Source organism: Paenibacillus sp. J31R120, from assembly GCF_056269225.1.
In genome coordinates this window covers 633918-691091 of the sequence record NZ_JBWDNN010000002.1, presented here as the reverse complement: position 1 = coordinate 691091, position 57174 = coordinate 633918, and the positions used below count along the sequence as shown (strand labels likewise).

The 57174-nt window shown below is 52.7% G+C and carries 57 protein-coding genes (2 of these 57 running past the window's edge); 14 read left to right on the top strand and 43 right to left on the bottom strand.

What is annotated here, in order from left to right; all coding sequences use genetic code 11:
- The 7 genes from AC0YNW_RS09610 to AC0YNW_RS09580 all read right to left on the bottom strand — a co-directional run.
- On the bottom strand, positions 1 to 214 hold the 5' end (the start) of the coding sequence (locus AC0YNW_RS09610) for an RNA polymerase sigma factor (protein ID WP_475831756.1). The gene continues 326 nt to the left of window position 1, outside the view; the window shows 214 of its 540 coding nt (coding positions 1-214); the start codon lies at positions 212 to 214; its stop codon lies off the left edge, out of view.
- Between the two features lie 274 nt (positions 215 to 488).
- Entirely contained in the window at positions 489 to 1424 is a 936-nt protein-coding gene (locus AC0YNW_RS09605) for a TauD/TfdA dioxygenase family protein (RefSeq protein ID WP_475831755.1), read from the bottom strand.
- Positions 1425 to 1613: 189 nt separating this feature from the next.
- The gene (locus tag AC0YNW_RS09600; protein ID WP_475831754.1) at positions 1614 to 2966 is read right to left on the bottom strand and encodes an LLM class flavin-dependent oxidoreductase; all 1353 of its coding nucleotides are present in this window, start codon (positions 2964 to 2966) and stop codon (positions 1614 to 1616) included.
- A gap of 42 nt (positions 2967 to 3008) precedes the next feature.
- Complete coding sequence (locus AC0YNW_RS09595; protein WP_475831753.1) at positions 3009 to 3143, bottom strand: hypothetical protein; 135 nt, start codon at positions 3141 to 3143, stop codon at positions 3009 to 3011.
- 51 nt (positions 3144 to 3194) lie between these two features.
- On the bottom strand, positions 3195 to 4028 hold the full coding sequence (locus AC0YNW_RS09590; RefSeq protein WP_387470071.1) for an ABC transporter permease: 834 nt from the start codon (positions 4026 to 4028) through the stop codon (positions 3195 to 3197).
- Positions 4021 to 4896, bottom strand: coding sequence for an ABC transporter ATP-binding protein (locus AC0YNW_RS09585; RefSeq protein ID WP_475831752.1), 876 nt, complete (start codon positions 4894 to 4896; stop codon positions 4021 to 4023). Before AC0YNW_RS09585 ends, AC0YNW_RS09590 begins: the two co-directional genes overlap by 8 nt.
- A gap of 13 nt (positions 4897 to 4909) precedes the next feature.
- On the bottom strand, positions 4910 to 5968 hold the full coding sequence (locus AC0YNW_RS09580) for an ABC transporter substrate-binding protein (protein WP_475831751.1): 1059 nt from the start codon (positions 5966 to 5968) through the stop codon (positions 4910 to 4912).
- A gap of 380 nt (positions 5969 to 6348) precedes the next feature.
- Here AC0YNW_RS09580 and AC0YNW_RS09575 point away from each other — a divergent pair, with 380 nt between their 5' ends.
- Positions 6349 to 7623 (top strand): helix-turn-helix domain-containing protein, encoded by a 1275-nt coding sequence (locus AC0YNW_RS09575; RefSeq protein ID WP_475831750.1) that lies wholly within the window; start codon positions 6349 to 6351, stop codon positions 7621 to 7623.
- Between the two features lie 111 nt (positions 7624 to 7734).
- Here the strand turns inward: AC0YNW_RS09575 and AC0YNW_RS09570 are convergent, their stop codons facing one another.
- The 3 genes from AC0YNW_RS09570 to AC0YNW_RS09560 all read right to left on the bottom strand — a co-directional run bounded on the left by AC0YNW_RS09570 (position 7735) and on the right by AC0YNW_RS09560 (position 9657).
- Complete coding sequence (locus tag AC0YNW_RS09570) at positions 7735 to 7908, bottom strand: hypothetical protein (protein WP_475831749.1); 174 nt, start codon at positions 7906 to 7908, stop codon at positions 7735 to 7737.
- Positions 7909 to 8061: 153 nt separating this feature from the next.
- Positions 8062 to 8835 carry an SDR family NAD(P)-dependent oxidoreductase gene (locus tag AC0YNW_RS09565; RefSeq protein ID WP_475831748.1) on the bottom strand — a complete coding sequence of 258 codons (774 nt, stop codon included), beginning with the start codon at positions 8833 to 8835 and terminating at the stop codon, positions 8062 to 8064.
- A 432-nt stretch (positions 8836 to 9267) separates the two neighbouring features.
- Positions 9268 to 9657 carry a winged helix-turn-helix transcriptional regulator gene (locus AC0YNW_RS09560; protein ID WP_475831747.1) on the bottom strand — a complete coding sequence of 130 codons (390 nt, stop codon included), beginning with the start codon at positions 9655 to 9657 and terminating at the stop codon, positions 9268 to 9270.
- A gap of 113 nt (positions 9658 to 9770) precedes the next feature.
- On the opposite strand from AC0YNW_RS09560, the gene AC0YNW_RS09555 reads away from it, so the two are divergent.
- A complete protein-coding gene (locus tag AC0YNW_RS09555) occupies positions 9771 to 10787 on the top strand; it encodes a zinc-dependent alcohol dehydrogenase family protein (protein WP_475831746.1) in 1017 nt (338 codons plus the stop codon).
- On the opposite strand, the gene AC0YNW_RS09550 is transcribed toward AC0YNW_RS09555, so the two are convergent.
- The 13 genes from AC0YNW_RS09550 to AC0YNW_RS09490 all read right to left on the bottom strand — a co-directional run bounded on the left by AC0YNW_RS09550 (position 10784) and on the right by AC0YNW_RS09490 (position 24175).
- Positions 10784 to 11593: a response regulator transcription factor gene (locus AC0YNW_RS09550; RefSeq protein WP_475831745.1), complete on the bottom strand. Its 810-nt coding sequence runs from the start codon at positions 11591 to 11593 to the stop codon at positions 10784 to 10786. The genes AC0YNW_RS09555 and AC0YNW_RS09550 overlap by 4 nt on opposite strands.
- Positions 11565 to 13280: a cache domain-containing sensor histidine kinase gene (locus AC0YNW_RS09545; RefSeq protein ID WP_475831744.1), complete on the bottom strand. Its 1716-nt coding sequence runs from the start codon at positions 13278 to 13280 to the stop codon at positions 11565 to 11567. The genes AC0YNW_RS09550 and AC0YNW_RS09545 overlap by 29 nt, the downstream gene beginning before the upstream one ends.
- A 125-nt stretch (positions 13281 to 13405) precedes the next feature.
- A complete protein-coding gene (locus AC0YNW_RS09540; protein WP_387470091.1) occupies positions 13406 to 15061 on the bottom strand; it encodes an ABC transporter permease in 1656 nt (551 codons plus the stop codon).
- Positions 15058 to 16164 carry an ABC transporter ATP-binding protein gene (locus AC0YNW_RS09535; RefSeq protein ID WP_475831743.1) on the bottom strand — a complete coding sequence of 369 codons (1107 nt, stop codon included), beginning with the start codon at positions 16162 to 16164 and terminating at the stop codon, positions 15058 to 15060. The genes AC0YNW_RS09540 and AC0YNW_RS09535 overlap by 4 nt, the downstream gene beginning before the upstream one ends.
- A gap of 40 nt (positions 16165 to 16204) precedes the next feature.
- A complete protein-coding gene (locus AC0YNW_RS09530) occupies positions 16205 to 17236 on the bottom strand; it encodes an ABC transporter substrate-binding protein (RefSeq protein ID WP_387470095.1) in 1032 nt (343 codons plus the stop codon).
- Between the two features lie 249 nt (positions 17237 to 17485).
- A complete protein-coding gene (locus AC0YNW_RS09525; protein ID WP_475831742.1) occupies positions 17486 to 17764 on the bottom strand; it encodes a hypothetical protein in 279 nt (92 codons plus the stop codon).
- Between the two features lie 373 nt (positions 17765 to 18137).
- Entirely contained in the window at positions 18138 to 18950 is an 813-nt protein-coding gene (locus AC0YNW_RS09520; RefSeq protein ID WP_475831741.1) for a MerR family transcriptional regulator, read from the bottom strand.
- 122 nt (positions 18951 to 19072) lie between these two features.
- Entirely contained in the window at positions 19073 to 19516 is a 444-nt protein-coding gene (locus AC0YNW_RS09515) for an NUDIX domain-containing protein (protein WP_475831740.1), read from the bottom strand.
- A 20-nt stretch (positions 19517 to 19536) separates the two neighbouring features.
- On the bottom strand, positions 19537 to 20676 hold the full coding sequence (locus tag AC0YNW_RS09510; RefSeq protein WP_475831739.1) for a hypothetical protein: 1140 nt from the start codon (positions 20674 to 20676) through the stop codon (positions 19537 to 19539).
- 12 nt (positions 20677 to 20688) lie between these two features.
- Complete coding sequence (locus AC0YNW_RS09505; protein WP_475831738.1) at positions 20689 to 21693, bottom strand: serine hydrolase domain-containing protein; 1005 nt, start codon at positions 21691 to 21693, stop codon at positions 20689 to 20691.
- A gap of 197 nt (positions 21694 to 21890) precedes the next feature.
- Complete coding sequence (csaA, locus tag AC0YNW_RS09500; protein WP_475831737.1) at positions 21891 to 22220, bottom strand: chaperone CsaA; 330 nt, start codon at positions 22218 to 22220, stop codon at positions 21891 to 21893.
- Positions 22221 to 22300: 80 nt separating this feature from the next.
- Positions 22301 to 23215: a DMT family transporter gene (locus AC0YNW_RS09495; protein ID WP_387470107.1), complete on the bottom strand. Its 915-nt coding sequence runs from the start codon at positions 23213 to 23215 to the stop codon at positions 22301 to 22303.
- Between the two features lie 234 nt (positions 23216 to 23449).
- Positions 23450 to 24175, bottom strand: coding sequence for a helix-turn-helix transcriptional regulator (locus AC0YNW_RS09490; RefSeq protein WP_387470109.1), 726 nt, complete (start codon positions 24173 to 24175; stop codon positions 23450 to 23452).
- A gap of 256 nt (positions 24176 to 24431) precedes the next feature.
- Here AC0YNW_RS09490 and AC0YNW_RS09485 point away from each other — a divergent pair, with 256 nt between their 5' ends.
- The gene (locus AC0YNW_RS09485; RefSeq protein ID WP_475831736.1) at positions 24432 to 24914 is read left to right on the top strand and encodes a GNAT family N-acetyltransferase; all 483 of its coding nucleotides are present in this window, start codon (positions 24432 to 24434) and stop codon (positions 24912 to 24914) included.
- Positions 24915 to 25133: 219 nt separating this feature from the next.
- Here the strand turns inward: AC0YNW_RS09485 and AC0YNW_RS09480 are convergent, their stop codons facing one another.
- From AC0YNW_RS09480 to AC0YNW_RS09460, 5 genes are all read right to left on the bottom strand, one after another.
- A complete protein-coding gene (locus AC0YNW_RS09480; RefSeq protein ID WP_475831735.1) occupies positions 25134 to 27230 on the bottom strand; it encodes an alpha/beta hydrolase fold domain-containing protein in 2097 nt (698 codons plus the stop codon).
- Positions 27231 to 27443: 213 nt separating this feature from the next.
- Positions 27444 to 28424 (bottom strand): phosphotransferase enzyme family protein, encoded by a 981-nt coding sequence (locus tag AC0YNW_RS09475; protein ID WP_475831734.1) that lies wholly within the window; start codon positions 28422 to 28424, stop codon positions 27444 to 27446.
- 113 nt (positions 28425 to 28537) lie between these two features.
- Positions 28538 to 30193: an ABC transporter substrate-binding protein gene (locus tag AC0YNW_RS09470; RefSeq protein WP_475831733.1), complete on the bottom strand. Its 1656-nt coding sequence runs from the start codon at positions 30191 to 30193 to the stop codon at positions 28538 to 28540.
- Positions 30194 to 30302: 109 nt separating this feature from the next.
- Entirely contained in the window at positions 30303 to 31316 is a 1014-nt protein-coding gene (locus tag AC0YNW_RS09465) for an ABC transporter substrate-binding protein (protein WP_475831732.1), read from the bottom strand.
- A 217-nt stretch (positions 31317 to 31533) separates the two neighbouring features.
- Positions 31534 to 32826: a DUF4303 domain-containing protein gene (locus AC0YNW_RS09460; protein WP_475831731.1), complete on the bottom strand. Its 1293-nt coding sequence runs from the start codon at positions 32824 to 32826 to the stop codon at positions 31534 to 31536.
- Here AC0YNW_RS09460 and AC0YNW_RS09455 point away from each other — a divergent pair.
- The 4 genes from AC0YNW_RS09455 to AC0YNW_RS09440 all read left to right on the top strand — a co-directional run bounded on the left by AC0YNW_RS09455 (position 32807) and on the right by AC0YNW_RS09440 (position 36217).
- The gene (locus AC0YNW_RS09455; RefSeq protein ID WP_475831730.1) at positions 32807 to 33253 is read left to right on the top strand and encodes a DUF5412 family protein; all 447 of its coding nucleotides are present in this window, start codon (positions 32807 to 32809) and stop codon (positions 33251 to 33253) included. The genes AC0YNW_RS09460 and AC0YNW_RS09455 overlap by 20 nt on opposite strands.
- A gap of 236 nt (positions 33254 to 33489) precedes the next feature.
- A complete protein-coding gene (locus AC0YNW_RS09450; protein WP_387470125.1) occupies positions 33490 to 34290 on the top strand; it encodes an ABC transporter ATP-binding protein in 801 nt (266 codons plus the stop codon).
- Positions 34259 to 35083: an ABC transporter permease gene (locus tag AC0YNW_RS09445; protein WP_387470127.1), complete on the top strand. Its 825-nt coding sequence runs from the start codon at positions 34259 to 34261 to the stop codon at positions 35081 to 35083. The genes AC0YNW_RS09450 and AC0YNW_RS09445 overlap by 32 nt, the downstream gene beginning before the upstream one ends.
- 21 nt (positions 35084 to 35104) lie before the next feature.
- A complete protein-coding gene (locus AC0YNW_RS09440) occupies positions 35105 to 36217 on the top strand; it encodes an ABC transporter substrate-binding protein (protein ID WP_475831729.1) in 1113 nt (370 codons plus the stop codon).
- 72 nt (positions 36218 to 36289) lie between these two features.
- Here AC0YNW_RS09440 and AC0YNW_RS09435 read toward each other — a convergent pair whose 3' ends face one another.
- From AC0YNW_RS09435 to AC0YNW_RS09410, 6 genes are all read right to left on the bottom strand, one after another.
- Positions 36290 to 37105, bottom strand: coding sequence for a cupin domain-containing protein (locus tag AC0YNW_RS09435; protein ID WP_475831728.1), 816 nt, complete (start codon positions 37103 to 37105; stop codon positions 36290 to 36292).
- A gap of 96 nt (positions 37106 to 37201) precedes the next feature.
- Positions 37202 to 38620, bottom strand: coding sequence for a dihydroorotase (locus tag AC0YNW_RS09430; protein ID WP_475831727.1), 1419 nt, complete (start codon positions 38618 to 38620; stop codon positions 37202 to 37204).
- Positions 38617 to 39726 carry an acyl-CoA dehydrogenase family protein gene (locus AC0YNW_RS09425; RefSeq protein ID WP_475831726.1) on the bottom strand — a complete coding sequence of 370 codons (1110 nt, stop codon included), beginning with the start codon at positions 39724 to 39726 and terminating at the stop codon, positions 38617 to 38619. The genes AC0YNW_RS09430 and AC0YNW_RS09425 overlap by 4 nt, the downstream gene beginning before the upstream one ends.
- Entirely contained in the window at positions 39696 to 40739 is a 1044-nt protein-coding gene (locus AC0YNW_RS09420; protein ID WP_475831725.1) for a PrpF domain-containing protein, read from the bottom strand. Before AC0YNW_RS09420 ends, AC0YNW_RS09425 begins: the two co-directional genes overlap by 31 nt.
- A 5-nt stretch (positions 40740 to 40744) precedes the next feature.
- Positions 40745 to 42562: an asparagine synthase (glutamine-hydrolyzing) gene (gene asnB, locus AC0YNW_RS09415; RefSeq protein ID WP_475831724.1), complete on the bottom strand. Its 1818-nt coding sequence runs from the start codon at positions 42560 to 42562 to the stop codon at positions 40745 to 40747.
- Positions 42563 to 42764: 202 nt separating this feature from the next.
- On the bottom strand, positions 42765 to 43295 hold the full coding sequence (locus tag AC0YNW_RS09410; protein ID WP_475831723.1) for a cupin domain-containing protein: 531 nt from the start codon (positions 43293 to 43295) through the stop codon (positions 42765 to 42767).
- Between the two features lie 231 nt (positions 43296 to 43526).
- Here AC0YNW_RS09410 and AC0YNW_RS09405 point away from each other — a divergent pair, with 231 nt between their 5' ends.
- The 4 genes from AC0YNW_RS09405 to AC0YNW_RS09390 are packed head-to-tail and all read left to right on the top strand — an operon-like array spanning position 43527 to position 46739.
- Positions 43527 to 44069, top strand: a complete 543-nt coding sequence (locus AC0YNW_RS09405; RefSeq protein WP_475831722.1) for an NADPH-dependent FMN reductase — start codon at positions 43527 to 43529, stop codon at positions 44067 to 44069.
- Positions 44070 to 44105: 36 nt separating this feature from the next.
- Positions 44106 to 45464, top strand: a complete 1359-nt coding sequence (locus tag AC0YNW_RS09400) for a purine/pyrimidine permease (protein WP_475831721.1) — start codon at positions 44106 to 44108, stop codon at positions 45462 to 45464.
- Positions 45436 to 46095, top strand: coding sequence for a DsbA family oxidoreductase (locus AC0YNW_RS09395; protein WP_475831720.1), 660 nt, complete (start codon positions 45436 to 45438; stop codon positions 46093 to 46095). Before AC0YNW_RS09400 ends, AC0YNW_RS09395 begins: the two co-directional genes overlap by 29 nt.
- A gap of 23 nt (positions 46096 to 46118) precedes the next feature.
- Positions 46119 to 46739 carry a DsbA family oxidoreductase gene (locus tag AC0YNW_RS09390; RefSeq protein ID WP_475831719.1) on the top strand — a complete coding sequence of 207 codons (621 nt, stop codon included), beginning with the start codon at positions 46119 to 46121 and terminating at the stop codon, positions 46737 to 46739.
- Positions 46740 to 46868: 129 nt separating this feature from the next.
- On the opposite strand, the gene AC0YNW_RS09385 is transcribed toward AC0YNW_RS09390, so the two are convergent.
- The 5 genes from AC0YNW_RS09385 to AC0YNW_RS09365 all read right to left on the bottom strand — a co-directional run bounded on the left by AC0YNW_RS09385 (position 46869) and on the right by AC0YNW_RS09365 (position 51524).
- Complete coding sequence (locus tag AC0YNW_RS09385; RefSeq protein WP_475831718.1) at positions 46869 to 47417, bottom strand: OsmC family protein; 549 nt, start codon at positions 47415 to 47417, stop codon at positions 46869 to 46871.
- A 31-nt stretch (positions 47418 to 47448) separates the two neighbouring features.
- Complete coding sequence (locus AC0YNW_RS09380) at positions 47449 to 48123, bottom strand: amino acid ABC transporter permease (protein ID WP_475831717.1); 675 nt, start codon at positions 48121 to 48123, stop codon at positions 47449 to 47451.
- Between the two features lie 35 nt (positions 48124 to 48158).
- Entirely contained in the window at positions 48159 to 49001 is an 843-nt protein-coding gene (locus AC0YNW_RS09375; protein ID WP_387470155.1) for an amino acid ABC transporter substrate-binding protein, read from the bottom strand.
- Positions 49002 to 49196: 195 nt separating this feature from the next.
- On the bottom strand, positions 49197 to 50150 hold the full coding sequence (locus AC0YNW_RS09370) for a LysR family transcriptional regulator (protein ID WP_387470157.1): 954 nt from the start codon (positions 50148 to 50150) through the stop codon (positions 49197 to 49199).
- A 267-nt stretch (positions 50151 to 50417) separates the two neighbouring features.
- Positions 50418 to 51524, bottom strand: a complete 1107-nt coding sequence (locus AC0YNW_RS09365; protein ID WP_475831716.1) for an LLM class flavin-dependent oxidoreductase — start codon at positions 51522 to 51524, stop codon at positions 50418 to 50420.
- Positions 51525 to 51725: 201 nt separating this feature from the next.
- Between AC0YNW_RS09365 and AC0YNW_RS09360 the strand changes: the two genes are divergently transcribed.
- The 3 genes from AC0YNW_RS09360 to AC0YNW_RS09350 are packed head-to-tail and all read left to right on the top strand — an operon-like array spanning position 51726 to position 54302.
- On the top strand, positions 51726 to 52730 hold the full coding sequence (locus AC0YNW_RS09360) for an oxidoreductase (protein ID WP_475831715.1): 1005 nt from the start codon (positions 51726 to 51728) through the stop codon (positions 52728 to 52730).
- 41 nt (positions 52731 to 52771) lie between these two features.
- Positions 52772 to 53626: a transporter substrate-binding domain-containing protein gene (locus AC0YNW_RS09355; RefSeq protein WP_475831714.1), complete on the top strand. Its 855-nt coding sequence runs from the start codon at positions 52772 to 52774 to the stop codon at positions 53624 to 53626.
- A 4-nt stretch (positions 53627 to 53630) separates the two neighbouring features.
- Complete coding sequence (locus AC0YNW_RS09350) at positions 53631 to 54302, top strand: amino acid ABC transporter permease (protein ID WP_475831713.1); 672 nt, start codon at positions 53631 to 53633, stop codon at positions 54300 to 54302.
- A gap of 88 nt (positions 54303 to 54390) precedes the next feature.
- Here the strand turns inward: AC0YNW_RS09350 and AC0YNW_RS09345 are convergent, their stop codons facing one another.
- The 4 genes from AC0YNW_RS09345 to AC0YNW_RS09330 all read right to left on the bottom strand — a co-directional run.
- On the bottom strand, positions 54391 to 54927 hold the full coding sequence (locus AC0YNW_RS09345) for an SMI1/KNR4 family protein (protein ID WP_475831712.1): 537 nt from the start codon (positions 54925 to 54927) through the stop codon (positions 54391 to 54393).
- A 55-nt stretch (positions 54928 to 54982) separates the two neighbouring features.
- Complete coding sequence (locus AC0YNW_RS09340; protein WP_475831711.1) at positions 54983 to 55519, bottom strand: GNAT family N-acetyltransferase; 537 nt, start codon at positions 55517 to 55519, stop codon at positions 54983 to 54985.
- Between the two features lie 87 nt (positions 55520 to 55606).
- Positions 55607 to 56095 carry an NUDIX hydrolase gene (locus AC0YNW_RS09335; protein WP_475831710.1) on the bottom strand — a complete coding sequence of 163 codons (489 nt, stop codon included), beginning with the start codon at positions 56093 to 56095 and terminating at the stop codon, positions 55607 to 55609.
- A gap of 110 nt (positions 56096 to 56205) precedes the next feature.
- On the bottom strand, positions 56206 to 57174 hold the 3' portion of the coding sequence (locus tag AC0YNW_RS09330) for a stalk domain-containing protein (RefSeq protein WP_475831709.1). It continues 873 nt past the right edge of the window; only the last 969 of its 1842 coding nucleotides appear in the window; its start codon lies off the right edge, out of view; its stop codon occupies positions 56206 to 56208.

Sequence of the window (57174 nt, the reverse complement as noted above, 5' to 3'; positions counted from 1 at the left end):
CGCTATTGGCGAACAGCCTGTCGTTTTCCATTAATTTGACGAACACCGACTGCGCCGCATCTTCCGCATCCTGTTTGTTGCCCATAAGTGAATAGCAAACCCGGTAAACCGTGTCGATGTGCCGGTCATACACATCAAGGATTGAACTTTCCACGCCATCAGTGTCATAGGATACGACGTTGTTGTGGCGTGCGACTAACGAGGATATTTTCACTCTGCTTCCTCCTTTCTCCCCTAACACGATTCAGAGGGCAGAATGGTTTTCCGTGCATCCGCAATATTTGAACTTTTTGTGATTGCTGGGAATAACTCTCCTTTCCATTATGAACGGTTATTGGAAACTCATCTACCTTCATCCCTGCTAATTACTGATGCGTTGACGTTCCTGAAAATAAAAAAAGGTCGCAGCAGCTAGCCTTATGGCTAACGGATGCAACCTCTACTATTATAAGATTCGCTGCGACTAACCCGAATTTAATGGCATAACTTTAAGCAGATTCTGCCTCGGAGGCTTGCCCCTCGGACGACTTGTAGCGAGCTACGCTGCGACGTCCGTCAATGCTTACCGGCACGTCGCCGTCAATGGTCACACGGCGTACGACGCGATGCTGGTCGCCATAATCGTTGACCGCATAATGCTGCGTCGCCCGGTTATCCCAGATAACGACATCCCCTTCAGCCCAGCGCCAACGAACCGTATTCTCCAGCTTGGTCACATGATTTTGCAGCAGATTAAACAATTGATTGGAGTCCGTCTTGGACAAGCCGATAATTTGCTTCACGAAGTGCCCAAGCAACAAAGATCGCTCCCCTGTCTCGGGATGGACGCGGACGACCGGATGCTCCGTCTCATAGACGGTAGACCGGAACACATCTCGATGATATCGCTGAGCTTCCTCGGAGATCTGATTGCGCTGAGCCGCATAATCGTAATCGTTGCTATGGACGGCCCACAGTCCGTTCACCAATTGCTTGAGATCGCCCGGCAGCTGCTCGTAAGCCGCAGCCGTATTCGCCCAGACGGTATCGCCCCCGGCTTCGGGGATGACGACCGCGCGCAGCACGGAAGCCTGCGGATAAGCATCCACGAACGATACATCCGTATGCCACGAGTCGGCCCTGCCTCCATGAGCGGAATTCAACTCCAGCACATATTCAGTGCCCTGCTTGATTGGAACGGTTGGATGGGCAACCGGATCGCCAAGCTGATGAGCGAAAGCCTCTTGTCCCGCATCGTCCAGATGCTGCTGGTCCCGCAAGAAGATAACCTTGTACTTCAGCAGCGCTTCGCGCAGCGCCTCCAGCGTCTCCTGCGGCAAATCTCCTCCTAGCCGCACGCCTCTGATCTCTGCTCCAATTCTGCCTGCTACCGGGTGAATCGATAATGCCTCTGCCTTCTGAATCGATTGCTCTGCTTTGCTCATCTCATAACCTCCATTTGGTTCCCTTGTATCAGGGGATAGTGTAATGCGTCATGTTTCATGCGATCTATAGTCGATCATTCGTGGTTGTCAGAGTTAATGATGTTGCTTGCTCTTGCTGCAAGGCGGCATCCTTGGCTATTCCAAAAGAATCGACCTCCGCAGACCACCTCCAACAAAGACAGCCTTCCATTACTGCGAAATAGCCGCAGTTGTCGCAGTATGCACAGCCGGGTGATTCGGCCTCCGCAAGCCCAGATTGCCGCGCAGCGTATCCCCCTCATATTCGGTGCGGAACAAGCCTCTGTGCTGCAGCTCCGGAATAACGCTGCCTGCGAATTCATCCAGGCCGCCCGGCAAGTAAGGCGGCATCACATTGAAGCCGTCCGCGCCGCTTGATAAGAACCATTCCTCGAGCTGATCCGCGATTTGCGTAGCCGTACCGGCAAACGTCCGGTGGCCTCTGCCTCCCGCAAGGCGGTGAAGCAACTGGCGAATCGTGAGCTTCTCCCGCTCGGCCAAATCCACAACTAGCTGGAAGCGACTCTTATTGCCGTTGATGTCTTCCAGCTTCGGCAGCTCCGGAAGCGGTCCGTCAAGCGGATAGGTGTACAGGTCGACGCCCAGCATATTGGACAGCTGATTGAGCCCATATTCCGGCACCGTCAGTTCGTTGATCTCCTGCTCCTTCTCCTTCGCTTCGCTCTCGGTCGCACCGATAATCGGGCAGATGCCCGGCAGAATCAGCAGCTGATCCGGCGTCCTTCCGTAACGGAGCAGCCTGCCCTTCACATCCGCGTAGAACTGCTGCGCCTCTAGCAAGGTTTGCTGCGCCGTGAAGATCGCTTCCGCATATTGCGCGGCGAACTCCTTGCCGTCCTCCGATGAGCCGGCTTGAACCAGCACCGGGTAGCCTTGCGGCGGACGCGAGATATTGAGCGGTCCCCGCACTTGGAAGTGCTCGCCTTTATGCGAGATCGGCTGCACCTTCTGCGGGTCGGCGAATACACCGGAGTCGCGGTCGATGATCAGCGCATCATCCTGCCAGCTATCCCATAGCGCCGTCGTCACATCGAGAAATTCCTTAGCTCGCTCATAGCGCTTGGCATGCTCTGGATGCGTATCCCGATTGAAGTTCTGCGCCTCGTGAATACTGCCCGACGTGACGATGTTCCAGCCCGCGCGGCCATTACTAAGATGATCGAGCGAAGCGAACTTGCGCGCCACATGAAAGGGCTCATTGTAAGTGGTCGAGACGGTGCCGATCAGCCCGATACGCTCGGTGACCGCCGCCAATGCCGACAGCAGGGTGAACGGCTCCAGTCCGACGAATGCTCCGTGCTTCACATGCTTGTTGATCGACAGTCCGTCAGCGAGGAAGACAGAATCGAACTTAGCCGCCTCCGCCGTCTGGGCCAGCCGCTGATAATGCTTCAAATCGTTAATCCGCTCCGGCTCAGTCCCTTTGTACCGCCAAGCCGCCTCATGATGGCCGACATTCATAATAAATAAATTCAAACGCAATTGACGTTTTGGTTTACCCATTCTTCCTCTACCCCTTCCCCATTACCGGCTTCATGAGCCGTGTTATACGATTTGCAGGTGCGAGAAGATCAGCTGCGCTTGCTCTAAGCCGAGTTTTTCGGCTTGCAAGTGCTCGAAGATCAGCTGCGTATGCTCTAAGCCGCGTTTCTTGGCTTGCAGCACCACGCGGCGCGCCAACTCACGCTCTAAGCCGTGTTTTTCGACTTACAGCTCCTCGCTTCACCGAAACTAATCTCTTGCGTTCTGCTTCCAGCCTGTCAGCCGCTTCTCCAGCGATACGAGCACATAGTTCACGATGAGCCCAATGACGGAAATCGTAATGATACCTGCGTACATCTCGGTAATTAAAAAGCTGAACTGTGCGTACTGAATCAAGTAGCCTAGCCCCGACGTCGCACCCACCATCTCTGCCGCCACTAACACAAGAATAGAGCTTGCCCCCGCCTGCCGGATACCGACGAAGATCGTAGGGATCGAAGCCGGCACAATCACTTTGCGGAAGAGGCTGACTGCATTCAGCCCCATAGAACGGGCTGACTTGATCAGCAGCGGGTCCACATTCTTCACTCCGCTGATCGTATTAAGCAGCAGCGGGAAGATACAAGCGTAGAAGACAATCGCCACCTTCGACGTCTCGCCAAGACCGAGCAGCAGGATAAATACCGGTAGTATAGCGAGCGCAGCCGTATTGCGCATCAGCTCCAAGAACGGGTTCAAGTATTCAGCGACCGGCTTCCACCATCCGATCGCCAGACCAAGCGGAATGCTGACCGCGATAGCTAGCGAGAAGCCCCCGATAGAGCGTGTTAGACTCGCTGCCGTATGGTCCAGCAGATCGCCCGACAGCAACAGCTGCCACCAGGTAGCTAGCACCTGAGAGATTGGCGGGAAAAAGGTACTGTTAACGATGCCAAGCCGCGGCGTAATCTCCCAAATAGCCAGCAGCACCACAATTACGATTGAATTTTTGAATAGCTTGCTCAGAGCGGCGAACGACCAGCGCACAGCATCCAGACTTTTCGCCTTCGGCCATACCAGCTCCCCTGCCCTTCCATTAGCCATGTTTGGCCACCCCTTTCCTCGTGCTCGCCGATTTGAAGCTGTCCAGCGTCTTGCTCTTCTCCTGCTCCTGAGCGCGAACCACCTCATCCTTCAGCAGCTCCCATATTTCATGGCGCAACCGGACGAACTCCGGATTAGAGCGCAAATCCTCTTCACTGGTGCGGGATTCGAACGGAATATCGATCACTTGCTTGATCCGACCCGGACGGGAGGACATGACCGCAACGCGCTGGCCGAGATATACGGCCTCTTCAATCCCGTGCGTAATGAAGATAATCGTCTTCTTCGTTGTCTCCCAAATGCGCAGCAGTTCGCTCTGGAGCGTCTCTCTCGTCTGGGCGTCCAGCGCCGCGAACGGCTCATCCATCAGCAGCACTTCGGGATCGTAGGCCAAACTGCGCGCTATCGCCACTCGTTGCTTCATCCCGCCCGACAGCTCATGAGGATAGCGGTTCTCGAAGCCGGATAGTCCGACAAGATCGATATACTCCTTTGCCCGTTTCCTTCGTTCCTCGCGACCTACGCCCTTCGCCTCCAAGCCAAATTCCACATTGCCGAGCGCTGTCTTCCACGGAAACAAGGCATATTGCTGAAAGACGATTCCCCGATCCAAATTGGGACCGGTAATCGGCTTGCCGTCGAGCAGAATGCGACCGCTATTCGGCGTTGTCAATCCCGCCAACAGATCAAGCAAGGTTGATTTGCCGCAGCCGCTTGGACCAACAATTACCATGAACTCCCCTTGCCGAACCTCAAGATTGATATCATGCAGGGCCGACAACGGCTGCGCGTCTTCCTTCAGCGCGCCCATATTGCGCTTGATGCGAAATGACTTTTGCACATGCTCAATGCTTATTTTGACAGTCATCGCTCGCTCCCCCTTATTTGTTGAAAGGATTAAATTCATTCGTGAACAGATCAGACGATTGGTAATCTCCCGCCTTCTGCTCGCCTTCATTAACCAGCCAGTCGATCCACGTCTGGAATTCCTTCTCCGCGATCAGGCCGCCTTCACCGGCGACGCCCGTGCTCTTCCAATACTTGACCGTATCCTTGTCTTCCTTACGGTCCCGCTTCTGGATGATGCTCTCATATCTCGCGATGACTTCTTCACGCGGAGTATTGCGCGCCCACTCGATTGCTTTGGCTGTCGCTTCTATGAACTTGCTCACGGTTTTCGGATTCTCTTTAATGAATTTGTCCGTAAGCACATAACTACCTGCGCTGAAGTTGCCGAACAGTTCCTTGTCAGTGAAAAGCGGACGGATGCCGCCCCTCTCCAAAGCCTTGTCGCGCAATAGACCGCCCAATGTCGCTACATCGATCTGATTGGCCCGAAGCGTCTGCTCCGATGTAACCGGAGGCACGACCACAAGCGCTACCTGCTTGATCTCCTCTGCCGTCAGGCCCTCTCTGTGCAAATATTCCTTAATGACAAACTCATGATGAGCGCCAAGCGTGTTGACCGCGATTCGTTTGCCAATCAAATCTCGCGCCGACTGAATCGGGCTGTCGTCGAGCACGTAATATCCCGTCCAGGTATTGTCATCTACGCCGTAGTAGCTGATAACCGATTTGATTGGCGCTTTGGCGGCAATCAGCTTGACGATAGCCCCATTGAACGCCCCGCCAAAATCGGTATCGCCAGTCACAACAGCTTGAATATCCTGCGGTCCGCTAATCGTATTGCCGATAAACTTCAGCTTAAGCGGCGCCAGATAACCCAGATCCTCGGCCAGCTCCGGGAAAGTGACCGCCCCCACGCTGCCTTGGTAACGAAGCTCGGTAATCTCCAGCTTCTCGCCGTCTGCCGAGGCTGATGCGGCAGAGTCTGACTTGCCTCCGCATGCGCTAAGCAAGAGCACTGCAGCAAGCAGCAACGGCAACAGCCGAATTGAACTTTTCTGAGATCGGTGCTGAACCCGCATTGTTTTGATCATGATATCCCCACTCCAATTGTCGTATTATTCTGTCTATTTATAAAAGAGCTCTTCCCGCCGCTTGCAACAGTCTACTCGTTATTACGCCCCAAGAAGGTGCGGCAACAATAGAAATCCCTCATGACTTCCCAGCCGGGACTCATCTGCTTGCTAGTCATCGGCCTTCCCCCTTCGCCCAAACTCGGTTTGCGACTTTTTTCTACAGTCACATATATACACTTATTCCTATATACTTACTATGTTTAATTTCTTATAATTGACTATATGACTCCTCATTTCATGTGTCAACGGAGAAAGAGCAAGTGACCATGAATGACCATGAATGACCACGAGTAACTATTTTGAAGCGGCGGCAAGTTGCTTGAAGGAGGGCGTATCCGATGTCATTACAGCAGTTTAATTTGCTTACTTTGCATGAGGCGATGGATTTGCTAGGCATCAGCAGATCCACCTTCGACCGTTGGCGGAGACACAAGCAGCTTCCCTTTCGCAAGATCGGCAAGGAAATATGGATCGACAAGAACGAGTTGGAGACGTGGATTCATCGTCATGCAACTATTCTGCACAACGCGGCCATGTTGCAGGAAAGCGTAAAGAACATGCCAAGCAGACATCAGGAAATTCAGGACAGCGAGGATGATCCGAATAAGAGCCTCGGCTCTGCTGCCGATACTCCCATAATCGTCAACGTAGGATATCAAAGCCGTTCCGCGCAAATCTGGACTTCCTTAGTGATGAAAGAGCTAGGCTGGTTCGAGGAAGAATTGTCCCGTACGTTGCCGGGGAGGATTGTTAAGGTGCAATGGAGCGATGCGCCTAACGGACCGGAGCTTGTCCAGGGAATGATCGGCGGGCATATCCATATCGCCTCGCTTGGGGACTATCCCATTGCGCTATGCTCTTCGCTCGGCCAGGTCCTTCCCTCCTTCCGTCCGGTCTTGCTCGCTTGCGACGGCAAGACGCAAGGGGGACAAGGGATCGCTCTCGTCATTCGCAATGATATTCAGCTAAGGACCACCTCTCATATCGAGAGCCTGTCGATCTCCGCAGTCGCCCAGTCCAGCTCTGGCGGGCGCATGGCTAATATCCTTCGTACCTTCGGGATTGAAGACAGCCAGGTTTTGCATAAGGAGCTGGATGAGAGCATCACAGCTATGATGCGGCAGGAGCTGTCCGGGAGCGTGCTGAATGAACCCTATATCAGCCTAGCCAAGCATCACGGAATAGGTCGGGTACTGGCTCAAGAAGAGCCGGGAGACGACTTCCTGACCGGCATCGTCGTCGACGAAGCTTGGGCAAGCCGCCATCCCGCCGTCATTGTGGCTTATCTCAAAGCGCATCTGCGCGTGCATCAATTTGTACGGTCGTCCCCGCTTCGGGCGGCGAGCATCATCTCGCGACGCCAGGGCATACCAGCCGAAGTCGCCGCCTCCATCGTAGCAAGCGTACGCTGGGATTCAGCCCTGTACGATAAAGAACTAACCAGCTTGAACCGGCTGAACCGGGAACAATCCCGCAGCAATGGATGGCTTACAGCCGGGCATGGCATTCAGTACCGTTTCGAATACCTATATGAAGCGATGGAAGCTCTGCGGCTTCCTGTTCCAGGAACCGCGCTGCTACATGAAGACTGGGGCGCTCGTCAGCTGTTTTAGCTCTACTCCTTATTTAATCGCAAAAGATCAATCGCAGAAAAAGCAAAATAACCAGTCGCCATTTAACGGCGGCTGGTTTTAGTCAGTTGAATATCACTTCATTTTTTAGCTTTATTTTTGAAAATCATATGATTTAATCATTTTTGCTATACCTTTATAAGTCAGCCCCCAGATCATGGGGAAGAAGATAATTCCAATCATTAGGAGGCCAAGGAAGAAAGCAACTGTAAGAAACACCATACCTACCAAAGATGCTAATATAGCAATTTTCCCCTCACTATACACTTAAACTTCCTCCTTCCTTTTTAGTTCCATCTTATTCCATATTGCATCTGGTGTCTATTTTCACTTTAAGAGGAGTTAGGGCACCGGCACAATTGCATGACAAAAACCCCAGACACAGGGCCCGGGGCTTCATCCATTCGTATGCTTGTAACATTATTGATTCATCTGACCACCGTCAACGGTGTAGATGGATTGTGTGACATAGGATGAGTCGTCGGACAGCAGGAAGATCGCCACATTGGCTACTTCTTCCGCTTCGCCGTAGCGGCCCATCGGCACGGCTGCGCCGAATGCTTTTCTTGCTCCTTCGGCATCCTGAGGCACCGTATTTTTTTCGATCTGGCGCATCATGCGGGTGTTAATAACACCAGGCGCTACAGCATTGACGCGAACGCCGAATGGCGCTGTCTCCAGTGCAACTACGCGAGTCATCCCGATCAAAGCATGCTTGGAGCTGTTGTAGCCGACAAATCCGGGCGAGCCGATCAGACCAGCGCCGGAAGCGGTGTTCACAATGCTGCCGTAGCCTTGCTTTTTCATTGCTGGAACGACGTATTTCAGACCGAAGAAAGCACCCTTCACATTGACATTCAGAACCATTTCAAAGATTTCTGTAGGATAATCCTCTACATTGGCTGTAATGCCCTCAATACCGGCATTGTTGAAGAAGCCGTCGATTTTTCCGAATTTGGCGAGCGTAGCGTCTACATAAGCTCTAACCTCATCTTCCTTAGCTACATTCGCTTGCAGGGCAATCACTCTGCCCTCATCTAGGCCCAATTCCGAAATAACGGCCTGTACTGCATCCAATTTCAAATCGACTAAAGCAAGATTTGCTCCTTGCTCAGCCAATTTCTGTGCGGTTACTTTACCGATTCCGCCTGCCGCACCGGTTATAATAATGACTTTTCCATCGAATTTTCCCATATGAATAAGCCTCCTTTAGATTTATACCCAAGACATCTTAGGATTCGCCGCTATTAGGCTCTATATCCGAATTTACATACCCATCTCGTACTTTATATCAAATAAAACTTTAGTAGCTGTCTGCGCAGGACAACCTTACAAAAGCACTTGTCCCAATGGGTTTGAAGCCATTGCAACTTGTGCGATTTTGTTCACATCTTTATTGTACTACCTCGCACTTCTTGAACAAATCATTAGATTAGGAGCAAGTGTCGGATTCATCAACACTTCTGGCGCCAATGTCGGATTTGGAAGTGATTGATCTCATACGGGAAAACCGATAAACGGGTTGCTTGTTGTAACGGGGATCTAGCGGTGTTCAATAAAAACGGCCAGAAGGATGCTTTTTTAGAAAAAGCGTCCTTCTGGCCGTATCAGCATGTCTATAAAACCTCAGCTCTCCAGCTGGCGAACGGCAGCATCCTCTTCGCCAAGCCCATAGCTCTCTCTTGCCTTCTGAACCGATGGATAATGCTCGGCTGCCCACTCCTTCAGCATCTTCATGCAAGGAATAAGCGTCTCCCCTAGCGGGGTCAACGTATAATCCACAATGGGCGGTACAGACGGCGTAACTTTCCGTGCAACCAGACCGTCTCGCTCCAGCTGCCTCAGCGTCTGCGTCAGCATTTTTTGCGAGATGCCCTCTATGCGCCTCTTGATCTCTCCATAACGAATGGTTCCGTTTTCGAGAGAGTAGATGACAAGCGCGGTCCATTTGTTCGAGATGATCTCCAGGACATGGGTATAGCTGCATGCTGTATGTGAAATATCCGCAGGCTTCATAACCTCCGCCTCCCCTCACGCACCTTCAGGTTCGTAACCGACTTTAAAGTGCCGTCTAGCACCATCTTAGTTCATGAATTAAGGTGTGTCTATACCCCTATAAGGAGTGAGGAATGATGAAAGCATACGTTATCCAAGGAGGCTTTGGCCTCGATCATGTCACTGAAGCAGATCTGCCGATCCCGTCCCCGGCAAGGGGTGAAGTGCTCCTTCGAATGAATGCCGTGTCGCTGAATGCGCGCGATATCGGAGTCATCGACGGCTTCTATAACCCTGAGCTGAGTGAACCGCTCGTTCCGGTATCGGATGGTGTAGGCGAGGTTATTGCGTTAGGAGAGCATGCTGGCAAGTTCCAAATAGGTGAACGAGTAAGCCCGATCTTCACCCAAAGCTGGAGATCTGGCGAGGCTACGCGAGAGAACTGGATCACTTCGCTAGGAAGCCCGCTTCAAGGCTTACTTGCGGAATATGTTGTCCTTCCCGAGGAAGGTCTGGTTCGCGTCCCCGAGCACTTGACGGATATCGAAGCGGCGACGCTGCCCTGCGCCGGAGTGACGGCCTGGCATGCCATTGTCGAGGAAGGCAAGGTGAAGGCAGGAGACACCGTCGTCGTCCAGGGAACCGGAGGCGTCTCGCTCTTCGCCCTTCAATTTGCCAAGCTACAGGGTGCCAAGGTTATCGTCACATCTAGCATTGATGCCAAGCTGGCTCAGGCGAAAGCCTTAGGTGCCGACCACGGCATCAATTACAAGAGCAACGCGCAATGGGATCAGGCTGTACTCGCTTACACCGAAGGCCGCGGAGCCGATCATATCGTCGATCTCGGCGGCGGAGCAACGCTCAATCGCTCCATCTCCGCATTAAAGGTCGGCGGCCAGATCAGTATCGTCGGCATTTTGTCGGGAGCGAGTGTCGAAGGCCTTGCCATCGTACCAGCCATCCTGAGAAGAGCAAGGCTTCAAGCGATCAACGTAGGCAGCAGGGACATGTTCGAGCGGATGAATGCCGCCATCGCCCATTACGAGCTTCGCCCTGTCGTCGATACCGTCTATCCGTTCACGCAAGCGCTCGCAGCACTCGGCCATCTGGCGAAAGGATCGTACTTTGGCAAAATCGCCATCCAGTTCTAACCGTTCGCATCATGGTCCTCCTTCACCCCGTGGCCGTACGTCTCCTGATAGTAGCTAGGCGTACAGCCTGCGTATTTTTTGAAGATCGCGATAAAATATTTGTAGTCCTTGAAGCCGACATCGGCAGCAATCGCATAGACCTTTTCGTCGCTGTGCTGAAGCATCTCCATCGCTTTCTGGATGCGATAGCGGTTCAGAAAGTCGTTGAACGTATAGGTCGTCTCGCTCTTGAACTTCTGATTCAGGTACGTCGCGCTGACCTCCAGCTTCTCCACCAAATCCTTGATGCTGATCTTCTCCTTATAATGCTCCTGCACATATTGAAGCATCTTCGACACGTAACGGGACGACTTGCCCGGCAGCTTCACCACCGAAGCCTGCTGGGCTTCTCCGCTCCCCGTCCCGGATGTCTTCATCGCGGCGTACTGCTGCTTCATCTCCACCTGGCTCTTCGCACGCTCCAAGGCGGCCAGCAGCTGCTCCTGCTCCAGCGGCTTGAGCAAATACTCCGTCACGCCAAGCCGAATAGCCGCCTTGGCAAGCCGGAATTCATCGTAGCCCGACAGGATAATATAGCTGCATGACGCTCCTTCTACACTTTGCTCGATCATGGCTATGCCATCCATCAGCGGCATATTGACATCGACGATGACGATATCCGGCCGAAGAGCGGCAATCTGCCGCAGCCCTTCCTCTCCGTTCTCCGCTTCGCCCACCACGACACAGCCCGCGCCCATCCAGTCAAAAGTAAAACGGAGTCCCTTCCGAATCATCTCTTCATCTTCCACCAGCAGCACCTTGAACATCCGCTTCCTCCTTCCGGTACGGCAGCACGAAGGTCACAGCCGTCCCTTCGCCTTCGACGCTGTCGATCCCTATACCGTAACGATCTCCATACATCAGCACCAATCTTCTATGCAAATTATGAAGGCCGATATGCGGCGCGCGGTTATCCTGCGACAGCATGATAGCCCGCACCTCCGTGAGACGCTCTTCGCTCATGCCGCCCCCATCATCCTTCACCTCAATAATCAGGTCATCATCCCTCACATATCCGACTACTGAGATCGAGACAGATTGACGCCGGCGATACCCGTATTTGATTGCATTCTCAATAACCGGCTGCAGCATCAGTCTAGGCACGAGCGCACCCTTCGCCGCTTCTCCTACCTTCTCCTGATAGCTAAGCCTGTCCTTGAATCGCATCTGCTGCAGCTTCATATAACCTGCAATATACTCCAGATCAGTGCCGAGCACGACTTGATCCCGCTCATTGCCGATACTGTAGCGCAGATGCCGGGACAGCGTCAATACGATATCCTGCGCCAGCTTGTCGTCTACGACAATGGCGTACCTAAGCATCTCAAGTACGTTAAAAATAAAATGCGGATGAAACTGTGACTGAAGATGCTTCACCTCAATCACCCGGCGCAAATCCGACAACTCTTCGTTTTTGGCTATCAGCTCGTTAAGCCGCCTAAGCATCAGATTGTATTGATTCGCCAGCGTATCGAATTCGTCTCCAGTTCCAATATAGACATACGCATCCATATTGCCCGACTGCAATTCTCGGACGGCAAAGGTGAGCTTATCCATCGCGCGTGACTGGCGAGTAGAAATGAGGCGGGCGGAATACCGGATCAGAATCCATAGCAGCAAGCTCGCAAGCGCAAAGAAGACAGCCAGTGACAAGTAAGCCGCATGATTCCATTGAGCGGCGCTGAGCGTATAGATATGCCACTGCGAGGCAGGCACGTATGTTTCCTTGCTGTAATACCGTCCCTTATCAATCCAGACAAAGCCCTGCGGCTCGCCCGCCAGGCTATACTTGTTCATCATCCCGCGCGTCAGATTGCTCGTCGTTGCAATAATATTATGATAAGAGTCCGTTACTGCGGCTATTTCATTGTTTTGCACAAAGATAAGGTTCTGAAAGTCTTCTTCATACAGCTGATAGATCAAGTAGCCGACAACTCCGCTGCCGCTTGGAATCGCTCTCGCAAAGGTGTAGGCCGTATACCGGTCCTGTGAAAAGCGAATATGATTCGTCTCCGCAAGTGAAGACAAGCCCTGCCTGTTCATCCTGCGGACGATGGCTTGCAGCGCCTGATCCGTCGATTCCGAGCCGTAATTTGCGGAAGACGCCATAATATGACCGTCGGGACTAAGGATATGCATAATGCTCTTCACCTGCTGACGGCTATTGAAGCTGTAGAATCGTTCGAACAATTCAGTCCCCCCTTGCCCCGTCTCCACAAAGGAAATGACCGCCCCAAGCTCAGCGGCCGCATTCATCTCCTTATCGTAGGAAGCGTATACACTCTCCATAGCTGACTTGATCTTTTTGCCGGCATCTGCCGTCTGGCTGACCAGCAGCAACCGCGAGTTAATCATCATGAACAGCAGGAAGAGGACGAACAGAATCGAGATTGGCACTAGCGTATGCAGCAGAAACATCCGGCGCAGCGAATCTTTGAAGCTCCCTTTGGCCACCCTGCCTCTCCCCTTTCATGCGTCTCCTATTTTTTGCAGCTTACGGAAAGGCTATGCCTTGCCTTGATGTCCTTCTCTGAATGGACAAAAGGCCGGAACTCGCTTGCGCGAGCCCCGGTCCGGACTTACATGGTCACTTCTTTTTTGCCCGACAGCTTGAAGAACAAGAGCAGCGAGATGACGGTGATGACCGTCAGCATCGTGGATAATGCGGCGGCTACGCCGTAATTGCCCCGTACGACTTCCGTATAGACAGCGACGGTCATCGTTCTCGTGTTCCCGGTGTAGAGAATAATCGAAGTGCTTAATTCAGTTATAATGCTGATCCAGCTTATAATGGCGCCGGCGAATACGCCGGAGATCATCATCGGAACGGTAATCTTGAAGAACGTCCTCATGGTCGAAGAGCCCAGACTGATCGCTGCTTCCTCAATGCTGTCATTCACTTGATGCAGCACAGCTGCGCTGGAGCGAATCGTATACGGCAGGCGCCGGATGGTGAAAGCCGCGATCAGAATGACGACCGTTCCGCTGAGTACCAGCGGCGGCTTGTTGAATGTCACCAGCAGCGCGATACCGAGAATGGAGCCCGGCACAATGTACGGAAGCATCGTGAACGTATCCAGCAGGTTGGCAACCGCACCTTTGCGCTTCACCGTTACATACGCGATAAGCATAGCAGATATCGTAATGATTACAATCGTAATGCCCGCGATCATAAACGTATTATAGATGGAATCGCCCACCTTCGAGAAGGCGGCACGGTAGCTGTCCAGTGAATAACCGTCTACAAAAATTTTGCCCGATGTCTTCTGGAAGGACGTATACGCCACATAAGCTTGCGGCATCATCGCCAGAATCGTGAACAGGTAGACATAGACGTGAGCCGCTACATTCGCAAAGCCCTTCAGCTTCTTGGGTTCGATTGGATTGAGCGCGCTCATGCTGTAGGACTTCCGATTCGCTACAAACTTCTGCAGCAGGAACACAGCAGTCGCGAACACCACAACGATAACGCTAATGGCGGCAGCGAATCCGTCATCCCCGCCGACTTCACTAATAAATTCATTAAAGATCAGGACTGGCACCGTGCGGAAGCCCTCGCCGATCAGCATCGGCGTACCGAAATCCGCGAAAGCTCTCATGAAGACGAGCAAGCCGCCAGCAAGCAGCGTCGGTGTAATCAAAGGCACGAGAATCTTCCACATCTTTTTGAGACCGGTACAGTTCATGCTTTCCGCAGCTTCCATAAGAGAGTTATCGACATTTTTCAGCGCCCCGGATACATACATGAAGATGAGCGGGGACAATTGCAGCGTCAGAACGAGCAGAATGCCGGTGAACCCGTAGATGTCAGGCATGCGGAAGCCGAAGACATCGTAAAAGAATTTTGTAATGACGCCACTGCGTCCAAGCAGCAAAATCCAAGCGTACGCGCCGATAAACGGAGCGGACATCGACGAGATCAAGATCAGGATGCGTACCGTACCGCTGCCTTTGATCTTGGCAATCGTCATGATGTAGGCAAGCGGACCGGCCACCACCACAGAGAGCAGCGTTACGCACACCGTCACCTTTATACTGTTCCAAACGGCGTTCATATAATAGGCTTTGCTGAAAAACTTCGTGAAGTAATCCAAGGAAAACTCGCCTGTTGAGCCGTCGAAGAAGCTTTTGATCAGCAGCATGAACAACGGCAAAGCCAGGAAAATCAAATATCCGGCAAAGATAACAAATGTGATGAGAGACCAGATGTCCCACCGTTTCATACGGGCGTTCATTGTCCTGTCCCCCGATTAAGGTTGCGCTCTCCTGCGGCGTCATAGATATTGATCGTTTCGGTGAGGATAGCGAGCCTTACGGTCTGCCCAATTTCTGCTGTTTCGGCTGCAGTCGATTGCTGGATAATCTCAACCTCCTGCCCATTATCGAGCAGCACGATCAAGTGTGTGTTCAAGCCCAGGAAGACGTTATTCACAACTTTCCCCGCGAGTCCTTTGCCATCCTCAGACAGCACGAATTCCTCCGGCCGTACGGAAAGTCTAACATCGATGGACTGACCGGGCTTCACCAATGTCCCCAGCTCTGGTATCGACACTGCATAATCACGTCCGACGCGAATGACTGCGCTGTCATCTTCACCCGTCTCCAATTTGGCGTCAATGACGTTTGTCCGTCCGATGAAGGTTGCGACGAACAGATTCGCCGGTCGCTGATAAATTTCTCTCGGCGTACCGATCTGCTGGATAACGCCGGAGTTCATGACCGCAATACGGTCGGAGACTGCCATCGCTTCCTCCTGGTCATGCGTCACATATACCGTCGTAATGCCGACTTCGCGCTGAATGGACTTGATCGCATTACGCATATCTACGCGCAGCTTCGCATCCAGATTGGATAGCGGCTCATCCATGAGCAGCACGTCTGGATTGATGACAATGGCCCTCGCCAGCGCTACACGCTGCTGTTGGCCGCCCGATAGATTTTTGGGCATTCTATTTTTATATTGGTCGATTTGCACCGTATACAGCATCTCGCTCACTCGGCGCTGCTGCTCCGCTTTCGCTACCTTGCGGTTCTGCAGGCCGAATGCGACGTTATCCGATACGCTGAGATGCGGGAAGATCGCGTAATTCTGGAATACCATCCCGATGTTCCGCTTCCCCGGCGCAACGTCATTCATGACCTTGTCGTTGAAGGCAAGCGCCCCGCCTTCAATGCTGTTAAAGCCCGCCACCATACGAAGCAATGTTGTTTTCCCGCAACCCGAAGGACCCAGAAGGGTGAAGAACTCACCCTTCTTGATGTCCAGATTCAGCTCGGGGATAACGGTGGTGTCGCCATATTTTTTTACGATGTCTTGGAACGATATCGCAACGCTCATGTTATGCACCCGCTTTCCTATTAATCCGTTTGATATTGTGTTATTTCGCAATTTGTGTGAACAGGTCTGTGTAGCGTTCTACAATGGATGGTTTGTTTTCTGCGACGTAAGCTACATCCTCTTGAATCACATTGATCTGATCGATTGGCGTCATGAAGTCGCTGATCGCCGCGTCGGCGCGAAGCGGACGATTCGTTGTTTGTTGTCCAATCGCGTCTTGACCTTCTTTCGAGATCAAATAGTCAATGAATTTTTTCGCATTTTCCTGGTTCTTGCTGCCTTTCACGAGGCCTGTACCTGCATCCAGGAACACAGCGCCTTCCTTTGGAAAGACAACCTTCACCGCAGCGCCGTCCTTTACATAGCTGACTGCCGGATCTTCATAAGTCAGGGCAACAACATATTCGCCATCGGCTACACTCTTGTGAGCTTTGCTGGAGCTTCCCGCGATTTTGCCGTCAATGTTCTCTAGCAGCTTCGCGACATAGTCCCATCCGGCATCGGATGTATAGTCGCCGCCGATTGCTTTCAGCATGTTGGTTAGCTGAGCGAAGGCCGAGCTGGAGTTAGCAGGGTCCGCCATCGCAATCTTGCCCTTCAGGGCCGGATTCAGCAAATCTTCATAGCCGTTGATTTCAATGTCGCCCGCCAGGTTCGTGTTCACCAGCAATACGCTGCCGTCCGATACGACGGGTGTCATAACTCCCGATTTGTTCTGATGTCCCTCTAGCAGATCCTTGTCGTTCGCCGAGACGTATTCCTCGAACAGGTCTGCATTGTCGTGGTACAACGCGAAAGCGCCTCCAAACATGACGTCAGCGTAAGGATTGGCTTTCTCCGACTGAATACGCTTGATCAGCTCGCCGCTGCCTGCAGACACCAGCTCCACCGTAATGCCTGTCTGTTTCTCGAACGATGGGATAAGTGCATTCAGCATAGCTTCGCTATTCGGTGTATAAACGACCAGCTTGTTCGAGCCGCCCGATGCACCGTTGTTAGAGTTGCCGCCGCATGCCGCGAGTATTGCAACCAACATTGTTAGAATAATTGACGTGCTCAGCCACTTTCTCATTATTCCTTCACCCCTTGTTTGAATGTAGATTCATTCTAATCCGAATGTAAGCGCATTAAAATCCTATTATTCAACACAATCATCTAAAATTCGCAACTATTTTACGCTTTGCGTTACTATATATTACATCGAAATAAGGATTGAACTTCGAATTGCTTGTTTTATATTGTTTGTATTTCCAGTGAGGGATAAACGAATAAAAAGCCGGCTCCGGCAATGTGCCGAAACCAGCTTTTTAGGCAGAAATGTTTAATTCGAGGCTTTCGTTCGCCAATGAACAACACCCGCAATGATCAAATGGACGGTGAGCAATACACCGAGCAGCATCAAGGTGACGATATCGGCAATGCCGCTGTATCCTTTCTGAAAAAAAGTAAATTTGATCCCCGTACCTGCAAGGCATGCCACGATAACAAGACAAGGAAGCCATATAAACCATTTTGGAACTTGCGGTCGTAATGCCCATATATAATACAATACAGACAACATCCCAATGACCAACATAGCGAGCATCCAATATTGGCTCATCCCGTTACCGACCTCCTGTCTCTATCCAGTCGTTGCTGCTGATGCTGCCGGCGAAACCTATTTTTTCTACTACATGCCGGGCTTCTTTGTTCTCTATTCTCTCTATACATTCATACTCCCCCTTCTGAATGGAAGATTTAACTATACTTTACGATAGGTGGAGCTTAATTGTTTCTTTGTATGCGAAAAAAATCCCGCAATAGCGTTCACAATGAACATGATTGCGGGATGAGGTTATGATGCTGAGCATTTAGTGTTGTCTGGCAACGTTAATGCCGACCCACACCGTTCAATCGGCGTGAAGGTCGGCATGAGGTGTTATTATGCGTGAAGCGGCATCCTCCGCTTGAAACTTACCTAATCATCCGATTCGCTACTCAATCGGAATATAAATATCCACTTCCGAGCTCTCGGACTCCGGTCCGTGGAACCGCTCATCGTAGCGCTCAAAGTCGATGCCCTTAGTCACTTTAAGCCCTTGCAGCGGCAGCCATTTGCCATAGATCAGCTCATACGTCTCACCCATGCTTTCCGTCTTCCCTTTATGGGTGAACACAGCATAACGCTGAGCAGGTACGTTCACTTTGGTCATACCCGCAGGAGGCTGCTCCCCATCCGCTTCATAGCATGCGACATACGTGAAATCTTCACAATCATCCATCGGAATGCAAATGCCATAGCTCACCTTTGGTTCCCGTTTGCTCTCGATCTCATGTTCGCGCGGGATAAATCTTTGCCACATCGAAGGGATATCCCCTTCGCTAGACTGGCTATGCCATTCCATCCCCACAATAGTAAACGCTTCTTTCTCAATCACTTTTGGTTCCACAGGTATTCCTCCCGTATTCGTCATATACTCGACCATACGATGAATGTCCTGAAGCTGCCTATTAAGGGAACCCATTTCGTCTTGAATGGCATCCGCACGCTGCTGCAGAAGCCCTTTGATGTAATCGGCATCCCCCAGCGTACCGCTGAGCTTCATCTCCTGAATGGAATCGAGGCTTAGTCCCATCGACCGGAGGAATAGAATCGCACGCAACTCCGGCAATTGCTCGGGAGCATATAGACGGTAGAGGTTATCCTCTCCCACTCTAGCCGGTGTAAAAAGCCCAATTGCATCATAATGGCGAAGCGTCTTCGCTGTGATGCCATACAAACGCGCAACAAGTCCAATCGTCAGCATATCCCTTACATCCTTTCATCGTGGCCGGTAATCACATCCTACAGCCTTGCCCTTGGGGCAAGGTCAACACCTGTTTCACAAAAAGTTTTCCGCTACAAAACAATCCGCATGAATTAAGCCGTTCACTTGAACTCCCTAACATAAAGCGGCTCCGCGAGAGCCAGAAGCTGCAGGCGCAGGCCATCGCCTTCGAGCTTTGCGATCAGCTCGCGAGCCGTCTCCAGGTTCATTGTCACCCGTCCCGTTGTCTCAAAGCCTTCCGGCAGCTCCCTGTACTCCCGGATTCTCGCCATAACAAAAACCGTGTACGTATCCGTGCTTTCCCAATACCAGGCGGCGAACGGAATCCTACGTGCTTCCAGTACAATTCCGGCTTCTTCCACCGTCTCCCGGTCCAGAGCCTCATCGATATCTTCATCAGAGTCAAGCCTGCCGCCAACCGTCGTCAGCGTCTGTTCATACTTGTCCCATACAAATACGAGCGAGCCGTCTTCCGCCACCGGAATGCTATGGATTCCCGCAATTCTTTTATCCGCAGGATACGAGCCATTCAATGGAATAAGCATACATGCCTCCTGAGCGTTCATTATTCCACAACAAAAACTCGACGGTAAAAATAAAACCCGCTTGCCAGATCCTCATCTTCGAGCAGCTCGCTTGCCATCGCATCCCGCCAGTAAGCAGCGAGCGGCAGCATCATATAGATAAAGGGTTCTCCCCCGCATAAGGCATTCCCGCCATCTCCGCCTTTGACGAGGCATTCGGAGTCAACGATCTCATATTTGTACGGATCGTATGCGATCGTCACTCCCAGCCCATTCGGCTGCTCCAGCACGTTTTCCCCGATTTCGCTGAGATGCGCGTATCGCCCCTCCCCGTCGAAACGACCGCCGAATGGGAATAGCGCACGCTGTCCCAATCCGCACAGATACTCCCACTGATCCTCCGTCGGCAAAGCGAAGCCTTCCGCCTGAAGCTGAGTCTGCAAGTCCTCCCGCGTTGTGTAGTCAAAGGCGTAGACGCGATAAACCATCGGATCAGCCTCGCTTCGCTGAAAGCGGCATGTCCCGGAATACTCGGTCATCACGGACTCTGTATTGAAGTCGTACAAATAGTCCTCAACCTGCTCCAGATAGTCATCCTCTATCTGATGCTCTCTCTTCCCGCGGTCCACATATCCGACAGGCACAAGACCGACCTCATTCAGCTCGCACTCCACGATCATCGGCGGCAAATCGGCCGTACGAACGGGAGAAGTATGCTCGTTGATATAGGCGTTCAGCCCCTCCATGCTGTAGAACGCTTGAAGCTCACTAGCCGGTTCCGCTACAGCTTCAGCTTCCAGCTCCGCAACCCGTCTCTCAAATTCGTCTACATGTTCACTATTCGATGCCTTGGCATCGACCAGCTGCTTCCTCCACCATGACAGCGGATCAAGCACCTCTTCGAATCCGTCATCTATCTCCTGGCGCGTCCGTTCATCCATCCCGTCGATGCCGCCATCCCAGCCCAGCACGACGGACTTTTTCCCCGGTACGAATACGAATTTCCGTCCCTTCCAATCCAGCAGGGCCGTTTCGCTCATGACGTCATGGGCCGAAAATACCTTTATCCCCTCAAAATCAAAAGGAGCCTGAGTCTCGGCAAGCAGCTTCACCACCCGCTCCTGCTTGTTTTCGGAAGACAGCTCCGCCCATTCATCCGCATAGAGTCCATTCAACTTCATAAATTCACTCCTTTATATCCCAGCTCTCAGAAGATCCGCCGCCAGATTGCCGAAGGTTCTAATTTCGTCTAAATAATGATAACCCTCCGGGTTGCTCAGCTGATTGTACATGCGGACGACAACCGCATCAAACTCCGGCACAACGATACATACGCAGCCCGTAATGCCTAATATCAGATAGGAACCAACCGGCAAATGCTCGCCTAGCTGATTCAGTGGAGTGTCATGCTGCAGCCACCAAATAAACCCGTTGCGAGGCTCACCCCATGGTACAGTATCCGGCGTATGCAAAGCTGTCACTCTCTCGAACACACTTGCTGGAAGGGGCTGCCTCCCGTTCAGCAGTCCCTTGTGCAAGTGGAGTTGCCCCCATCTCGCCAAGTCTCTGGCGCTGACAAACAGATTGCTCTGATCTCCCGCATTGCTGTCATGCGCCCCTGCCCATGAATACGGATCGTCATAATAGTTGTAAATCAGCTCATCCGCATACTCCGTTTCCCATCCTGACTCCCGCAATCTGTACGGATCAAACACGCGTTCCTGCAGGAATGAGCTTACGGTCTGTCCGGTTAACCGGGCAACCAGCCCTGTCAGCATACGAATCCCAGTATTCCGGTAAGCCCAGCCCAAGCCTGGCTCAAACTCCCGTATCAGCCCTCCTTCACTCTCCATTATCCCGTGAGTGTGGGTCAACAGATGGCGCAGCGTGACACCCTCAGCAATCCCGGAATATGCCGCCAAGTATTGTCCAATCTCATCGTCTATGCTATGAATACGTCCGTCCTCTAGCAACAGACTAACGGCGAGCCCAAGATAGGTTTTGCGGATGGAAGCGACATTGAACCGGGTTTGCGCATCTACTGCCCGGTACGTGTCGTCGGCCCCGTGTCTGCCGGAGTACCATTCATTCACGACAACATTATTTTGAATAAGGTAGACCGCTGCCGCTGTGGCGCCAATCTCCTGCTGCACCTTATAGACGTAATCATTTAATGCCTGGTATGGTTTGTTCAACAAAAAATTCCGCTCCCCCCGGCTCCACGACTTTGTTCTTAAACAACGTTCGACAAACGCCAATGGTTTCCTTTTTATTGGAAGAAATCCGGGTTGAACTTCTCTATAGTAAAGAGGCTGCAACATCGTCATCATGACATGTGCAACCTCTTCTCAACGTTTTCGGTAATCCATTCCCATTCGATAATCGGTTTCTCTGTTCAAGCAATAGGCGTTCCGTTCGGAACCGTTGTATCCGGCCTCAGCAGCACAACGTCGCCTTCCTCCGGCATGCCGCCCAGCACCAGTACCTCCGACTTGAAGCCTGCAATACGCCGCACGGGAAAGTTCACGACGGCGGCGACCTGGCGGCCGATCAGCCCCTCCGGCTCATACCGCCGCGTAATCTGAGCCGATGACTGCTTGATGCCCAGCGGGCCAAAATCGATGCTTAGCTTGATTGCCGGCTTCCGCGCCTCCGGGAACGGCATAGCCTCTATAATCGTACCCACACGAATATCCAGCTTCATGAAATCCTCTATCTCCGCCATCTTCGCACCCCCACTTTATTAGGTTTACCTCTGAACTAACGGTATAGCCGATGCCAGAGCATCTTACCCGACCCGACCCCTTATTTCCTGGACAAAGAGCCTTGCTGGAATCGCGCTTGAAGCAGTTTTTGCGGACTCAGCTGAATATTGCCCGACAGGAATAACCCCGTCACCACAAACATGGTCGCCACCATATCAAAGGACGTAATCTTCTCATGCAGGAGGACAGCCGCCAGCATGTAGCCGAAGATCGGCGTCATGAACAGCCAATTGTTCGCCTTCACCGCATCCCGCTTCAGCATGTAGAACCATAGCAGCATGCTTCCGATGGATATGACGAACACGAGCCAGATCATCGAACCGATCAAATAAGCGTCCACGTTCAAGAAAAATCGGTCTTTTTCTATAAAATAAGCCAGCGGTACAGATACCGCTCCCCCGATAGAAAGCTGCCACGCATTAATGACGATGCCAGGCAGCTGCAAGTCCGCCTTTTTAAAATAGACACTTCCAAGCGCCATCGAAGCCATGCCGACACCAAGCAATAGGAAGCCGATCAGCCTTCCCTCCGCGCTCGCCAGAGTGGGCCATACCGCAATAAAGAGGCCCGCAGCAGCAACACCCATACCCGTCCATTCCTTGATGGAAATTTTGCGCTTCAGCCATATGTAGGACAGAAAAGCAACGAGAAACGGATTAGCCGCTACAAACAGATTGAACAAGCCCGCCGAGACATAATTCAGCGCCCACAAGGTCGCGCCAATATAGATTGTTGTATTAAGCAGCCCAAGCACAATGAGAGGGCCGAATTGCTTGCGGGTTGGCATTGGATATTTGCGGCTAATGCCATATACAAATATCATCATCAGCGTCCCCGCCAGGATGAACCGAATCGAGGCGAGCGCAAGCGGTGTCGTAGAATTCAGTCCGAACTTGATCGCAATCGCTGCAGATGACCATAACAATGTAAATAATAATCCCAGTATCGTTTCCATGTCTTGCTCCTTTGCATCCAGATCCAATGATCGCTGCCGCTTAGCGGGCAGCGCCTCCTGCATATAAAAAATAACCGTGGCTCTTGCCTCACAGTTATTCAAGAGGTTCCCGGCGATCCGGGATCTATTTCATTGTATCCCCCTGCAAAAATCGGTTTTTACCGATTGCCGGACACTTTTTACCGGATGTCGCCTGGTTGGAATTGAAGCGCATAAGAAAAGCCCGCCTGCCGATTAGGACAAGCGAGCATGATTTATTTTTCGGAATTGGCTTGGCGTTACCCGTTCATACTGCTGGAACAATCTCGTCAGAGAGGATTGATGCTCCAGCCCAACCTGCACCGCAATATTCAAGATCGACAGGTTCGTATCCCGCAGCAGCTCCTTCGCCTTGCTCAGGCGAACTTCCTGAATATAGGCTGAAGGCGTCTTGCCCGTCACCTTCAGGAACCAATCGGAATAATACGATCGATTGTAATGCTCCATCTCGGCGAGCTTCTGCACCGTCAGCGGCTCATCGTAATGCTCATGGATATATTGGATGGACTTTGGCATCTGCTCCTGGACGAGACAATGCGAGATATACGGAAACAGCTCCTTAAGCGCCGCTCCATGCTCCGGTCCGCGGTCCAGCTCGTTCAGAATGAGATATCGAATGCCCTTCCACTGGTTGTTCACCGGACAGGCGATCCCACGATCCCCAAGCTCTATGGAAGACAGCATGAAATGCGGGATATCCAGCACCAAAAATTCATTGCGCACGACGGAATGATACGTATGCTCGCATGCAGGCGGCACGTAGAGCAGCGTGTCCGTGTTCATCATCAAGCTTTTGGGACCGGCTGTAATCTCAAGCTCCCCCTGGAGCGGAATAATCAGCTGCCCGTAGCCATGGCTATGTGTATGTTTGTTAGCGGTATAGGTACGCCGTTCGGCGATAATGTCTCTGAAGGTGTCCATCTCATCTTGCTCCCCTAATCTTCTCCTTATGATCATAACAAATTATACACCGGCTTGAAACCCGGAAGATAGAACCGCAAGCAGAGACTTTTGAGGTCCGAATGGACCCTCCCTCGACCCGCTTGGCCTCTATAGAGCAGTCATCACATAGGTGGGGCTTGGCAAGCCTATTCGGGGAATGAATGATTTAAAGCAAACTCAGCCTTGAACGCAAGTGGCATCCTGCTCCATTCTGTTCATAAAGGGAGCGTGTGTGATGATGAATGATTACGATCCGATGCTAGAGCCGCAAGACCGGGAAATCCATATACGACCTGTTGATCAAACCAATTGGTATGATTGTGCCGGGCTAAAAGTTACCGAAGAGCAGCAAAGCGTATTCCCCGATCCGGCCGTTTATTGGCTTGCGGAGTCTGCTTATTGCGGCTTTAACCCACTGGCTCTCTATCACTCCGAGCAGCTTGTCGGCCTGGCGGTATACGCTGTTGATCCGGAGGACGGAAGCTATTGGATTATGGCTTATCTGATTGATCATCTGCATCAGCAGAAGGGATATGGACTCTCGGGCATAAAGACGTTGATTCGCCATATCCGCGAGAAGCATGGCTGCGACACCATTGTGCTGGGACACCGGATTGAGAACAGGCAAGCTGCCAAGCTTTATGATGCGGCGGGATTTGTGGAGGTAAGCCGGGACGGGCATGAAGTACGGCGGGAACTGCGCCTCGCGATGGAATAGATCAAAGAGGCCGCCATGAATATGACGGCCACTCGAACATATCCGCATAGATTGAGGGTAGTTCATGGATAGGAATTTTCTCTTGTAGAATAAAATCAATATCTTACTTGCTAGGATAACGGTACGGCGTGATTTTTCCAACCACTTTATTCCAGTTATTCCGAGAAAAAAAGACTGTAATCAACAGCCGGGCGGCAGCCCGATCACAGTCTCTATTGTCTAATTGCGTTTGTTTTTGTTCACCAGGAACAAATCGCCGAATGCCCGCTCATCCTTATAGCCAATACCGCTGTTGTATTCAATCCAGCCCTTTCGGCCCTGTCCGTCATTATCATTCACCAGCAGCGAAAACTTTAATTGCAAGCCTTCGGAAGGCTCCTTCACCCCAAGCTCGCTCCATGGCAGAGCGATCTCGTATACCGTCTGCTCCCCGAAGCGGCTAATGCCTGCCTTCATTCCAGATATATCGCCCGGCTTGAAGGGCGGCGGCGCAAGCCAGCGGAAGGTGGACGGCGAGCCTCCTTCATGAAGCGCAGCTCCCAACTCATGAACACCTTGCGGAGCACCAGACTTCTCATCCAGCCGGAAGGAGAACTGCAAGCTGTCTCCCAAGTAGATGCCGAAGCCCGATTCCTGCTGCACATGCTGATCATCTTTCATCTCCAAGGCCAAATATACATAGTCCTCATCCCATGACACATAACCTAGACCGCTAAGATCGCTTGCTCCTCCATACTCCTGCATAAGTACTTGAGATTCGCGGTTCAACGGGAACGGATTGTCACGCTTCCAATCCTCTAGCGAACCGTCAATCGTAAGCGGCTTATCGCTCTTCTCGGCTGCATATACATGCGTTCTGAGCGGCGTTTCCTGAAGCGTAATGCCCGGCAGATTCTCGTAAAAGATCGTCGGCGGGTCATACGAATAAAACGGTAGAGTCAGCTCTCTCTGCTCGCCGGGCTGCAGCGTCTCCAGCTCGAACACTTCGTCTTGGCTGCCATCCGCATTCGGATAGCGAAGAACAACCTTTCCTTGCAGCAGCCTTGGATGCTTGTTCTCGATTGCAAGGCGAGTGTGGATTTGGCGTTCATCCGTATTGTAATAGACCGTTCGCTCATAGCTTAGCCGCTCCTTCACCTTCATATATAGCGTCAGAGGCAATTCAGCCTTGCCGTTGTCCTGATCCGCCCAAATCAGGACGGGATAAAGCCCCGAAGCTGTATCCTCCGGTATAGTGATGGCTACATCGGTATCTGCACCTGCAGAGTAAACGGTTGGGCCTGACAGCCCCCACCCCTCTGGAAGCTGCGCCCGCATACTGCCCGCAGCTTCTGTAGAAGCTGCTTGTCTCCACAGCGTCAGCTTGGCTTCATCTCCGGCGGATACGGCCAGCTCCGTCTGAGCCGGCAAGAAGATCTGTTTGGGAGAGGAAATTGCATTTCTTAGAAAATGGACAGTAGATTGGGCCACCTGTCCCCATACTCTCGGATCTTGATAGCTATGCCCGCCGCCTTCCATGGTGATGAACTGACGATAGACATGGGCGGCTTCCAGCATGTTGAACAGCACGACGCTCTCCTGATAAGGCACCATCGCATCCTCCGTGCCGTGAATGATGAGCGTAGACGGATATCCTTCCTGAATTTCTCCTCTGAAGAGCGGGCCATAAATATCAATGACGGCGAATAGTCCAGGTCCATCCTCTCCGTCTGCAGCCTCATACCGACTTGCAAAGGTAACCGCAAGCTGCCCGCCTGCGGAATCGCCGCCTACAGCCGTCAAGCGCGTGTCGATGCGGTAAGTCTCCCTATTCTGATGAAGCCATGACAGAGCATCTCCCAAGTCCTCTATTGCATCGGCGATGGTTCCTTTCATATCCGCCTGCGGGTTGGTGCGCAAGCGATAGTTGGCCGATGCCACCACATAGCCGCGGCTGGTCCATTCCTTCGCTATGGCCTCCGCATCCCGTTTATCGCCTGAATTGAAGCCGCCGCCATGAATGAACAGGATCAATGGCCGCGCCTCCGGTTCCTCTTGATCCGGTTCATAAAGATCCAACGCCAGTGATTCTTGCTTGCCAAGCTGGTTTTCTTGTGTTGCATAGACCAAATCTCTGTGCATCTTTACTTGATAGACAGGCTCCAGCAGCCAATCTTCCTCATGTCTTGCAACGCCTGGAGTTCCCGATTCCTGCGGCTTCATTGCCCCTTCCCCTCCATCGCCGCGACCGGCTCTTCCCAGCGAGCCTAATACAACGGCAAAGATAATGACTACCGCAAGCCCTAAAACAGCCAAATAGACCCTCTTAGCTCGCAACGCTCATCACTCCCCAACCTTCTTAATAGAATGCTAACGCTCCTATTATTTCAAAAGCTGAAAAACGAATAAAGTTGTTAAACTATGCAAGTTATGCCCGTTATTACCTTCTTCGAAAAAGCTGCTTCACGCAGCTTTCCTTCTGCCTGTTGGCTCAATAAAAGGCCACTGCCAATCACTTGTCGTGACCGGTCAGCAGCCCTAATAGCCTTATTATTCCCAGTAAGGTGTACCTGTAAAAAGAAAACGATCCCCGTCTACATAATGCCGAAACTCCCTATGCGCCAGCTTATCGATATGATCCGGCAGCCATGCGGAGGCATCCGGCAGCCCGAGCCAGAAGTTCATCGTCTCCAACTGCGCGGCAACGAGAAAACCTTCCAATCTCTCCACATGATGCTCCGGCAGCGGAAATTGTTCAGAATATGCCTCAAGAAAACAAGCTCTAAGCGCAGGATGAATATACGAGAACGTCCAACCGAGGTCGAATAAAAAATAGCCGAATCCGCATGCGCCGAAATCAATCGGCCGGCACTCTCCGCTACCGAATAGAAGGTTGCTTGGAATCAAATCTGCATGAATAATGCCCCAATGCTCCGGCGTTCGATCGAGCGAATTCATCATAGCAAGCACGCGCTGTCCCGCTTCTTTCAGCAGTTCTACGTTCTCTTGCGGAATGCGCCCATCCTCGGACCATAACCGGACTTTGCCAAGAGCTTGTTCAATTCGCGATCCGTCAAAAGCAGGTCTGGAGAAGGAATCCGGAACCTTCCATCCTGAGGCTTGCCGATGCAGCCTGCCCATCATTCGGCCGATTTGGCCAGCCTCTTCCGCCGTAGCAATGAACGGCTTCTGCTCCCCTTCCATCCAACCAAGCAGTGTCCATCTCTTGCCGCTTGTCTCTGTCACATATTCCCCGCTGCTGTTCTTGCGCGGCACAGGCACGACCACATCCGTCTCGCCGGATAACGCCTCTAGCCACGCAAGCTCAGATGAGATCACGCGAGGCGCAAGCCATATCGGATCCATGCTCTCGCTCTTGGAAGCATGAAGGCGCAGGCTATATCGGCTCTGCTGTACATCCGTCACTTTAAACACCATATTGGCGCTCTGCCCGATAAGCTCCATCGTATCCGCTTGAATCGCATACTGCCTCAAAGCCTCCATCGCTATTGCCAAATCTTCCTCGTGCATCGGCACTCTCCCTCCGTATTGCAATCCTTTAACTACCAGTATACTGGATTGCATTGCGAATATCTGGGAAAGTATGGGTATATCTGTTTTTTTACATGAAGGCTGGATCAGGATTAGCGGCTTTCTCTGAGCAGAGCAGGCAAAAGCTCCAACAGCCTCTCACTTGACACGGCGTCTCCGATATTCCACTTCTCTTCCTCTACGAGGTAGGCATGCCCTTCCTGAACAGCTGTAAGGCTATTCCATAACGGGCTGCTCCATAACGCTTCCGTCGCCGCTCTCGATTTCGAATCCGTGGGAAAAATCAGGAAAATGCGGTCGCCTGCGTAATCCTTAATTTGAGCTTCGGTAATCTCATGGTAAGCCCGACGCTGGTTGCGAAGCATTTGAGTGCGTTTGGTCGGTCTGAAGCCAAGCGGATGATACAGCATCTCCGTCAACCCGATCGTTCCCATGACGAAGAGGCGGTCGCCCCGGTGGTAGGTAAATACGGATGCATTCTCTTCCTGCCGGATTGCCGGTTTAAGCGATTTCCACATTTCCTCTGAATGCTGTTCAAAACGATGAAGCCACATCTCCGCCTCACGGCGTTTGCCGAACCAATGGCCAAGGGTATGCATGCGCTCTTTTAATGTCTGATAGCTGTCGAAAGTAACCGTTGGCGCGATCTTTGCAATTTTCTTATACTGCCTTTCATCTGCATTGGCGTAAATAATCAGATCCGGATCCAGCTTCTCGACGGTATCCAGTTCCAGCGGCGTGCCTATATTTACAATGGTGTGCTGCTCTTCTTCGCACCAGGCTTCTTGCAGGCCATAATTGCAACCGACCGGCTTGATGCCAAGAGGCAGCAAATCGCCAACGGTCTCCCCATAGAAGACGATGCGCTTGGGATGTGCGGGAATATGCACCTCATGGCCGGTCCAATCGCGAACGGATATTTGCTTCCTCATCGCCGCTACATATTGCCTTGGTGCCAGCCCCGTCGATTGCCGGAATCTCCGGCTAAAATAATATTCATCCACATATCCCGTCTGGCTGGCAATCTCCCTCAGCGGCGCATTTGTCCGCAGCAGCATTTCCTTGGCCCTCGCCATGCGCAGGTCGGCGATGTAATCGTTCGGCTTCTTGCCCGTCAGCTCCTTGAAGATGGAGGAGTATTGCCAATACGGCACCTCTGCCCGGTCCGCAAGCTCTCTAACGGTAAGCGCGTCCGTGTAATGCTCTTCTATATATTGAATGGACGATTTCACAGCATGAAGCGGAGAATCCGTGTCCTCCGACTGATGCTGCTGTTCCAGCAAAAAGCCGATCAGCTCTTGAAATATTTGATTTCGCTTGAATTGCTCTATACCGTCCTTGTCGGTTGCACTCTCTGTCAATTGCTCCGCAATTTGCAGAATCCGCATGAAAGGAAAGGCTCTGAGCGGACCTTGGCCCGGCCATAGCTGACCCGCGTACCACCCCATGCTTCCATCCTCCGATTGAATCACGCGAAAGGATAGCTGGAAGTAATGCAGTTCAGATCTCTCCTTATGTTCCACACTGTACTTCATTCCAGGAAGTAAGCAATACGATTGTTTCGCCTGAATAGGGTACAATTCATCCCCAATGATTAACTGCGCTTCGCCCTTCAGAAATACGAGCAGAAGATAGGTGTCCGATATGCTCCGCTCGGTTCTCTCCAGATTCGAACTCCTGATAAGAGTGCCATCCATTAGTTGGAATAATAACGAACCGATCGGTATTGTTGAATGACTAGCGCTCATGTCCATCTCACCCGCCGTAATTGATAATCATTATCACTATAACGAAAAAAAAGAAGCTTTTCAACGTTAGTCGAAAGCTTCTTTGCTTTATTTTAGTAAAATGCGTGTACTATTGCGACTTTGCCATCAGTTTCGGCAGTTCCCCCACCAGCCATTCACGCGAAGTGGCGTCGCTTGATGCTTTGTTGATTGGCATTTCATAGACATAGCCGTTCTTCACTGCCGGAAGTCCTTTCCACAATGCACTATCTATCAATGCTTTTGTATCTCCCTTGGCCTCTTCTGACTCCGGCGTTAGGACGAATATGCGGTCGCCTACAAATTCAGGAAGCTTCTCCATCGAAATTTCGACGAATCCGACGCCTTCGCTCATTGAGTTCTTGATTGGTTCCGTCATCTTGAAGCCGCCCTCACTATAGAGCAGTTGCGGCAATCCAGCAGCTAACATGATGAATAGGCGATTGCCTGGATAAAACGTAATAACCGAAGCCGTCTCCTCGTCACTTACGCCACTTGCGCGGAGAGATTTCCACATTTCCGTTTCCTGTTGCTTGTACTTCTCCAGCCATTCCTGAGCTTCCTTCTCTTTGCCCAGCAATTCGCCAAGCGTAGCCATCCGCTCGGGCAGCGTTGCGAACGTATCGAACGTCACCGTCGGTGCGACTTTGGACAACTTCTGGTATTGCTCCTCGTCATTGTTAGCCACAATGATTAAGTCCGAATCGAGCGCAATAGCCTTCTCCACGTTGAACGGAAATCCGATATCCTCAACAACTGCCATGCGTTCTTCGAATACGGCGCCACTAATGCTAGCTTTCATTATACCAACTGGCATGATACCAAGCGCCAGCAAATCTCCAGTTGTCTCTCCATGGAAGATGATTCGCTTTGGATCATTCGGTAACTCGACGTCATGTCCGGACCAGTCCTTGAACATACGCACAGCCGAAGCTTCGTTTTCGGTCACCTCTGCCTTTTCCACATTGGAGGAGACCTCTGGCGACGCAGATGGTTTAGTTACCGAGTTCGTTTCGTTGCCGCATGCGCTTAAGGCAAGCGCCGCGAGAGCCGCCACCATCATGAGCTTCCAAGGTTGCGTAAGGCGGTTTTTTTGCTTATTCATGTCAAATCCCCTTTTCTTCATTCGATGTTAATGATAATCATTATCACTATGTCAGTATAGGCGGGGATGTCTGTTTCAACAATGGACATTTTGAAAAGGCCTATTTGGTTTTGGATAAATGGATTCTAACTATGCGTAGTCCTTCCCGGGTGATATACATCTATATGAACGGTTCACCCGGGAAGAGTTGCAGAGCTGGTTAGGTTTATATTTCCAGCTAACTTGACAACATGGCCCTTAAGTCATCAGCATCAGCTTGGAACAACTCCTTATCCGCTTCTTCCAATCGATTCGCAATGACGCGACACTGTTCTGCTTGTTCTGGGGTTAGAGTTCCAGAGAAGTGCAGAGCCTCCAGATAGAAGCTCATTTTGTTATAGGCCTCCTGATCAAAGCCTTGCGAACCGGCAGCTATCTCTGTCAGCCGCTCGATACTCTCCTGCGCCAGCTCGTTCCCAAAACGGCTAAGCTGCACGAAGATTTCCATAAACGGTTTCATAAAAGAATATGGTTCAAATTCCAAAGATTCACGGTCAATGGCATCGGACCAATAAGCTATAGATTTTGCTAAGGATAAGTTTTCGTTATCCTTCATAGCCTCCTCGAATTTGGCATCCGACTCCTTCACATCAGGGAACACCTGATAGAACAAATCCTTATCAATGGTCTTTCTCATAGTAATGTTGTAATCCGTATAATCGTTGCCGCTGGTAGCAAACGCAATAAAATCGCTTGTCGTATTAAGCACATCAAATGCATGATCGGCGATTAGCTGCTGTACCGCCCTTAGCACGCATACAAAGTAGCCATTTTCGATCACCCCTGATTCAATTGCGGCTACTGGAGCTCCAATAACTGCCTCTTCAAAATTCTCCCTAGAATCATAAGAGACAGCACTAGCTATCTTCCCGAAGTTGTCAATATGTCTGGCTGGTCCATCTGTACCCTCAAACCAAAACTGAAAATCGAAATCTCCTTGGCTATACTTGAGCTGAATGATTCGGTCTCTATCATTATAATCCGGATTATCACTCTGATAGGAGCTCAGCGTTTCCTTAAAGCAGCTCTCCGTATTCATGTAGACATATAACCCCCGATGATCATCAGTATATAAGTTAAACGCATAAACTTCATTGTTATTAGCGCTATCGGCGAATTCTTGAATCTTTCGCTTGCACCCTTCGACCAAAGCATCCGTGAAGTCCGCAAGCGTAGTAACCTCTACTTCAGGACGAGTTGTACTGTAACTGACCTGTCCCTCTTCATCCAGCATGTAATAGCCTGTACTTGACACAGGCGTCCTTCCGTCCAGCAAGCGGCCAATCATAGAATAATAGTAGTTGCTCACTTCAACTCTCCTCTCTAATGGCAATATTGGTATGATCGGCAGAATTGTTTCAAATATGAATATAAATTGGATATTTATGGGTTGGTCTATTAAAATAGTTATATCGTGTTTCATAATCAATTCGAAATAAGGAGGTGTCGGATTGAAGAAATGGTTCTTCATACTAGGTTCATTGTTACTGGGATGGAGCGCTTATTTCATCTATTTGAATCTTCCTTACGAATTCAAGTACGAAGAGGGAGAATTGCGGGAAGAGGTAACCTCGCCTTCCGGCCGCTATACTGCGCAATATTATGACCAGACGTATGGAGGCGCTGCAGGGGGTGTCCATCTATTCGTCAATGTCGTTTCCCATTCGGAGGACGAGGCAGTAAGAACCGTGTATTTCAGCGATGCCAATGCCTATTTTCATCTCAAATGGCTAAACGATGAGCAGCTTGCGATAAGGCACTTGGGCGGAGGAGATCAGAGCATCGTCCTTACGGTAGGACAAGAGATATATGACGGAACAGGAAAGGCTTGCCGCAGATATGCTATAACCAAGCAGTACACTTGTTATTCCAAAAAATACTCTAAGGAGGAGCCATGACCTTCGTTCGATGGAACGCAGGCCTGGCTCTTTTTTTGTTGTCCGAATACAGACATCGCATTGGCAAACAGGACATAATCGGGCCTTTGCACTCACCCAGATGCATTGCACGAAAGCTATCAATTACATAGCCAATTTGGTATTGGATTGGTTGATTTATCACTGGTACAGTAGTAGCAATATGCAACATATCTTAGTGGAATAGTATGATTTTTGCGAAAGGAGTGGATCTAACGTTGCATGAAGTTACTCCCATTTTGTCGTTTGAAGGCGTCACTGTAGCATTCCAAAGTCCCGGTCACTCCGCAGACCGTCTGGTCCTGAATCGGCTGAAGCTGTACGTGGATGAGGGAGAGTTTATTTGCTTGCTCGGCCCCAGCGGCTGCGGGAAGACGACGCTGCTGAATTGCGTAGCCGGCTTTCAGCCTTATGAAGGCAACATCTATTATAATGGCGCACGAATCGAGAAGCCCGGCAAGGAGCGCGGCGTTGTCTTTCAGGAATACGCCCTGTTCCCCTGGTTTACCGTAGAGCAAAACGTCGAGTTCGGCCTGCGGGTGAACGGCATTCCCTCATCGGAGCGCAAGGAGCGCGCCCGTCACTATATTGAGATGGTCGGCCTCGCCGGCTTCGAGAAGCATTATCCTGGGAAGCTGTCCGGCGGCATGAAGCAGCGCGCAGGACTCGCACGAGTGCTTGCTAATGAGCCCGGCATATTGCTCATGGATGAACCGTTCGCCGCGCTTGATGAGCAGACTCGCGAAAAGCTGCAAACAGAGCTGCTCGGCCTCTGGGAACAACAGCGCAAAACCTGCCTGTTTGTCACCCATAGCATTCAAGAGGCCGTCTATCTCGCCGATCGTATCATCGTCCTGCAGCCGAACCCTGCGCGTATCGCGCTTGATCTGCACATCGACTTGCCGAGATTGAGAAAACGTCATGACGAGCGGCTGCTGCAGTATGCGTCCCGTATCAGCGAGACTTTGCGAGAAGGAGAGGGCCCGTATGGAGAACACCTATCCGTCATTACCGCATAAGGGTGTGCGTCCTTCCCTCAGAGGGCGGCTATGGCCGATACGGGGACGCACATGGACGCGGCTGCTGATCAAGCTGTCCGGTCTAACTGTGTTGCTGCTTGCCTGGGGACTGATTACCGCTCTCGGCTATGTCGCTCCAGCTCAGCTTCCCAGCCCGCTCGCTACGCTTCAGACGATGTCGCACATGCTCGGGGACGGCTCGCTTGCCGTTCATGCGCTGTCCAGCTTAAGGCGCGTGTTCTTCGGCTTCGGCGCAGCCTTCGCTATTGCTCTCCCGCTGGGACTGATGCTAGGCTCCTCCCGTTTTCTTCGGGATGCGATTAATCCCGTCATCGAGCTGCTTCGTCCCATTCCGCCGCTTGCCTTTATCTCTCTGGCTATCCTGTGGCTTGGCATCGACGAGTGGTCGAAAATATCCATCATTATTTACGGCGCCTTCTTCCCCCTCCTTCTCAACATCACAGGAGGGATCAGCCAAGTCGATCCGGTGCATATCCGGGCTGCGCAATCGCTCGGCGCCGGCAAGCTGCCTATCTTTTGGCATGTCACACTGCGCGCCGCCATTCCGAATATGATGATCGGCATTCGTTCTGGCATGGGCATGGCCTTTATTTGCCTAGTCGGCTCCGAGCTGATTGCCGCGAACGAAGGACTCGGCTTCCTCATCCAGGAAGGGCGTTACATGTTCAAAACCGATCAAGTGCTGGTCGGCATGATCACCATCGGCATTATAGGTTATCTCATTAATTTGCTGCTGACCACGCTGGAGAAGCTTCTGCTGCGTTGGAAATAAACTACTTTGGAGGCTATTGCTATGTCTATGAAACGCAAATTGAACTCATTTTCGCTCCTTATCCTGCTATTCGTTGCGCTAACGCTGCTCCTTGCTGCATGCGGAGGGGGCAACAACAAGCCAGCTCCATCGGCATCGCCACAGCCATCCGTGTCCCCTTCTCCTTCGGCGCCTGCCGCTACAACTGAGCCGTCTGCACCGGCACTGGAGACAACCAGCCTCTCGATCGGCACGGCGCGCGACACGCAATTGTCGCCGCTCATTGTCATCGCGAACGAAGAAGGCTACTTCAAGGAAGAAGGGTTGGAAGTCAAAATCGAGCTATTCGCAGCCGGTCCAGACGTTACTGCCGCACTAGGCTCGAAGAGCATCCAGCTCGGATCATCTGGTGACATCCCGCCGATTATTGCCAAGGCTTCCGGCCTGCCGATTGAAATTATCGCCCAGCAGGCGGACATATCCGGCGTGCAGACGTTGGTCGTTAATTCGGATAAAATCAAAACGCCCGCTGACTTGAACGGGAAGAAAGTGGCGTATGTGCCGGGTACAGTGTCCGAAGCCTTTTTCCTCCGCATCGTGGAGAAATACGGAATTGACGCCAAATCGGTCGAACCGTTCAAGATTGGCCCGACCGAGCTTGTGCCCGCCTTCCAGGCAGGCAATATCGATGCATTCGTCATCTGGCAGCCCGTTGCTCTGAACGGCGTCAAGAACGGCGGAGTTGCGCTCCTGACGGGCAAAGAATCCCATGTTCCCGGCGAGGAAGGACCACAGCAGCTCATCAGCTCGTACTCCGTGCTCATCGGCCATAATGACTTTGTGGACAAAAATCCGGAGACAGTCAAAGCCGTACTGCGGGCCTTGAACAAGTCCGTCAGCTTTATTACAGCGAGCCCGGATGCAGCTGCAGCCCATATTGGCAAAACGCTGGGGCAAGACGCGGCTGATATTAAAACCTTGATAGCGCTCAACCACTACGCGCTCAATCTGACACCTGAGCTGGTCGGCGCGCTGGAGACCATCTCCCAATTCCTGCTGGATAACGAAAAAATCAAAGAAGTGCCGGACTTCAAAACGTTTATCGATCCTTCCCATTTGAAAGCCGTTGCCCCTGAGCTGGTTACGATTCCTTAATGGCCTAAATTAAAAACCTTCACCGCTGCACAATTGGCAGCAGTGAAGGTTTTTTGGTTCAACTGATGAGCCTTACTCCGGATCGACAACCTCTGGCGATACGCCCGCGAAGGTGTAGAAGCTGGCGTCAAACGGAGTCGGCCCACCTGTCGTGACGAATCTGGCTGCTCCTTCACCGGTATAGAGATTGCGCGTGCCGTGGAAAATGCCTTGCGGTACATACAGCAAGTCACCAGCCTCGAATGGATGCCATTCACCGTTCAAATGAATTTCGCCTTTGCCCTCTACCCCGATGAACAGCTCACTGGAATGCGGATGCTGGTGAACGGCAAAGCTTTGTCCCGGCTCCTGTATGCCGCAATGGAGCGACAGCCTGGCACTCCCGGTACCCGGCCAGAACAGGAAGTTCATATTGGCCGGATTGGTGATGGTCTGCGACGGATCGTTGCCTGTAAATCCTTTGAGCTGAGTTTCATCGTTGTACAGATGGTTGAACAGTCTTGGCTTCGATGCGACTGGCGAACCTTCAAGAAGTACTGATTGCCAAATGTACAACGTAATCTCCTCCCCCTGATCTGCCTTCACCTCATAATCGGAACCAGACGGCGCATACAATGCGGAGGATGCCTCCAAGACGCTCGTTGACTCTCCAACGCGAGCACTTCCTCTTCCTTTCCATATGACCCCTACCACCTCGTGAGCCGTTCCTTTCTCGCAGCTGCTCCAGGTACCGCCGGGCTTGAGGCGGACGACCAGACCTTTGACAAGCACCGCCCCTTTCTCTTCACTTACCGGTATGGCGACCAGCTTGTCGCCCCGATCCTCCCAGCTCAATTCCGACCATCTAATCACCGCGCCGGATGTTAACGGTTTAGCCGCTGTTGTCATCGTTATTCCTCCTTCAGAATAGTTGTAGCCGAGGGCAAGCAAATATGCACCTGCCTGCCCCACCGCTTAATTCTCTTCCTGCCGTCGATAAGACGTTTAAGCCAACACACGATAAGGGCTGCCCGCCGTGCGCTGGAAGGCATCCGGCAATTCCCGCCGAAGGGGAATCTGTTCCCCGATCTCCTCGCCGAACTCCCCTTTGTCGTATACCACTTGTCCCCTTAAGATCGTCACCAGCACTTCTCCTTCAAGCTCCAACCCTTCATAGGCCGACCAACCGCTGCCAGACAGCACGCGGTCTCTGGTCACCTCCCACTTTTTCTCATCGTCTACAATCAGGAGATCGGCATCGAGTCCCGCTTCAATGCTGCCCTTCCGGTGATCGAGGCCGAATCGGAGGGCTGGGCCTGCAGCAAGCAATCTCACTGCCGCCAGCAGCCTCTCTTCTCTTGTCAGTGCTGGCAGATGCCGCTTCAGTCCCGTCAACAACGCGGGCAGCAGTTCCTGTACGCCGGGTAAGCCGGGCGGCGCATCGTGGAAGGAGAAGCTCTTCTCCACGATCGAATGCGGCGCATGATCGCTACCGACCGACGTAAGCGTGCCGCGAGCGATAGATTGCCACAGCCTGTCCCGGTCGCGCGGCTCCCGGATGGCGGGACTCAGCTTCGCTCTCGTGCCCAATGACTTGGCGCTTGCATGATCGAACCACAATTGATGGGCGGTCGTCTCATACGTGACGGGAAAGCCCGCTGCAGCTGCAGCGTCCAGCAGATCCGATTCCTCAGCTGACGATACATGCAGTACATGAACGGAAGTGCCATGTTTGCGGACGAGCCTAAGCGCCCGCGCGACAGCCGCGATGGCTCCGATGCGCGGATACACCGCCTCGTATTCCGTCAAGCCCGTCGGCTCACCGCGTGTCTGGCGGAACAGTCGCAGCACAAAGTCGTCCTCCGCATGCAGCGTCAGCAGAATGCCTTTATCCGCAGCCAACCGGAATATATAATCCAGCTCCACTTCGTCGTCAATAATATGCTTCGCTGTGCGATGGCCGGTCAGAAACAGCTTGATGCTCGCCGCTTCCCCGCGGGATAGCGCCTGCAGCGCATCCGCCTTGCCGGGTACGACTCCAATGTGGAAGCCGTAATCGACATACGACTGGCCGTGCACAAGGGCCGACTTTTGTCGCAGCCTGTCCACCGTATCGGTATACGGATTCGTATTCGGCATGTCCAGCACCGTCGTCACGCCCCCCGCTGCTGCCGCCATCGAAGCCGAATGCCAATTTTCCTTATGCTCATACCCCGGTGTCCGGAAGTGCACATGCGAATCAATGAGTCCAGGCAGCACATACCTCCCTTCCGCATCGATTATGCGATTGGCTGCCGCCTCTTCATCCTGCTGCAGCAGCTTCGCGATTCTTCCGTCCCGAACTGCGATTCCGCCAAGAAGAATGCGGTCGCGATAGACGATGCGGGCATTCGCAACGATCAGATCATACGAGGCCCTGCTCATGTGATCAGCTCCCTTCCGATAATTTCCCGGGCGAGCCGGTTCACCGGCCCCATTAGCGAGACGGCTCTGGCATCACGCAGCAGGCGCTCGATTTTTTTCCCGCGCACATAACCGGACCCTCCTATAATCTGCTGGGCTTCGCGGACAATTCTTTCGCTGGACTCCGAGGCAAATATTTTGGACTGGTAGGCAATCTGGCTAAGTCGGTCGCCCCCTTCCTTCGCCGCGACCTTCTCCACCAGCGCGCGCACCGCTTCGAGCTGCATATGCAGCTCGGACAATGCCGCCTGCAGCAGAGGATTGCCTTGCTGCCCTCTGGCCAGCACTTGCTCTAATGCTAGGGTATAAGCCGCCTCACTAATGCCGAGCGACACGGAGCCCAGCGTCAGCCCGCATTCGCGAATGCCGTTAATGACCCTTGGCGCTCCTCCCAGCGGACCAATGAGCTGCTCGCTTATCACCTCGCAATGATGCAGATTGATGAAGCCGGTGGAGGAACCTCTCATCCCGGACAAATTCGTATCCGCATCGGCGGTAATCCCCTGCGTCGTCTCAATCAGGAAAAAAGATTGTCCCGAATTGCCGTACAACGAGCCGGAGTCACCCGTACCCGTCTGAGCAAGCACCAGGTACAAATCCGCAAGACCTGCCCCGGTCGTAAACGATTTTACACCTCCGATGACCCAGCCCCCGTCCGCTTTCCGCTCTGCAATTGTCGCAATATTCTGTTTATTGGCTCCAGCACCTGTCTCTGACCAAGCCGATGCCGCTAACCATTGCCCATTCGCAAGCCTCGGCAAGTATTCCGTCCGCTGCTTCACGCTGCCCCATTCCAGTATTCGGGATACGACGGAGAAATGCTGAAAGACGATAATGGAAATCGATGGATCGATCGACGCTATGGAGGCAATCAGTCTCCCTGCAAATAAGGAATCATAGCCGAGACCGCCGTACTCCCCCGGCACGAGGCTGCCCAGTAAGCCGGAAGCCTTCAGCGCATCAAGTGATTCTTGCTGCGTACGCCCCGTCTCGTCGGCCAGAACGGCGTAGCGATCCAGTTCCTCCAGCAATGATTCTATGCGTACACCTTGCGTTGCCACTCCCATTCGTAAGTTGCTCCTTTCTTAAATGGTAACGCTCCAAGCAGGCGCACGTTTTTTTCGGAAATGCTGCTGTACAGCAAATCATCCGTTAGCTTGCTGCCCGTCGTAGCGGTCGAGATGTAGGTGCTTCCGCCCTTCGTGCTTACTCTTAGGCGGTAGCCCGCCGCATCTGTGCTTCCGATTAGCCGCTGGACGACTGTGTCATCAATAGCAGCTGCCGCGCCGATGCATGCCGCCCCCGTCAGCGCAATCGTCGGATGCCAGGACGGAATCGAGATCGCCCTGAATGAGATCGTGTCCGGCTCATAGCTGGCGATAGCCGCCACCTTCGGAAAGACGCCATCCGGATTCCAGCCCAGCAATTGCGCGGCCGCCCTGCGAATTGCATTAAGCCGCTCCAGCGTATCGTCTCCCGCCTCGAACAGCTCCTGCTCCGACTGAATTCCCAGCTGCGCAGCTTGCACGAACACGTAGGGGTTGCCAGAAGATACAATGGATACTTCGTATTCGCCGAACGGCGTATCAAGCCGGTTCGTCAGAGCGCCAGATGGCAGCAGACTGGCAAGCGACGTACCGCCGTCCACGATGAAATGCGCCGTACAGTTCATACCGGAGCGCACCGCATGGTCTACCTCGCAAACAAGAGAATCACCGACGTTCACCACATAAACGCGGACGCGCAGTCCCGGGCTTGCGCTTGGCAGCCATCCCCACTTCATCGCCACTTGGATCGCGGCCAGAATGGAATGCCCGCAGCTGCCGGAGTAATCGAACGTGACGGGGTTGCCCGGCACAAGCTGAAAAAAGAGATAATTCAAGTCGTACATGGGATGTTTGGACGGCCGAATGACCACAAATTTGGAGATAAGTCCGTATGGCCGCTCTTCATAATCCAGATCATCATGAATGCCCTTAAGAATCGGAATAATGGCATCAGGCGAAGCAGGCAACTCCGTTCCATCAATAATGATGGATGAGGACACGCTTCCTTCGGCATGTGCCAGATACGTCTGCATGTGAATCACCCCTCAAACTGATATTGTTTGGACGCACCGATATGAACTTGATATTGATTGATCCATAGCTGAAAAATAACAAGCGACCATAACGTAAGCGCCGTCTTTCCGTCGGGCTGCGTCTCCTGCTTGCGCAGCAGCCTCTCTACCGCAGCAGGGCTGAACAAATTATGTCTTCGAAGCGCCTCCCCATCCAGCACGCGCTCCACCGTTTCGTATAGCGGTAGTCCCTTGCGCATCATAGCGTCGATCGGCAAGGTGAACGGCTGCTTCTTCCGGTTCAGAATCGCATCCGGCAACTGGCCTTCCGCCGCCCGGTACAAGAGGCGCTTCACTTTCCCTTCCCCGATCCGCCAGTCAACGGGCAGCTTGCCCGCGAGGTCCAGAATGCGCGGCTGGCAATAAGGGACCCTTACTTCTACGGAATGCGCCATACTGAGATGATCGACACGTCTTAAATGATACGACGGCAGCCTGTACTCCCGCTCGAACTCCAGAATGGCATCGAGCCTCCCTTTCCGGTGATTCGCCGTACGCAGGCTGTCCGCTATCTGGTCGCCAATTGAGCCGTTATCCTGAATAAACGCGCGATAATCATCGCTGTACAGCTCCTTGCGAAGCTCCGGTGATGCGACGCCCAGCGCGTCCACGTAAGGCTTGATCCAGTCATCCGTCGCCTCGGATGCCTCCAGAAAACGGTCGTAACCCGCGAACATCTCGTCTGCTCCATCGCCGGATATCGTCACCTTGAAGCCCGCTTGATGAATCGCTTCGAACAAGGCGTAGCTGCTCAGCGTAATGGGATCGGCATTCGGCTGTCCCAGCCGCTCCGCTACCAGCGGCAGGAGCTTCTCGAAGTCCCGCGGATCCACGAGCACCTCATGATGCGTCGTACCATACTGCTTGGAAACCTCTCTGGCGTAGATTTTCTCATCCAGCGGCCAGTCGCCAACGTAGGATAAGTTAAAGGAATGGATGCCGGCTTGTCTCTTGCTCGCCAGCGCGGTCACGAGACTGGAATCCAGTCCGCCGCTATTAATCGTAGAGACGGGCACATCAGCCAGCAGCAGCGCCGCAACCTCACGATCAAGCTGTCCGCGCAGCGATAAGGAGGCGCCTGCCGGTTCTCCCCCGAGCGGGTCCGATTCCAGCAGCGTCTTCCACCGGCGAAGGGCGGGACGCTCGCCCAGCCTTGCTTGCAGCAGTGAAGAAGGCGGAAGCGCATACACCCCGTCGAACAGCGTTCGCTCGCCGAATACAACCTTCGTCGTCAAATAAAAGTCGACGCCCGGCAGCCACAGACTCGAAGGCACGCTTCCGAACGCCAGCAAGGAAGGAAGCTCCGAGGAGAAGTATAGCGTCTCGTTCCGCTCATCCCAGCAGTAATACAGGGACTTGATCCCTGCCGGGTCCGTCGCCAAGGTCAGCGTCACCCGCTCCCGCAAATCAATAACCGCAATGGCGAACATGCCATCCAGATACCGGACAAAGTCAGGCCCGTATTCCTCATACAGTGCAGGCAAGATGGAACCGTCGCATTGATCAGTAAACGTATAGCCTTTGGCTTCCAGCTTGCTTCTCAGCTCGCGATGGTTATAAATCTCGCCATTGAGTACAATGCGTATGGAATCGCCAAGGCTGTAAGGCTGCTGGCCGCCATCGAGCCCGACGATCGCAAGCCGGTTGTTGCCGATTGCCCAGTTTCTCTCCGCCAATACCGACTGCTGGTCCGGCCCGCCTGCCAGCTGCAGATCGGAGACCGCCTTCAATCGCCCGGGATCAACGTAATCATTACCGATATACCCGAAGATTCGGCACATCATTTACCACTCCCTATTTGCTATATTTATCCCAGCCAATCAATCCGGACTTCATCCCTCCTTCCGACACAAAGTTTCACAAAATGTTAAAAATTAGGCGTTGTTTCTGGCAGGTTTTACAATTAGACTGTACTCTTCCCTCTCCTGAGCCGTCCAATATTACTTATCAAATCAATCGCATCAACCCGAAGCTATCGTTCCGACATCATTTGACATCAAACGATGGATCATCCACCTTATACGTAACCGATGAAGCCTCACCCTCGAACAAGCGGACAACGATAAATTGCGGCTGCTCCGACAAGCGGAAAGCATGCGGCCTGCGGGCAGGCACGACCACTATGTCACCGGGCCTGGCCGTCACCTCGAAGTAGCCCGTGCCGCCTTCTCCTTTAATCGTGAAGACGCCCCCGCCACCCAGCACAATCCGCATTTCATCTTCCAGATGATAATGCAGGGAGCCGAACTTCTGCAGCATGTCAGGCGTCTGGTCCGACAGGATAACAACGTCCCATTGCCTATAGCCCTTTCTCTCCGCGAAGTCGGTGATCTGATGCTCATAAATGCGCAGCAGCTCCGCCTTCTCCTGCTCCGTCAGCAGCAGTCGGTCCTCATACGAAGAAGGGGTATGGTTCTCCTCCCATCGCTCATAATAGACACCTTGCTCCTCCAAAAATAAAGCGATGGCAGGCTCCTCAATCGGGTCCACCGTACCACGAATACGCAATTCAGCCATCTAATTCCTCCTATTCCAATTTGAATTGTCACTTATCATAATTGGGATTGATTGATCCTGTCAATGAAAAAAATAAACGATAGGCTGGGGGCAATAGGTTCATAATCGGCGGGCTATGAAACCCATTATGAATTTGATATTGGAAGTTTTTTATGTCCGAACGTATGATACTAATTAACCCGGAAAAGTTGGTTTTTATTGGGATTAATCTGGATATGGAGCGTGTGAGAAATGAGTAAAAATGTGCTGTTCATTAGCGGAAGCCCTCGCGCCGGAGCCAACACCAAAGCCGTCATCAATGTTGTATACCGCTTGCTAAGAGATAAGCAGGGCAACTCCCAGCTGCTGGATCTTCACCGCCATGTGCTGCCGCTGTTCAACGGCGATCCCGCCCAGCAGGAGCTGGATACCGTCGTACAGCTTCAGAAGCTTGCACAGGAAGCCGACGCCTACTTTATCGTGACTCCGGAATACCATAACGGCATCAGCGGCGCGCTGAAGAACGCCCTGGACTTTCTGAATGGCGACCACTTCCGCGGCAAGCCGGTAGCCATCGCAGCAGCAGCCGGCGGCGGCAAAGGCGGCATCAACGCGCTGAACAATCTGCGCCTCGTGCTGCGCGGCCTTGGGGCGAATACGCTGTCCTCCCAATACGTCGCCGATCCTGGCCAGATCGACCAGCACGGCATCTTCACCGACGAAGCCGGGGTCCAGTCGCTTCAAGCGCTGGTGCTGGAACTGGCTTCCTCGCTAAAAACGGAAGCCAGCGTATGACGAATGCCAATCGCCATATAAAGGAGCGTTCGGCCCGTGAGAACGCTGCTTGATTCGCTGCAATGGACCTTCTTTCTGCTGACGGGCGGACTGGTAGCGCCAATCGTAGTGGCGGCGGCTTTCCAGCTCTCGGATGCGGATACGATCAGCCTGCTGCAGCGAACGCTGACCGTCATCGGGATATCCTCCCTGCTGCAAGTGACGCTCGGCCACAAGCTTCCCATACTGGAGGGCCCCGCCGGTGTATGGTGGGGCGTATTCATCCTGCTTGCGGCTAATTTAGCGCCTGGCGCATCCGGCACCGAGCTGCTGCGCCAGATGGAGATGGGCTTGCTGATCGCCGGGGCGATTATTCTGCTTCTAAGCGCGTTTCACCTGATCCGCTATTTGAAGAGGCTGTTCACCCCTGTCGTCACGGGCACTTATTTGCTGCTGCTCATCTTCCAGTTCAGCTCTCCTATTGTGAAGGGCGTCCTTGGGGTGGGCTATACCGACGGTTACATCCATGCGAGCATCGCAGCGCCGGCAATTGCAACCCTTCTTCTGACCTTCCTATGCGGTCGAAGCAAGACGGCTTGGCTGCGCAACTATTCCGCGCTGATCGGAATCGCGGCAGGGTATGGCTTGTTTCTGCTCTTCGGCCATATTGCCGCATTGCCCAAGCTGCCGGATACCGCAATACTGATTCCCCAGCTGTTCGCTTGGGGAGCACCGCTGTTCGAGTCGGGCATTGCGCTTACGACACTGGTAATTACACTGCCGCTGCTAATTAACATGATTGCGGCAATTGTCGTCATGGAGAAAACGATCGGGCTTGAGCCGTCGGACCGCTACCGGAGATCCGGCATCATAATGGGCGTCAATCAACTGCTGTCCGGCGCCTTCTCCGCTGTAGGCTGCGTGTCCAACTCCCATTCAGCCGGGTTCGTCGCATCCACCCGCATGACGGGGCGGCTGCCGTTCATCATCGGCTGCCTATTGCTGATCGTCTCCGGCTTTTTCCCCTATCTCACCGCCCTGCTCGCGTCGGTTCCCGTGCCGGTTGCCTTTGCCGTCATTTTTACTTCCTTCGCGCATCTGCTCTCGGCCGGTCTGAAGGAGCTGGGCTTAGTTCTGCAAGATGAGAAGAAGCTTACGGTTGTTGCGTTTTCGTTGTTCGCAGGAGTCGGCAGCATGTTCATTCCCGCGGCCAGCCTTGCAGGGCTGCCCGATGCGCTGAAGCCGATCCTGAACAATGGACTGGTTGTTGGCGTATTGGTGTCGATTCTGCTGGAGCAGGCTTGGCAGTGGAAGGACTCACTCTCCTCCGGTTCCGGGTTCGGTCCTTGGAGACGCAAGCCATCCCCTATCGAAAGGAGCCCCGGCCATGCCGTTAACGATCAAAGTGTACTCTGATTATGTCTGTCCCTTCTGCTTGCTGGCCGATGGCCAGCTGAGAGCAGCGGCGGCGGAACGAGATGTAGCCATCGAGCATTTGCCCTTCGAGCTGAGGCCTTACCCGACGCCCACGCTCCGTCCCGAGGACGGATATATGCAGACGAGCTGGAGAGATAAGGTCTATCCCATCGCTGAGCAGCTAGGCATCCCGATTCGCATGCCGACGATCTCCCCGCAGCCCTATACGCATCTAGCCTTTGAAGGCTACCAATTCGCCAAGCAAGCGGGCATCGGCGAAGCTTATCATTCCCGCATGTACAAGGCCTTCTTCCAGGACGGGCTCCATATTGGAGACATCGATGTGCTGACCGCTCTGGCAGAGGAACTGGGACTGGACGGTTCTTCATACCGCGACGCGCTGGAGAACGGCACCTACCGGGAGGCGCACAGGCGCGCGTTGCATCATGCGCTGTACGAAGCCGATATTACGGCTGCGCCGACGTATGTCATCGGCAATACGACGGTTAAGTGGCTTCTATATAAAGAGCAGTTCCTGGAAGCGATTGATGCAGAACTAAAGAAACAGCGGCTGGAGCATCTGGAGCAATGGAGCATGGGAATCAGCTGCACCATTGACGGCTGTTCCTAATATAACGAGAGGAGCTCATATACATGGCTTTGAAACTGCAAGTATACTCCGATTTTGTATGCCCTTATTGCATACTCGCCGAAGGCGAGCTGGAGGCGGCCGCCGCCGAGAAAGGAATCGAGGTTGAATATTTGCCCTTCGAGCTTCGCCCTTATCCTACGCCTACTCTTCGCCCCGAGGGCGAATACATTACGAAGGATTGGCAAGAGCGTGTGTATCCCATCGCAGCTGAGCTGGGCATTCCGATCGTGAAGCCGCCCTTCTCTCCTCAGCCGTATACGCATCTGGCCTTCGAGGGTTATCAATTCGCCATCGAGCACGGCAAGGCGAAGGAATACAACAAACGGATGTACGAAGCCTTCTTTCTAGAGAGCAAAAACATCGGGGAGATCGACGTGCTAACCGAGCTGGCAGGAGAGATCGGCCTCGATCAATCCGCTTACCGCAAAGCGCTGGAGGATCGCACCTACCGCGAGAAGCACCGCGAAGCGCTGCATCAGGCTTATTATGTCGCCAACATCAACTCCGCCCCTACCTTCATCATCGGGGAGACGGTCATTCGCGGCATGGCGTTCAAGCATCAATTCCTGGAAGTAATCGAGCGCGAGCAGCAGCGAGAGCTGCAATCCGCCGCAGGGCAGTGAACAAGCGGTATGCCGGCTTAACCAACAGCAGCCTGTCTCTCCAAAGTAAAAAGCAGGAAGCGCGCATGATGCCCGCTTTCTGCTTTTGTCTTGGCCTAAACAAACTCCTACGCCCGTCCCCTGTCTCCCTTATGCCCGCTTGGCGCGCTTCCGCTTCGTACGTACCAGCGTCCCTGTCACTTGCTGAGGCTGCTGAAGCAGATTCAAGATCGGGCAAGCCAGCTCGACTGCTTCATGCAGCTCCTCAAGCTCCTTCGGAGAAGCGCTGGATTCAATGCGCAACGTATATGCGATATTATGCAGGTACACCGGAACATCCTCATAGCCCGGCTTGCCTGCTAGCGGATGCATGTCACCCGTCACTTCTACTTTTACCGCTTCCAGCGGCACTCCGCGCTCCGCAGCCTGAATCAGCGTAATATGCGACAGGCAGCTGCCGAGAACGCCAAGCTGAAGCTCGGGGGAGCTCGGGCCGAGACTATGCCCCGCAAGCTCGGGCCCGCTGTCGCTGACCACCTGGAAGTCGCGAATGCGAATCTCCCGAACGCCGCTTCGTCCCGCAACCCGAATGCCCGCCTTCAGCTTATTCGGAATTACCTCATTCTCCTTCGCCAGTCTATGCTTGCGAGCGTCCAACGCCGACTTTTTGTCCTGCAAATATTCATTTAACGTGCTCATTCATCCCACTCCTTGTCTGCCTCATCACCGGTTATACCTCATGGCCGTACGGACGGTTGACCCGCTTCTCCATGGCGCTTTGAATATAGCCATACACAATAGCGGCCAGCCAATATAGAATGGCAGCCGCCAGGAACGATTCCAGAAACTTGTAGGTATCGGCAGCCATCAGCTTGGCCTGCGCCATCGTCTCGGTCAAGCCCAAGGTGAAGCCTAGCGACGTCTCCTTCACGACGGTCACGAATTGATTGCCGAAGGAAGGCAGCGCGATGCGGAGCGCCTGCGGCAGAATCACCCGCCGCATGCTCTGCCAGCGGGTCATGCCGATGGATTGGCATGCTTCCCACTGTCCGTAATCGATCGAGCGAATCGCCGCCCGGATATTCTCCGCCAGATACGCTGCACAGTTCAAGCTGATGCCGATTACAGTCGCCCAATAAGCATTAATCTCACCGAACGCGGGAATCACTTGCGGAACGCCATAGTACAAAATAAACAATTGCACAAGCAGCGGCGTCGCCCGGAAAAACGAAATGTATACTTTTGAGCAAGTGGACAACAGGAATACCTTGCGCCTGATCGCCGTCTCCAGCAGCAATCCGAGCACCAGCCCGAACAGCATCGAGAGCACGGCGATGGTAACAGTCAAATACATGAATTGCAGCAGCCGGGGAAGCGCCGACAGCAAATATACCAAATCAAACATGAATGGCCTTCGCCCCTTCCAACGCCCTACCTGCGTCAGTTATCCGGATTGGTCAAATCCTGCGTGAACCATTTGGTCGATATCTCGGCCAGCTTCCCATTCTCGCGAAGCTGCTTTAGCGCATCATTCACCTCATTGATTAACTCCTTGTTCTCTTCCTTATTCAAGAACGGATTAGCTGCCGGTATCGTCGTCAGCTGCTTGCCGCCAAGTTGAAGCGGCAGCTTCGTCTTCTGAATCGTTCCGAGGGCTGAAGCCTTCGTCGCGAAGGTCGCGTCGATGCGCCCAATCGCCACATCCTGAAAGCCTGCTTCCGCCGACTCGTAATTGACGATTTCGATCTCGCCGCTCTTATCGAAGTCCTTGACCAGATTGGCGAAGTTCGTCCCGAGCTGGATGCCGATCTTCTTCCCCTTAAGGTCCTCCAGCGACTGAATCGCGTCATTCCCTTCCTTCACGACAAGCTGTGCTCCGGAATACACGTAAGGCTCGCTGAACAGATACTTCTTCTTCCGCTCCTCCGTCACGGCGATGGAATTGGCAATCGTATCGATCTTCCCGGTATCCAGCAATCCGAATAGGCCGCTAAATTCAGATGTTTTCCACTCGACCTCATAGCCGGTCAGCTTGGCGATTTCGCTCCACAGATCCACCTCGAAGCCTTCCAGCTTATTCGTGTCGCTGTTCTGGAATACGTATGGATAGAAGCCTCCCGTCGAACCGATTACCAGTTTTTTGGCCGGAGCCTCTGACGACGCCTTTGCCGGTACCGCTGCCCCCACTTTTCCCGTATTCTCGCCGCAAGCTGTCAGCAGCAAGACGAAAGCGAGCATGGCTAACGCCACTGCCTTGTGAGTCCCTTGTGTCTTTTTGCTCATGACCATACACTCCCTTACCCCTCATTTTGTCCCCCTATCCCTCTAGTCGTTCGGTTATAATCTCTGCCGAACAAACTTTTGAGAATAAGGCACCCCGCCACTTTTTCATAGTTAACCTATGAATTTAATGGGTATTTTGGCTACAAAATGATTATAAGGTTGCCCGTCATTCCCCATCCAATACCAAAATCAATATTATTTTAATCGTTCCAATCCTATAATGGAGCGTGTATGCTCTCCCCCTGAGGAAGCAGCGCCTGCCAATCTCTGTTGCAGCTTATGAAAATATTCAATCACATAAATTCGGAATCGTTCAAAGCTCGGAGACAGCTCCTGCCGCTCCGACCAGGTCAAGCTTATCGTCCGGAAGCAGTTCGGATCAGCGATTCGCACAGCTACAGTAGCGGGGTCCGTGTTGTCCATATCCCATAAGGCGGGAATAAAGGCGATGCCGATGCCGGCCCGGACAAGCTTATGGAGCAGGGCAGGGTCCTCGACCTCAAAAATGACATTTGGCGTAAAACCCGCTTTACGGCACAGCCCATCCGTCGCATCCCGCAGCCCGAAGCCGGCTTTGAGCCCGATAAAAGCTTCCTTCTCCACCTCGATCAAATGAATGGACTCACGGGAAGCCAGACGATGGCTCGTCGGCACCAGGAGGCGCAGTTCTTCCGTCAGCAGCGTGATGCTGGTCGTATTCGGCAGCTCAATGGGCGGTGCGGATACGCATAGGTCGATCTCCTTATCCTTCAAAAGCTGCTTCATCGAATTATAGCAGCCTTGCTGAAACCGGAATCTCGTCTCGGGATGCTTCGCAACGAACGAAGCCAGCATCTCGGATACGAACGGCAGATGGATGGAGGCCACCGTAATAACTTCCTCATATTTGCCCGCTACCCGGACGGCTTCCCGTTTGCCTTTCTCCAGTTCGGTGAAGGCGCGCTCGACATGCTGCAAGAAGACTCTTCCTGCCTCATTCAGCCGAATATTGCGACCCAGACGGTCGAATAACGCCACACCCAGATCATCCTCCAGCCGCGCAATCGTCTGGCTCAAGGACGGCTGCGCAATATTCAGCTCCTTGGCCGCTTGCGTAATATGCTCCCGACGGGCAACCGTTTGAAAATACTTTAATTGCAACAGGTCCATTCTCCCTCTCCTCTCTATCTTGAAATGAATCGCCCGCCAAAAGCAAAAAAAGCCGAAGCGGGTTGCTTCAGCCTACAGTTGTCTGCTCGACTTGTGATTTGGAATCAATTGTATGATTTTCATCATTAATCCCATTCTAGTCTTCATGACAAGGTTGGTCAATACAATCTCCTTGCCACGGAAATTGAAATGACGAAGACGCTTGTTCCGCACGCTTGAGGCGTGTAGGTCAAACGTCTCTTAGGCGAAGCTGCGGGGTATGGGCAGTTAACGAAGCGCTTCTCCCCTCCCCGCCGATTGGCGGCTGAGCTCGCGCCGGACGACCGGCATGACTTCCGCAGCCAGCAGCTCGATGGAACGGGCGACTTTGGCGTAAGGCACGCCCCCGATATCTAATTGAAGGATATAACGGCTATGTCCGATTAGCTCATGCTGATATAAGATTTTCTCCACAATCTGCTCGGGACTGCCGACAGCCAGCGCGTAATTCGGGCCTGTCGACTGCTCGAACTCCTCGCGGGACAAGCGGTCCCCCGGATTACGTTTCTGCATAATATGCTCGAAGTAATTGGTATGGTACGGCAAATATTCGTCCAGCGCCTCGCGCGGGGATGGCGCAATATAGCCGTGTCCGCACACCGCGATCGGAAGCTGCTCCGGCGTATAGCCAGCCGCCTTGCCCGCCGCCCGGTAAGCATCCGCCAGCGGCTTAAGCCGGCTCGGATCGCCGCTCAGCTGCGCGAACGTCAGTCCTGTTCCCAGCCTGCCCGCCCGCTCCGCGCTCTCCGGTGTTCGGCCTACGCCGATCCATAGGGGTAGCTTGCCGCCAAGCGGCCTAGGCGCGACTCCCGCCTCGATCAGCTCGGGACGAAAGCGTCCTTTCCATGACACGCTCTCCTTATTGTTGAATTGAAGCAGCAAGTCAATCCTCTCCTGAAACAGCTCATCATAATCATCCAGCTCGTAGCCGAACAAGCGGTACGTATCCAGGAACGCCATGGCTCCGCGGCCCGCGATAATCTCCGCCCGGCCATCCGACAGCAGGTCCAGTGTCGCAAAGTCCTCGTATAGACGCACGGGGTCAACCGTGCTTAATACAGTTGTGGCGCTTGTCAGCTTAATACGCTTCGTATGTCTGGCAATCGCAGCCAAGACGACCGGCGGCGCCGTCACCGCAAAGTTCGGCGTATGATGCTCACCCACTCCGAATACATCAAGCCCGGCTTCCTCGGCAAGCCTCGCCGCCGCAATAATCTCCTCCAGCCGCTGCTTCGCGCTGATCGGACGTCCGCTATGCGGATCACGCGTCAAATCGCCGAACGTATACACTCCAAATTCAAAGCTCAAGCGTTGTTCCTCCTTATCGGCTGCCATAATAGCAAGCAGCTTATTTGTCCCCTACATCTTAACGGTAGGCTCCGCGCCAACTCCAATATCAAATTACTTATCGAATTGATAGGCTGGACCAATGAAAGCGATAGCGAACTTCATATTGGATTTACAGGCGGAATTGCCTCTATAATAACGACCATAAACCAATTAAACCCATAAGAATAAGCGGAAAGGAGCTTTTGCATGACCGTTTCTTTGCAATCGCCCGGCCGAATCAACAAGCTCCAGCTGAAGAACAGGCTCGTTCTTGCGCCGATGCAGCAGCATAAAGGCACGCCTGCCGGACATGCGACGGACTATCATGTCGAGCACTATGGACGGCGCGCAGCCGATGTCGGATTGGTCATCATCGAATCCACTGCCGTATCGCAAGACGGCCGCTTGTATCAGGATGATATCGGCATTTACTCCGACTCCCACATTAAGCCGCTCGGCAAGGTCGTCAAAGCCGTCCATACAAGGGACGCCCGCGTCTTTATCCAACTGTCGCATGGCGGACGCAAGTCGCATCTGCGTTCTGGAGAGAGACTGCTCGCGCCAAGCGCAATTGCATTTAGCGATGAATACGGTCTGCCGTTCGAGGCTAACAACGAACAATTAGAGCAACTCATTGGACGTTATCGAGAAGCCGCGCTCCGCAGCCGTGAAGCCGGCTTCGACGGCATTGAGCTTCATGCCGCGCACGGCTATCTGCTGCATCAATTCCTATCGCCGATCTCCAATCTGCGCACAGACTCTTACGGCGGCAGTCCGAACCGCAGACTGCAATTTGTCCTGCAGGTGGCGATAGCTGTACGTGAAGCGGTGGGGCCAGATTATCCGGTCCAAATCCGGGTATCCGCTTCCGATTACGATCCGGGCGGCCTGATTCCGCTGCATATAGCGGACATCGTCAAGCGGCTGGAGCCGCTGCTGGATGCCGTACATGTCAGCTCCGGCGGCATTACGCCCCTGCGACCGCTGGACGTCTATCCCGGTTATCAGATTCCATATGCGGCAGTTCTGAAATCAGAGACGACTTTGCCTGTCATCGCCGTCGGGGGCATCCATCAGAGAGCGCTGGCGGAGCGTGTCGTAGCGGAGCAACTTGCCGATTTCGTCGCTATCGGAAGACCCATGCTGGATGAGCCGGACTTCGCGGGACAGCTCCTCGGCAAGCAGCCTCTGTCTGCCCGGAGCGGATCCTAACCCGGCAACAACCACTCTATGATAAAAAGGCGGTAATCATCGTGCTTATAATTAAGAGAAGCAAAAGTAAATGGCATATATTCAGAAGATCGCTTGCGGGCGCATTGTTGGCGCTTGTCGCCGCTTCACTGCTGGCCGCTTGTGGAAATGGCGGTGAGAAAGCTGCCTCCGGTGCTGCCAAAGAACAGAAGATCGTTCGTATCGGAACGAACGGCGCGTTCTATCCGTACTCCTTCAAGAATACGGAGAACGGAGATAAGCTGGAAGGCTATGAAATCGAGATTTGGGAGAAGCTCGCGGAGAAGCTGGACTTCACGATCGAATATCAGCTGACCGACTTCTCCAGCTTATTCGGAGCGCTGGAGTCCAAGAAGATCGATACGATTGTCAATTCAATCGCCCTGTCTGAGGAACGAAAAGCGAAATATCTGTTCACCGATCCGTACGTCTACTCCGGCGCGCAGTTAGTAGTGAAAGAAGAGAATACAACAGTGAACTCGCTGGAGGATTTGAAAGGCAAAAAAATCGGCCTCGTCGCCGGCAATAAAATTATGCTGAACTATATTAAGGAAGCCGATCCCGAAGGGAAAATTGAGGTCGTCACGTACGAGACTGGCGAAGGCGCCTTCCGTGACGTGCTGCTCGGCAGACTGGACGCTACCTTCTCCACCAAAGCGGCCGCTCTTGCCCAAATCAAAAAAACCGGCCAGCCGCTTCGTCTGGCGGGCGAGCAATTCGTCGTCATACCTGCCGGAAGTCCATTCCTCATCAACGACGAGAACAAGGCTTTTGTCCAAGACGTGAATGCAGCTCTGAAGGAGCTGCGAGATGACGGCACGATCAAGCAAATTGCAGAAAAATGGTATGGCGAAGACATAAGCAAGCCGGCGGAGTAAGACGATGAACTTCGATCTGTCTTATCTAATTAGAAGCCTGCCGCAGTTGCTTAGCTATCTGCCTATTACGTTGATGCTTTCCGTGCTGTCCATGATTTTTTCCGTCATGCTCGGCATTATCATTGAATCAATGATTCGTTCGCGTCTCAAGGTCGTTCATGGAGCGGCGAATGCCTATATCTTATTCTTCCGCTCTACGCCGCTGCTCGTCCAGCTCTTCCTGCTTTATTACGGACTGCCGCAGATTTTCCCGGCGCTTAGCGCAATGAATGCGTTCCAAGCTACGGTAATCGGAATTAGCCTGAACAACGGAGCTTATCTCGCGGAGATTTTCCGAGCGGCAATCGACTCAGTGGATCGCGGGCAATCGGAGGCTGCGCAATCCGTTGGCATGACCCGGCTGCAGACCTTCCGGCGTATCGTCTTCCCGCAGGCTTACCGCATCGCCCTGCCTTCGCTCGGCAATACCTTTCTCGTCATTATTAAGGAGACGTCGCTCGGCTTTACGCTGGGGCTAACGGAAATGATGGGCCAAGCCAAACTGATGGCTGCCGACACGTTGAAGGTGATGGAAGTCTTCCTCTCCGTCAGCCTGCTCTATCTGATCGTCGCTCTCTGCTTCGGCAAGCTGCAAGGCTTGATAGAGAAGAAGGTCAGCAAGCCTTATGTGCAGTAGTACATAGCTAACAATGAAGGGCTTGCGCGTATTGGCGCAAGCCCTTCTGAACATCCCTCTATTGCGTCGTTCTAGCGCTCTCCAGTATTTATGGAATTTCCTCGGTTCCTCTGCACAGCTCCGGCAAAGATTCGGCCACGCATACGCAATCCTCGAACCCCAAATTTCCGGAATGCGCCACCAAAATCGGATATTCCCCATTGCGCGGCTCCGCTCTCATATCGAATATGTAGTGATGTCCGCTGCCGTCCATCGCAAAAGACACCGTCCCCGGCATATACGCCGGAAATTCATAGGCCAAATTCATAGCTCTGAAATCCGAGGTCCCAAAAAATTGAAAGTGACGATCGCCCGTCTGGAACTCTCCTCCATTGGAGTACAGCAGCAGTTCTCCGTAGCTCTCCGGCAAAGCCCGCTTCGAAAATGTCCAAGTCTCCGGCACAAGAGGCTTATAAAGCGCATAGTACGGCGAGGATACAGGAAACGGATTCACTTGCCGTTCTTTAATCTCCCGCAACTCCTGCTCCGACAACGGCTCGTTCCATTGCGCCTGCAATACATGCCACTCCTCCTGTGTTGCCCCCGGCAGCTTGGCCCACTCCCGCTCAAATATCCGATCCCACATCTTCATCACTCCTTGCCTTTATGCTATTAGGTGCCTTGTCGTATTCTCCTGTCGCCTATTCGAAGAAAGCCCCCGAGTATTCCACAATGCCAGATACGCCCTCAAGCGCATGTTCGCAAAGCTCCATCGCCATGAAGGCTTCGTCCTCGACTTCAAAAGGGGCTTTGATCCCCCATTCCGATGCTTTCTTGAATCCAAACTTCGGGTAATAGTCCGGATGCCCCATAACGACCACTGACGAATAACCAAGCTCTTTGGCTTGATGCAGCGCTTCGGTGATCAATTGCCGTCCTATGCCGCGACTTTGGTAATCCGGCCGCACCGACACCGGCGCAAGCGCAAGGGACTCGGCGCTTAGATCATTGCCTACAATCTTTATTTTCGATAAAAGAATATGGGCTACGATCTCATCATGTTCCTGATTTACTGCCACGAGTGACAGCTCCGCGACAAACTCCGCAGATTGGCGGAGCCGGGCCACCAATTCATGCTCTGTCTGGTCGCTGAACGCCATATTAGCAAATGCGCTTTGTACAACCTGTTCAGTGACTTCATAGTCCCCCGGCTGCTCTTGTCTAATGGCTATGCTCATTGCTCATCCATCCTCTTATGGCATTTTATTGTTACGTTCATCTCATCGTCACCATCAGAATTGCGCCGCATCGGTTCCATGCTATTCTTAGGAGCCAATTGCCTCTAATGATAATGGAAATGCGGTATAGCCGGTCAGTCTATGGTTCGAATAGGTGCATCTATGCTCCAAGCATTCCCCGTTCAATATTGCGGGCAAATAGTACGGAATCAACTCGGTTATCCCAAGATTTCGCTCGGACAGAATCCAGTCGACAGACTTCCAATCCAGGATACCCTCACTGATTTTCACAGGGGTCGGATAGATGTAATCTTCCGGTAGCTCAGCGGTAAAGACATACATGCCGCCTGTTGATATACCGTCCGATTCCCAGCTCACGACACCTCTATACTGGGCGTCAGTCAGCCGTATTCCTGTCTCTTCGAACGTCTCTCGCAAGACACAGGCTAGCGGTGACTCACCCGGCTCGAACTTCCCGCCTACTCCGTTCCACAGTCCCTTAGTCGGGGCTTTCTCTCTATTTAATAGCAACAGGCTGTCGCCTTGTCTGATGAAGCAGATGGTGTATGGATACACTTGAACGTCACTTCCCATATTTTGTTCTATGAATCTATCATACTACAAAGAACGAATGTTCTCATCCTATCAATTAAAAAACCGCCCTTGCAGGCGGTCTTTCGAACTGGTTATTGGCGCACATCCAGCTGATATAATTGAATTTTGTCCCGATAATTGGAGGAGAAATATACGTAACCATCGGCATAAACAAGCTCGTCACCGATATTCAGTCTGGCACCCTCAAGCGATTCAGGCCCCTTCAGCACTTTGCCTTCAGGTGTAACGATCATATAATAGGTCGTATCGTATACCAGTGTATCATCCGAGTTATACTTCATATTTTCCCACATGACCAGTATGCGGTTCTGATCGATCCCAACAACCTTCGGATGGGCCGCATTGTTCATCTTCATATCCGTATAGTCGGTCAGCCATACGACACCTTCATTCTTGGCATCATAGGATCGCCCGTACACATCGACATGGAACTCGGCAGTTTCCCCTTGGGATAGAATCGGCGCAGCCGTATTCTCAAAGTCCTTCGCAATCAGCTGCAAAAATAAATTTCTCGATTCATTATGTCGCGAGCTTGCCGACTCCGGCGTCATGGACCGCTCCGCCGATCCAAGGAGCACGTAGCCTTGATCGGTTACCGCAAGCCCGCCCAATTCTGCGAAGGTCAGCTGGTAGATCGCTTTGCCCATCTTGAAGCTGAATGGCACGAGCAGATTTTTACTTTGATTTTCAGAGTTGATCTTTTGCAGCATAAGGCCCCGCTGGTAGACGTCACCCCGATCGACGAACAATATATCGCTGCCGTCAAAAGACAAGTGTTGATCAAAGGAGTGGCTTGCATACGGAATCGGCAGCTCTACTTTGCTCATCGTTTCGGCATTGACATACAGCGCAGTAGAGGATTGATGATTCAACCCGTCCGACGATTTGAACATTGTTCTGCCGAAGAAAGCAACGACGAGGCCATTATGCACCTTGATGGTTGCATTCGCATGATCGAACGGAACTTTAGTGCCCATAAAGGACTGCTCGCTTCCGGTGTACGACACTTCCCCCAGCTTTTCGCCTTGCGCGCTGTACTT

Coding starts and splice junctions, on each gene's coding strand:
- AC0YNW_RS09605 (WP_475831755.1), bottom strand. CDS start 1,424: ATGAGCAAAGCAGAGCAATCGATTCAGAAGGCAGAGGCATTATCGATT.
- AC0YNW_RS09600 (WP_475831754.1), bottom strand. CDS start 2,966: ATGGGTAAACCAAAACGTCAATTGCGTTTGAATTTATTTATTATGAAT.
- AC0YNW_RS09590 (WP_387470071.1), bottom strand. CDS start 4,028: ATGGCTAATGGAAGGGCAGGGGAGCTGGTATGGCCGAAGGCGAAAAGT.
- AC0YNW_RS09585 (WP_475831752.1), bottom strand. CDS start 4,896: ATGACTGTCAAAATAAGCATTGAGCATGTGCAAAAGTCATTTCGCATC.
- AC0YNW_RS09580 (WP_475831751.1), bottom strand. CDS start 5,968: ATGATCAAAACAATGCGGGTTCAGCACCGATCTCAGAAAAGTTCAATT.
- AC0YNW_RS09575 (WP_475831750.1), top strand. CDS start 6,349: ATGTCATTACAGCAGTTTAATTTGCTTACTTTGCATGAGGCGATGGAT.
- AC0YNW_RS09565 (WP_475831748.1), bottom strand. CDS start 8,835: ATGGGAAAATTCGATGGAAAAGTCATTATTATAACCGGTGCGGCAGGC.
- AC0YNW_RS09560 (WP_475831747.1), bottom strand. CDS start 9,657: ATGAAGCCTGCGGATATTTCACATACAGCATGCAGCTATACCCATGTC.
- AC0YNW_RS09555 (WP_475831746.1), top strand. CDS start 9,771: ATGATGAAAGCATACGTTATCCAAGGAGGCTTTGGCCTCGATCATGTC.
- AC0YNW_RS09550 (WP_475831745.1), bottom strand. CDS start 11,593: ATGTTCAAGGTGCTGCTGGTGGAAGATGAAGAGATGATTCGGAAGGGA.
- AC0YNW_RS09540 (WP_387470091.1), bottom strand. CDS start 15,061: ATGAACGCCCGTATGAAACGGTGGGACATCTGGTCTCTCATCACATTT.
- AC0YNW_RS09535 (WP_475831743.1), bottom strand. CDS start 16,164: ATGAGCGTTGCGATATCGTTCCAAGACATCGTAAAAAAATATGGCGAC.
- AC0YNW_RS09530 (WP_387470095.1), bottom strand. CDS start 17,236: ATGAGAAAGTGGCTGAGCACGTCAATTATTCTAACAATGTTGGTTGCA.
- AC0YNW_RS09525 (WP_475831742.1), bottom strand. CDS start 17,764: ATGAGCCAATATTGGATGCTCGCTATGTTGGTCATTGGGATGTTGTCT.
- AC0YNW_RS09520 (WP_475831741.1), bottom strand. CDS start 18,950: ATGCTGACGATTGGACTTGTTGCGCGTTTGTATGGCATCACAGCGAAG.
- AC0YNW_RS09515 (WP_475831740.1), bottom strand. CDS start 19,516: ATGCTTATTCCATTGAATGGCTCGTATCCTGCGGATAAAAGAATTGCG.
- AC0YNW_RS09510 (WP_475831739.1), bottom strand. CDS start 20,676: ATGAAGTTGAATGGACTCTATGCGGATGAATGGGCGGAGCTGTCTTCC.
- csaA (WP_475831737.1), bottom strand. CDS start 22,220: ATGGCGGAGATAGAGGATTTCATGAAGCTGGATATTCGTGTGGGTACG.
- AC0YNW_RS09495 (WP_387470107.1), bottom strand. CDS start 23,215: ATGGAAACGATACTGGGATTATTATTTACATTGTTATGGTCATCTGCA.
- AC0YNW_RS09490 (WP_387470109.1), bottom strand. CDS start 24,175: ATGGACACCTTCAGAGACATTATCGCCGAACGGCGTACCTATACCGCT.
- AC0YNW_RS09485 (WP_475831736.1), top strand. CDS start 24,432: ATGATGAATGATTACGATCCGATGCTAGAGCCGCAAGACCGGGAAATC.
- AC0YNW_RS09475 (WP_475831734.1), bottom strand. CDS start 28,424: ATGCACGAGGAAGATTTGGCAATAGCGATGGAGGCTTTGAGGCAGTAT.
- AC0YNW_RS09470 (WP_475831733.1), bottom strand. CDS start 30,193: ATGAGCGCTAGTCATTCAACAATACCGATCGGTTCGTTATTATTCCAA.
- AC0YNW_RS09465 (WP_475831732.1), bottom strand. CDS start 31,316: ATGAATAAGCAAAAAAACCGCCTTACGCAACCTTGGAAGCTCATGATG.
- AC0YNW_RS09460 (WP_475831731.1), bottom strand. CDS start 32,826: ATGAAGAACCATTTCTTCAATCCGACACCTCCTTATTTCGAATTGATT.
- AC0YNW_RS09445 (WP_387470127.1), top strand. CDS start 34,259: ATGGAGAACACCTATCCGTCATTACCGCATAAGGGTGTGCGTCCTTCC.
- AC0YNW_RS09440 (WP_475831729.1), top strand. CDS start 35,105: ATGTCTATGAAACGCAAATTGAACTCATTTTCGCTCCTTATCCTGCTA.
- AC0YNW_RS09435 (WP_475831728.1), bottom strand. CDS start 37,105: ATGACAACAGCGGCTAAACCGTTAACATCCGGCGCGGTGATTAGATGG.
- AC0YNW_RS09430 (WP_475831727.1), bottom strand. CDS start 38,620: ATGAGCAGGGCCTCGTATGATCTGATCGTTGCGAATGCCCGCATCGTC.
- AC0YNW_RS09425 (WP_475831726.1), bottom strand. CDS start 39,726: ATGGGAGTGGCAACGCAAGGTGTACGCATAGAATCATTGCTGGAGGAA.
- AC0YNW_RS09420 (WP_475831725.1), bottom strand. CDS start 40,739: ATGCAGACGTATCTGGCACATGCCGAAGGAAGCGTGTCCTCATCCATC.
- asnB (WP_475831724.1), bottom strand. CDS start 42,562: ATGATGTGCCGAATCTTCGGGTATATCGGTAATGATTACGTTGATCCC.
- AC0YNW_RS09410 (WP_475831723.1), bottom strand. CDS start 43,295: ATGGCTGAATTGCGTATTCGTGGTACGGTGGACCCGATTGAGGAGCCT.
- AC0YNW_RS09405 (WP_475831722.1), top strand. CDS start 43,527: ATGAGTAAAAATGTGCTGTTCATTAGCGGAAGCCCTCGCGCCGGAGCC.
- AC0YNW_RS09395 (WP_475831720.1), top strand. CDS start 45,436: ATGCCGTTAACGATCAAAGTGTACTCTGATTATGTCTGTCCCTTCTGC.
- AC0YNW_RS09390 (WP_475831719.1), top strand. CDS start 46,119: ATGGCTTTGAAACTGCAAGTATACTCCGATTTTGTATGCCCTTATTGC.
- AC0YNW_RS09385 (WP_475831718.1), bottom strand. CDS start 47,417: ATGAGCACGTTAAATGAATATTTGCAGGACAAAAAGTCGGCGTTGGAC.
- AC0YNW_RS09380 (WP_475831717.1), bottom strand. CDS start 48,123: ATGTTTGATTTGGTATATTTGCTGTCGGCGCTTCCCCGGCTGCTGCAA.
- AC0YNW_RS09375 (WP_387470155.1), bottom strand. CDS start 49,001: ATGAGCAAAAAGACACAAGGGACTCACAAGGCAGTGGCGTTAGCCATG.
- AC0YNW_RS09370 (WP_387470157.1), bottom strand. CDS start 50,150: ATGGACCTGTTGCAATTAAAGTATTTTCAAACGGTTGCCCGTCGGGAG.
- AC0YNW_RS09365 (WP_475831716.1), bottom strand. CDS start 51,524: ATGGCAGCCGATAAGGAGGAACAACGCTTGAGCTTTGAATTTGGAGTG.
- AC0YNW_RS09360 (WP_475831715.1), top strand. CDS start 51,726: ATGACCGTTTCTTTGCAATCGCCCGGCCGAATCAACAAGCTCCAGCTG.
- AC0YNW_RS09350 (WP_475831713.1), top strand. CDS start 53,631: ATGAACTTCGATCTGTCTTATCTAATTAGAAGCCTGCCGCAGTTGCTT.
- AC0YNW_RS09345 (WP_475831712.1), bottom strand. CDS start 54,927: ATGTGGGATCGGATATTTGAGCGGGAGTGGGCCAAGCTGCCGGGGGCA.
- AC0YNW_RS09340 (WP_475831711.1), bottom strand. CDS start 55,519: ATGAGCATAGCCATTAGACAAGAGCAGCCGGGGGACTATGAAGTCACT.